Raw genomic sequence first — 57,671 nt, forward strand, 5'->3', positions numbered from 1 at the left:
CGCCGGCGCCGAGCCGCCACAGCAGCACCGCGAGCGCGGCCTGCAGCACCATCGGGACGGTCACGCCCCGCTCCCTGGCCAGCTCCTCGACCCTGGCCAGCACGGCGGGGCCGAGCCGGACGGCGACGGCGTCGCCGCCGTTGCCGGCCACGGCCGGGCGGGGACGGTCGGTGGGGAGCTGGACGGGCTGCGGAACTCCGTCCAGCTCCCCGCGCCAGTAGCGGGTCTGCGCCGAGACCAGGCTGTCCGGGTCGTTCTCGTCGCCCAGCAGGTCGCGCTGCCACAGCGTGTAGTCCGCGTACTGGACGGGCAGGCCGGCCCAGCGCGGGGCCGTGCCCGCCAGCCGGGCCGCGTAGGCGCGGGACAGGTCGCGGGCGAGCGGGGCGGAGGAGCCGCCGTCGCCGGCGATGTGGTGGACCAGCAGGACGAGCACGTGCTCGCGCGGCGACACCCGGAGCACGCTCGCCCGGACCGGGATCTCCGCGGCCAGGTCGAACTCGTGCCCGACGGCGCGGACGACCGCCTCCTCCAGCTCGGCGGGGGCGGTGACGGGCATGTCGAGCACGACCTCGCCGGGCGGGACGACGTGCTGGTACGGCATGCCCTCGGCGTCCTCGCGGAAGACGGTGCGCAGGCTCTCGTGCCTGGTCACCACGTCGAGGAGCGCGGCGCGCAGCGCCGGCACGTCGAGCTCGCCGGTCAGCCGCAGCACGATGGGCAGGTTGTACGTCGGCGACGGCCCCTCGAAGCGGTGGATGAACCACAGCCGGCGCTGCGCGAACGACAGCGGCAGCCGGTCCGGCCGCGGCATGGGGGCGAGCCGGGGGCGCACCCGGTGGCCGCCGCCGAGCCGGTCGGCCAGCCCGGCGGGCGTGGGCGTCTCGAACAGGGCGCGGATCGGCAGCTCGACGCCGAGGACGGTGCGGATGCGGCTCACCAGCCGGGTGGCCAGCAGCGAGTGGCCGCCCAGGTCGAAGAAGCCGTCGTCGGCGCCGACCCGGTCCACGCCGAGCACCTCGGCGAACAGCCCGCACAGCTTCTCCTCGCGCGGGGTGCGCGGGGCGCGGCCGGTGCCGGAGCCGGCCTGGCCGGGGGCGGGCAGCGCGCGGCGGTCGAGCTTGCCGTTGGCCGTCAGCGGCACCCGGCTGATCGCGACCACGGTGGCGGGCACCATGTACTCGGGCAGCCGCTCCCGCGCGTGCGCGCGCAGCAGCGCGCCGAGCGCGCCGATCTCGCGGGCGGCGGCCGGCTCGTTCGCCCAGGCCCGGCCGTCGCGGGCGGCGGCCGGGGCGAAGGTCCCGGCGCAGACCTGGTCGTCGGGCACGCCGTCGGGCAGCACGATCGCGTCGAAGCACTCGGCCCCCGCCGGGGACCAGGTGACCAGGGCGGTGCCGCCCCGCTCGCGGGCCCAGGCGGTCAGCTCGTGCGGGTCCAGCGCGGGCCCGGCGGGCGGCGGGCCCGCCAGCACGGACAGCGCGCGGGCCGTCGCGGCCTCCCCGGCGAGACGGGCGTTGGGGATGCCGGTGACGCGCACCGGCCCGTCGTCGGGGACGTCGTCCAGCCCGGTCCACGGGACCGTCCCGACGTCGTCGAGCCGCAGCGGCCGCACGGGCTGCTTGTGCAGCACGACCTCGTAGCGGTGCCTGGTCAGCTCGTTGTGGCGGCCGCCCGGTTTGAGCCGCACGTCGAGCGCGCCGGCCTCGTGCGACGCGGCCCAGGCGGCGAACCACTCGGGATCCACCACCAGTTCCCGTTCGACCAGCAGCGCCTGCTCCACCAGGGCGCGGACGGCCGGGGCCGGCGCCTCGGGCCGGCGTCCCCGCTGGACGGCCGCCTGGAGCAGCGGCAGGGTGGCGGCCCGCCGGACGTCGCCGACCACGATCCGGCCGCCGGGGGCCAGCAGCCGCCAGGCCTGGCGCAGCACCCGGTCCAGGTAGCCGGTGCCGGGGAAGTACTGCGCGACGGAGTTGAGCACGACGGTGTCGAAGTGCCCTTCGGGCAGGCCGTCCGCGTCGTCGGCCGGCCGGCACAGCAGCCGGACGTTCGGGCCCACCTCGGGCCGGAGCCGCTCGATGACCGAAGGGGAGAAGTCGGTCGCCCAGTACTCCTGCGTGCCCGGCGCGATCCTGGACAGCAGCAGGCCGTTGCCCGCGCCGATCTCCAGCACCCGTTGCGGCGACCACCGGGTGACGCCCGCCACGGCCGCGTCCCGCCATTCCCGCATGTCCTCCATGGGGATCGGCTCGCCGGTGTAGCTGGACGTCCAGACCGAGAAGTCGTCGGCCCATTCCGCCGCGGCGGAGTCCGCGTACGCCTGGTCGTAGACGTGCTGCCACTCCTCGACCTGGGCGGTGGCGCCCTCGTCGGTGCCGCGGACGGCCGGGACCACGTAGGCGACCAGGCGCTCGTCGCGTGCCACGACGACGGCCTGCTCGACGTGGGGGTGCGCGGCGAGGGTGGCTTCGACCTCGCCCGGCTCGATGCGGTAGCCGCGGATCTTGACCTGGTCGTCGAGCCGTCCCAGGTACTCCAGTTCGCCGTTCTGGTTCCAGCGGGCCAGGTCGCCGGTGCGGTACATGCGTCCTGGGTGGAAGGGGTCGGGGACGAATCGGTCGGCGGTCAGGGCGGGCCGGTGGTGGTAGCCGCGGGCCAGGCCGGTGCCGGCGATGTAGAGCTCGCCGGGGGTCTGGGCGGGGACGGGTTGCAGGTAGGGGTCCAGGACGTAGACCCGGGTGTTGGCGATGGGCCGGCCGATGGTCGGCGGGCCGGTCACGGTGGCGGCGGTGGACCAGATGGTGGTCTCGGTGGGGCCGTAGAGGTTGGTCAGCTCGGCCGCGTGCTCGCGCAGCTGGGTCGCCAGGTGCGCGGGCAGCGCCTCGCCTCCGGTCAGCAGGCGCAGACCGGCCAGCCGGGCGGGGTCGTGGGCGGTCATCATCTGCCACAGCGACGGGGTGGCCTGCATGAGCGTGATGTCGTGCCGGGTGATCAGGTCGGCCAGCAGGGGCGGGTCGGGGTGTTCGGCGAGGATCACGTGACCGCCCGTGGTGAGCGGGCCGAACAGCTCCAGCGCGGCGATGTCGAAGGCGACGGTGGTGACCGCCAGCAGCCGGTCCTGATCGGACAGGCGGCAGCGGCGGCGCATGTCGGTGAGGAAGTTGACCAGCGCCTCGTGGCTGATCACGACGCCTTTGGGGGTGCCGGTGGAGCCGGAGGTGTAGATGACGTAGGCGGCGCTGCCCGGCAACGGGCGGCGGGCGGGGTCGGTGTCGGGGAGGCCGGTCAGGTCGGGCTCGCCGGTCAGGTGCAGCAGCGGGGCGGCGTCGTCGAGCACGAACTCCACCCGGGCCGGCGGGTAGGCCGGGTCCAGGGGGACGTAGGCGCCGCCGGTCTTGGCCACCGCCAGCAACGCCACCACCAGTTCCGCCGAGCGCGGCAGCCGGACCGCGATCCGCCGCTCCGGGCCCGCGCCACGGGCCAGCAGCCAGTGCGCCAGCCGGTTGGCGCGCCGGTTCAGCTCCCCGTAGGTGAGCGTCCGGCCGCCGCAGGTCAGCGCCGGAGCGCCGGGAGCGCGCGCGGCCTGCCGCTCCACCAGGTCGGCCAGGGTCGTACGCGGCAGCGGCGCGGCGGTGTCGTTGACCTCCGCCACCAGGTGCCGCCGTTCGTCCGCGGTCACCACGCGCACCGCTCCCACGGAGACGGCCGGGTCGGCCGTGACCTGGCGGACGACGTCCGCGAACCGGTCGGCGAGCCGCTGCGCGGACCCCTCGTCGAACAGGTCCTTCGCGTACTCCAGCGTCCCCGTGCCGTCGGGCGAGACGCTGAAGAACAGGTCGAACTTCGCGGTGCCCGTGCCGACCGGCTCGTAGGTCACCCGCAGGCCGGGGAAGTCGGCGTCGGCCTGGGTGTTGTTCTGCCAGGCGAACATGACCTGGAACAGCGGATGGTAGGCGGTGGAGCGCTCGGGGTTGAGCAGTTCCACCAGCCGTTCGAACGGCACGTCCTGGTTGTCGTAGGCGTTCAGCGCCTTGCGCCGCACCTCGTCCACCACCTGCTCGAACGAGGGGTCGCCGGACAGGTCGACGCGCAGCACCCAGGTGTTGGCGAACAGCCCGATGAGGTCCTTGAGCGCTTCGTCGGTGCGGCCGGCGATGGGCGAGCCGATCGCCACGTCCGTACCCGCGCCCAACCGGTGCAGCAACACCGCCAGCGCGGCCTGCAACACCATCGGCACCGTCGCCCCACCACGCCGCGCCACCCCCTCCACCGCCGCCAGCAACCCCGGCTCCAACCGGAACCCCACCGTCCCGCCCCGATAACTCGCCACCGCCGGCCGCGGCCGATCCACCGGCAACCGCACCGGCTGCGGCACCCCCGCCAACTCCGCACGCCAATACCCCACCTGCGCACCCACCAGCCGCTCATCACCCAGCAACTCGTGCTGCCACAACGTGTAATCGGCGTACTGCACCGGCAACTCCGCCCACCCCGGCACCCGCCCCGCCAGCCGCGCCCGATACGCCACCGACAGATCCCGCGCCAACGGCGCCGCCGACTCCCCATCCGCCGCGATGTGATGCAACAACAACACCAGCACGTGCTCACCCGCCCCCACCCGCAACAAGCACGCCCGCACCGGGATCTCCCGCGACAGATCGAACTCATAGGCCACCGCCCGCGCCACCGCCGCCCCCACCTCCACCGGCTCCGACACCGGCAGCTCCACCACCACCTCACCCACCGGAACCACCCGCTGCCCCGGCACCCCGTCCGCGTCCTCCACCAGCACCGTCCGCAAACTCTCGTGCCGGCCCACCACATCACCGATCGCCGCCCGCAACGCCGGCACATCCAGCTCACCGCACAACCGCAACACCACCGGCAGGTTGTACGTCGACGACGGACCCTCGAACCGATCGACGAACCACAACCGGCGCTGCGCGAAGGACAGGGGGATCATGACGGTCACCTTTCGGTCATCCTGCGGAGCGGCGCTCTGACGGACGCGGACAGCTCCTGCCGGCGTTGCGCCAGCCGGGCTACGGACGGGGACTCGAAGAGCATCCGGATCGGTACCTCGACGCGGAGCGTCGCGCGGATGCGGCTGACGAGCTGGGTGGCGAGCAGCGAGTGCCCGCCCAGGGCGAAGAAGTCGTCGTCCACGCCGACCCGCTCCACCCCCAGCACCTCGGCGAACAGCCCGCACAGGACCTCCTCGTCGCTGGTGGACGGGGGCCGGTAGGCCGACGAGCCGAATTCGGGCGCGGGCAGCGCGGCCCGGTCCACCTTGCCGTTCGGCGTCAGTGGCAGGGCCTGGAGGGCGATCACCAGCGGCACCATGTACTCCGGCAGCCGCTCGCGCGCGAAGCTCCGCAACGCCTCGTCCTGTACCTGGCCCACCACGTAGGCCACCAGCCGGCCGTCGCGTGCCACGACCACGGCCTGCTCGACGTCGGGGTGCGCGGCCAGGACCGCCTCCACCTCGCCCGGCTCGATCCGGAAGCCGCGGATCTTGACCTGGTCGTCCAGTCGTCCCAGGTACTCCAGTTCGCCGGCTGGGTTCCACCGCACGAGATCTCCCGTGCGGTACATGCGTCCTGGGTGGAAGGGGTCGGGGACGAATCGGTCGGCGGTCAGGGCGGGCCGGTGGTGGTAGCCGCGGGCCAGGCCGGTGCCGGCGATGTAGAGCTCGCCGGGGGTCTGGGCGGGGACGGGTTGCAGGTAGGGGTCCAGGACGTAGACCCGGGTGTTGGCGATGGGCCGGCCGATGGTCGGCGGGCCGGTCACGGTGGCGGCGGTGGACCAGATGGTGGTCTCGGTGGGGCCGTAGAGGTTGGTCAGCTCGGCCGCGTGCTCGCGCAGCTGGGTCGCCAGGTGCGCGGGCAGCGCCTCGCCTCCGGTCAGCAGGCGCAGACCGGCCAGCCGGGCGGGGTCGTGGGCGGTCATCATCTGCCACAGCGACGGGGTGGCCTGCATGAGCGTGATGTCGTGCCGGGTGATCAGGTCGGCCAGCAGGGGCGGGTCGGGGTGTTCGGCGAGGATCACGTGACCGCCCGTGGTGAGCGGGCCGAACAGCTCCAGCGCGGCGATGTCGAAGGCGACGGTGGTGACCGCCAGCAGCCGGTCCTGATCGGACAGGCGGCAGCGGCGGCGCATGTCGGTGAGGAAGTTGACCAGCGCCTCGTGGCTGATCACGACGCCTTTGGGGGTGCCGGTGGAGCCGGAGGTGTAGATGACGTAGGCGGCGCTGCCCGGCAACGGGCGGCGGGCGGGGTCGGTGTCGGGGAGGCCGGTCAGGTCGGGCTCGCCGGTCAGGTGCAGCAGCGGGGCGGCGTCGTCGAGCACGAACTCCACCCGGGCCGGCGGGTAGGCCGGATCGAGGGGGACGTAGGCGCCGCCGGTCTTGGCCACCGCCAGCAACGCCACCACCAGCTCCGCCGAGCGCGGCAGCCGGACCGCGATCCGCCGCTCCGGGCCCGCGCCACGGGCCAGCAGCCAGTGCGCCAGCCGGTTGGCGCGCCGGTTCAGCTCCCCGTAGGTGAGCGTCCGGCCGCCGCAGGTCAGCGCCGAAGCGCCGGGAGCGCGCGCGGCCTGCCGCTCGACGAGACCGGCGAGGTCGGCCGGCTCGACCGGCGCCGCCGTGCGGTTGTGCTCGTGCAGGAGCCGCTGCCGCTCCTGGCCGGTCAGCACCCGCACCGCCGCGATCGGGACGGCCGGGTCGGCCGTGACCTGGCGGACGACGTCCGCGAACCGCTCGGCCAGCCGCTCCGCCGACGACCGGTCGAACAGGTCGGTGGCGTACTCCAGCGTCCCCGTGCCGTCGGGCGCGAGGTTGAAGAACAGGTCGAACTTGGCCGACCCCGGGGAGACCTGCTCCATCGTGGCGTCGAGCCCTGGCAGGTCGAGGTGCGGCCACGGGGTGTTCTGCCAGGCGAACATGACCTGGAACAGCGGATGGTAGGCGGTGGAGCGCTCGGGGTTGAGCAGTTCCACCAGCCGTTCGAACGGCACGTCCTGGTTGTCGTAGGCGGCGATCGCCTTACGCCGGACGTGGGCGACGACGTCCTCGAACGACGGCCGCCCGGACAGGTCCACCCGCAGGACCCAGGTGTTGAGGAAGAGTCCGACCAGGTCGGTCAGGGCCTCGTCGGTGCGGCCGGCGATGGGCGAGCCGATCGCCACATCCGTACCCGCACCCAACCGATGCAGCAACACCGCCAGCGCGGCCTGCAACACCATCGGCACCGTCGCCCCACCACGCCGCGCCACCCCCTCCACCGCCGCCAGCAACCCCGGCTCCAACCGGAACCCCACCGTCCCGCCCCGATAACTCGCCACCGCCGGCCGCGGCCGATCCACCGGCAACCGCACCGGCTGCGGCACCCCCGCCAACTCCGCACGCCAATACCCCACCTGCGCACCCACCAGCCGCTCATCACCCAGCAACTCGTGCTGCCACAACGTGTAATCGGCGTACTGCACCGGCAACTCCGCCCACCCCGGCACCCGCCCCGCCAGCCGCGCCCGATACGCCACCGACAGATCCCGCGCCAACGGCGCCGCCGACTCCCCATCCGCCGCGATGTGATGCAACAACAACACCAGCACGTGCTCACCCGCCCCCACCCGCAACAAGCACGCCCGCACCGGGATCTCCCGCGACAGATCGAACTCATACGCCACCGCCCGCGCCACCGCCGCCCCCACCTCCACCGGCTCCGACACCGGCAGCTCCACCACCACCTCACCCACCGGAACCACCCGCTGCCCCGGCACCCCGTCCGCGTCCTCCACCAGCACCGTCCGCAAACTCTCGTGCCGGCCCACCACATCACCGATCGCCGCCCGCAACGCCGGCACATCCAGCTCACCGCACAACCGCAACACCACCGGCAGGTTGTACGTCGACGACGGACCCTCGAACCGATCGACGAACCACAACCGGCGCTGCGCGAAGGACAGCGGCAGGCGGGCGGGCCGCGTGGCGAGCGCCCGCAGCGGGGGCCGGACCGCCAGGCCGGGCGTCAGGTGAGGGGCCAGTTCGGCGACCGTGGGGGCTTGGAAGACGGTCCTGATGGGGACCTCGACGCGGAGCGCCGCGCGGATGCGGCTGACCAGCCGGGTGGCGAGCAGCGAGTGCCCGCCCAGGGCGAAGAAGTCGTCGTCCACGCCGACCCGCTCCACCCCCAGCACCTCGGCGAACAGCCCGCACAGGACCTCCTCGTCGCTGGTGGACGGGGACCGGTAGGCCGACGAGCCGAACTCGGGCGCGGGCAGCGCGGCCCGGTCCACCTTGCCGCTCGGCGTCAGCGGCAGCGCCGCCGCCACCACGACCGCGGAGGGCACCATGTACTCCGGCAGCCGGCCCTGGACGAAGCCGCGCAGGGTCTCGGCCTCGACCCGGCCCACCGCGTAGGCCACCAGCCGGCCGTCGCGTGCCACGACCACGGCCTGCTCGACGTGGGGGTGCGCGGCCAGGGCCGCCTCGACCTCGGCCGGCTCGATCCGGAAGCCCCGGATCTTCACCTGGTCGTCCAGCCGCCCCAGGTACTCCAGCTCGCCGGCCGGGTTCCAGCGGGCCAGGTCGCCGGTGCGGTACATGCGCGAGCCGGCCGGGCCGAACGGGTCGGCGACGAACCGGTCGGCGGTCAGGGCGGGCCGGCCGTGGTAGCCGCGCCCCATGCAGGCGCCGGTGACGTAGAGCTCGCCCGCGACGCCGGGCGGCACCGGCCTGAGCCCGGGACCGAGCACGTGCACGCGCATGTTGCCGAGCGGCCTGCCGATGGGGGCGCCGCCGCTGCCGCTCCGGGTGGCGGCCGTGCCGAGCACGCAGGTGGTGGCGTAGAAGGTCTCCGTCTGCCCGTACGCGTTGACGATCTTCGCGCCGGGCAGCGCCGTGCGGGCCTGCCGGACGAGCGAGGCCGGCAGCGCCTCGCCCGCGAACACGACCGCGTCGGCCGTGACCCGCCCGGCGAGCGCGCCGGCGAGCTCGGCGAAGGCGGACGGGACCGTGCTGATCACGCCGCCGGTCCAGCCGTCGCGTTCGCCGAGCACGAGCACGTCCCTGACGATCTCGGCAGTCCCGCCCCGGCAGAGCGTGCTGAACAGCTCGAACACCGACACGTCGAAGCTGACCGAGGTGCCCGCGAGCATCCGGGCGCGCGGCGGCAGGCCGAGCACGTCGTTGAGGCGCAGCACGCCGTTGACGACGTTACCGTGGGTGATCGCGACGCCCTTCGGCTCGCCGGTGGAGCCGGAGGTGTACATGAGGTAGGCGGTGTTGCCGGGCAGCAGCCCGGTGCGCGGGTCGTGCCCGGGCCCGGAGCCGAGCTCGTCGAGGTGGACGCGCGGGACGCGCGCGTCGCGCACCGCCCGCCCGGCGGCGGCGTCGGTCAGCAGCAGCGCGGGACGGGCGTCGGCGAGCACGTACTCCAGCCGCTCGCTGGGGAACCCCGGGTCGATCGGCAGGTACGCCGCGCCCGACTTCAGGACGCCGAGCAGGGCCACGACCAGCTCCGCGGACCGGGGCAGGGCCAGCGCCACCACGGTCTCGGGGCCCGCGCCGCGGGCGATCAGGTCGTGGGCGAGCCGGTTGGCGCGGGTGTTCAGCTCGCGGTAGGTGAGGGTACGGCCGCCGGAGGTCACGGCCGGGGCGTCGGGCGTCCGCTCCGCCTGCCGTTCGACCAGGCCGGGGACGGTGAGCGGCGGGGTCGCGACGGCGGTGTCGTTGAGCTGCCGCAGCCGTTGGTGTTCGCCGGGTTCGAGCAGGTCGAGCGTGGCGAGGCGGGCCTCCGGGTCGTCGGCCAGGCGCCGCAGGACGCGCACGACGCGCCGCGCCAGCCGGTCGGCGTCGGCGCCGGAGAGCCGGTCCCGCTGGTACTGCACGGTGAGCCGCAGGCGAGGGTCGGCGGCGGCCAGCAGCGCGACCGGGTAGTGCGTCGCGGTGTACGGCCGGACGCCGGTGACCGCGAGGCCGGCCGTGCTGTTGGCCTCGGCGAGGCCGATCCGGTCCACCGGGTAGGACTCGAACACGACGAGCGTGTCGAACAGGGTGCTCAGACCGGTGACCCGCTGGATGTCGCCGAGCCCGGTGTGGTGGTGTTCGAGCAGCGCCGCCTGCCGGTCCTGCAGGCGGGTGAGCACCTGCGCGAACGTGTCGGCGGGCGCGCACGGCACGCGGACCGGCACGGTGTTGATGAGGAGGCCGACCAGGTCCTCGACGCCGGGCAGCGCGGGGGTGCGGCCGGAGACGGTGGTGCCGAACAGCACGTCCCGGCGGCCGGTCAGCTCGGCCAGCAGCACGCCCCAGGCGCCCTGCACCAGCGTGTTGAGGGTGACGCCGAGCTCGGCGGCGCGGCGGGACAGGGCGGCGGCCACGTCGGGCGGCAGCGGGACGTCGGTCTGGCCGATGCCCGGCTCGGCGGTACGGGCGGGCAGGCTCGCCGCCAGCAGCGTCGGCTCCGTCACGCCGTCGAGCTCGCGGGCCCAGGCCCGCAGCGACGCCTCCTGGTCGCGGGAGCCCAGCCAGGCGAGGAAGTCGCGGAACCCGCCGGCCCTGGCCAGGCCGTCCGGCTCGCCGCCGGCCGCGTACAGCCGCAGGAGGTCGCGCATCAGCCGCGGCAGCGACCAGCCGTCGAGGAGGGCGTGGTGGGTGCTGAGGACGAGCTCGGCCCGGCCGGCGCCGAGCGTGACGAGCGTCAGCCGCAGCAGCGGCGGGACGGCGGGGTCGAAGCGGACGCCGCGGTCCGCGGCCAGCAGCCGCTCCAGCTCGCGGGCCCGCTCGGCCTCGCCGAGCCGGGACAGGTCGTGCTCGCGCCACGGCAGCCGGACCCCGTCCACCACGAGCTGGGCGAGGTCGCCGGCCTCGTCGGCGGCGAACGCGACGCGCAGGTTCGGGTGCCGGTCGAGCAGCGCCTGCCCGGCGGCGCGCAGCCGCGCCGGGTCGAGCGGCCCGTCGAGGCGGAGGACGAGCTGCATCTGGTACGCGTCCGCGCCCGTCCCGCCGAGCATCGAGTGGAAGAGCATGCCGGACTGGAGGGGCGTCAGGGGCCACACGTCGGACAGGCCGGGCCAGGACCGCTCCCACCGTTCGAGCTGGTGGCGGCTCACGCCGGCGCGCGTCAGGTCCGCGGGCGTCAGGCCGCCGGCGTCCGGCGCGGCGGCGTGCCCGGCGAGTGCCGTGACGGCGGCGGCCCACAGCTCGGCCAGGTCCCGCACCTCGTCGCGGGACAGCACACCGTCGGGGAAGGTGAACAGGGCCGTCAGCTCCTGCTCGCCGCTGATCAGCGCGTCGACCTGGAGCGTGGCCGGGACGGGCTGGCCGGGGCCGGGCATGGCGACCAGTTCCGGCCATTCCGGCGCGGGCCCCCACTCGCCGCCGGTCAGGTCCTCGGCGAGACGTCCGAGGTAGTTGAAGACGATCTGGCCCTCGGGGTGGCGGCCCAGCTCGGCCGCGGTCCCGTCGTCGAGGTGGCGGAGCAGGCCGTACCCGATGCCGTGCCCGGGCAGGGAGCGCAGTTGTTCCTTGACCGCCTTGATGGCGGCTCCGGCGGCGGGGCCGCCGGCGAACGCCTGCTCGACGTCGATGCCGGCCAGGTCGAGCCGGGCCGGGTGGACGCTGGTGAACCAGCCGACGGTGCGGGACAGGTCCGCGCCCGGCACCACGGCCTCCTCGCGGCCGTGCCCCTCCAGCCGGATCACCGCGGCGGTGCCCGGCACGCCCTCGCGGCGGCGGCGGCGCAGCAGCGCCAGCATGAGCGCGGCCAGCAGGCCCTCGTCCACGCCCGCGCGGAAGGCGGCGGGCCAGCGGGCGAGCAGGGTGCGGGTGATCGCCGGCGTCAGCCGGACGCGCACGGTCGAGGTGGCCGCGGCGACGTCGCGGGCGGGGTCCAGCGGGCGGGCGCCGAGCCGCGGCTCGTCGGTGGTGACGACGTCGAGCCAGACCGGCAGCTCGTGCCCGCGGCGGGCCGCCTCCGACCGCAGCGCGTGCGCCCAGCGGCGCATGGAGGTGCCCACGGGCGGCAGGACGGCCGGGCGGCCGTCGCGCACGGCCGCCCAGGCGGCGGCGAGGTCGGGCAGCAGGATGCGCCAGGAGACGCCGTCCACGACGAGGTGGTGCGCGAGAATCACCAGCCGCCCGCCCGCGACGGCGCCGGCCGAACCGGAGGCGCCGCCGCCGGAAGGACCGTCGCCGCCGCCGGAGGGGGCGAGCCAGATGAAGCGCAGCATCGAGCCGTGTTCCGGGTCCAGCTCGCGCTGGGCGGCCTCCAGGGCGGGCCGGACCTCGTCCGGGTGCCCGACGCGGCGGATCAGGCGGGCGACCGGCACCGAGCCGGCCGGCTCCACGCGCAGGTCGCCGCCGTCGAGCCGGGAGCGCAGCACGTCGTGGTGGTCCACCACGGCGGTGAGCGTCGCGACCAGCCCGGCGTGGTCGATCCCCGGCGGCAGGGTCACCGCCATCCACTGCGCGAACCGCGCGAACGCGGGGCCGCGCGCGGCGGCCTCGCGGGCCACCGGCAGGAGCGGCATCGGGCCGGTGCCGCCGCCGTCCAGCTCCTCCAGCGCGCTCCCGGGGCCGGTCCCGGCCGCGTCGGCGAGGTCGGTGACGGTGCGGCGTTCGAAGACGTCGCGCGGGCTGAGCGCGAGGCCGCGGGCGCGGGCCCGGGAGACGACCTGGATGGCGCGGATGCTGTCGCCGCCCAGGGTGAAGAAGTCGTCCTCGGCGCTGACCCGGTCCAGGCCGAGCACTTCGGCGTAGACCTCCGCCAGGACCTCCTCGGCGGGCGTGCCGGGAGCGACGTAGTCGCCGCCCGCGAACACGGGCTCGGGCAGGGCCCGCCGGTCCAGCTTGCCGTTGGTGGTCAGCGGCAGCCGGTCGAGCAGCACGAACGCGGCCGGGACCATGTACTTGGGCAGCCGTCCCGACACGAACGCGCGCAGCTCTCCCGCGTCGGCGCCCGCGCGGAAGTCGACCGCCTCCCCGCCGCCGATGCCGCCCGCGTCCCGCGGCACGACGTAGGCGACGAGCTGCCTGCCGCCGGTCCCGCGGCCCTCGCGGGCGATCACCGCGGCCTGCGACACGCCCGGGTGCCGCTCCAGGGCGGCCTCGATCTCGGCGGGCTCGATGCGGAAGCCCCGGATCTTCACCTGGTGGTCGGCCCGTCCCATGAACTCGAGGCGGCCGTCGGCGGCCCAGCGCGCGAGGTCGCCGCTGCGGTACATGACGGCGCCGGGCGGGCCGAACGGGCAGGCGACGAAACGCTGGGCGGTGAGTGCGGCCCGGCCGTGGTAGCCGCGGCCGACGCCCGCGCCGGCGACGTACAGCTCGCCGATGACGCCGGGCGGCACCGGGGCGAGGCCGGGCCCGAGCACGTACATCCGCATGTTGCCGATCGGCACCCCGATGGGGCTCGCGCCGCGCTCGGCGAACTCCGCCAGCATCTCCAGGTAGGTGACGTGGACGGTGGTCTCGGTGATGCCGTACATGTTGACCAGCACCGGCGCGCCGGGCGTCGCGCCGGGGTACCAGCCGCGCAGCCGGGCCGGGTCCAGGGCCTCGCCGGCGAAGACCACCATGCGCAGCCGCAGCCCCGAGGTGTCGGCGGGCCGGTTGGCGGACAGCTCGTAGAAGGCGGAGGGCGTCTGGCTCAGGACCGTCACGCCGTGGCGGAGCAGCAGCCGCCACAGGGCGTCGGGGGAACGCACGACGTCCCAGGTGGCCAGGACGATGCGGCCGCCGTGCAGCAGGGCGCCGCACAGCTCCCACATGGAGACGTCGAACGCCTGCGAGTGGCAGCACGACCACACGTCGTCCGGGCCGAAGCGGCACCACCGCTCGGTGCCGGCGAAGAGCGCCACGAGGTTGCGGTGGGTGATGGCGACGCCCTTGGGCGTGCCCGTGGAGCCGGAGGTGTACATGAGGTAGGCGACGTTGCCGGGGCGGGCCCGCGCGGGCGGGTCGTCCTCGCCGCCCTCCTGCCGGGTGACGTCGATGCCGAGGCGCGGTGTCCCGGCCGCGCGCGGCACGGCCCGCTCCCCCGCCTCGTCGGTCACCAGGACGTGCGGCCGGGCGTCGGACAGCACGTAGTCGAGCCGGCCGCTCGGGAACTCGGGATCGATCGGCAGGTAGACGGCGCCGGCCTTGTAGACGCCGAGCAGGGCCACGACGAGGTCGGCCGAGCGGGTCACGGCGACCGCCACCACGGACTCGGGCGTGACGCCGCGCCCGGCCAGGGCGTGCGCCAGCCGGTTGGCGCGGGTGTTCAGCTCCCCGTAGGTCAGCGTCACGTCGCCGGCGACCACGGCCACGGCGTCCGGCCGGGCCGCCGCGTGCCGTTCGAACAGCTCGGCCACCGTCGCGTCGGGCAGCGGCACGGCGGTGTCGTTGAAGTCGTCGAGCAGCCGCCGCCGCTCGTGGCCGGTCAGGAGCTCGATCGAGCCGGCCGGGGCACCGGGGTGCGCGGTCAGGGCGCGGACGGTGGCGATCAGGCGTTCGCTCAGGCCGGCCGGGTCGTGCTCGCCGTAGAACGCCGCCGGGGCGTCGACGCGCACGTGGAGGTCGCTGCCGGGCCGGCCGTCGAAGTAGGTGGAGATCATCAGCTCGTCCACCGAGCCGAACGAGCCGCCGGCGAAGTGCGCCGTGCTGCCGGCGAGGTCCAGCCCTTCGACGAAGGGGATGATGTTGACGATCGCGCCGAACGGGCTGCGGAAGGCTCCGGCGCGGCCCGTCTCGCGCTGGATGTCGGAGACCTGGTGCGTGGCGTGCCGGAAGACCTCGGTCTTGGCGCGCTGGGTCGCGTCGAGGACGGCGGGCAGGTCGGCGGTGACGGGCACGCCGATCCTGATCGGGACGAGGTTCGACAGGACCCCGGGGGTGCGCCGCGTGGCGCCGAAGCGGTTGTTGACGGTGACGGTGAACAGCGGCTCGGGCAGGTCGCACAGGTGGCGGAAGAAGACGGCGGCCGCGGCCATCAGCAGGGTCGGCAGGGTGACGCCGTACGAGCGGGCCAGCCGTTCCCAGGCGTCGGCCTCCTCGCGCGGCACGCGCGCGGTGTGGCTCCACACGCCGCTGGGGTTGGCGCGGGCTGGGGTGGGGGTGCCGGGCAGGCGGGCGGGGGCGGACGGGTCCGACAGGTAGCGCCGCCAGAACTCGGCGTCCCTGGCGAACCGGTCGGAGGCCCGGTAGCGCGCGTCCCGCTCGTGCAGCGCCGCGGGCTCCTCCACCGGCCAGTGGGGAGCGGGGTCGCCCTTGAGCGTCGCGGTGTAGACCTCGGCGATCCGCCGCGAGACGAGCGTGAGCAGGCCGAAGGCGTCGGTCACGACGTGGTTGCAGACCAGCACGAGGAACGACCGCTGCTCCCCCAGCGTGAGCAGACCGGCCCGGAACAGCACGTCCCGCTCCAGGTCGAACGGCTGGGCCGCGAGCTCGGCCACATACGCCCGCGCCGCCGCCTCGGGGTCGGCCGCCCCGCTGAGGTCCGCGGCGAAGGGCCGCCACGCGCCGAGGTCGCGCGGTTCCTGGCGCAGCCGCCCGGCCTCCTCCCTGAACGTGACCAGGACGGTGCGCGCCTCGGTGAGCACGACCCGCAGCGCGGAGTTCAGCAAGGCACTGTCGAGCTCGCCCTGGACCTCCCAGACGGCCGCCACGTTGTTGGGCGGCTCCGGCCGCAGCCGCTGTGCCAGCCAAAGGCTTTCCTGCGCCGCCACCACGCCGATCGAAGTCATCCGGGCCACCCTCCTCAAAGGTCTTTTCCAGCCTTATTCGCCGCGGTCCCGCGAGTCAATTGCCAGCGCCATTGTCCTGCCGACCGGACACCGTCCCCGCAGGTCCGCGGAGTTTTCCGGCGAGTAATGCGGAGCGCGTTCCCCGGTCAATTCCCGTCAGTTCGAAACCGCCCGCCGCGAACAATTCCCGCCATTCGCCGGCCGTCCGCTCGCGCCCGCCGAGCAGCACCAGCATGTGCAGGTCGAGGAGCTTTTCCGGGTGGCGGGCGTCGTCCTCGGGAATCACCTGCTCGACGACGAGCAGCGTGCCGTGCGGCGGCATGGCGGCGGCCACCTCGCGCAGGATCCGGGCCGCAGCGTCGTCGTCCCAGTCGTGCAGGATCTGGGCCAGCACGTAGACGTCGCCGCCCTCGGGCACGCCGGTGAAGAAGTCGCCGCCGATGACGGCGCAGCGCTCCGCCGGGACGTCGGCCTCCCGGACCACGTGCGGCAGGTCGAACAGCACGCCGCGCAGGTGCGGGTGGCCCGCGAGCAGCGTCCTCAGCAGCTCGCCGTTGCCGCCGCCGACGTCCACGACCGTGCGGGCGCCGCTCCAGTCCCGCTCGATCAGCGGTTGCATGCGCAGGGTGACCAGGCCCGCCTGGGCGGCGTCGAAGGCCGCCGACTCGGCGGGGCGGGCGCGCAGCCAGGCGAACATGGGCTGCCCGAACAGCTCGTCGAAGGCCGGTTTCCCGGTGCGCAGCGAGTGCCCGGCGAGGCCCCATGCCCGGTAGGGCGCGCCGGCCATCAGGGTGACCAGGTGCCGCAGCGAGCCGGGCCGGTCGGCGCGCAGGTGCGCGCCGGTCGCGGTGAGGGCGAAGGTGCCGCGCGGCCCCTCGGTGAACAGGCCCTCGGCGACGAGCACGCGCAGGAACCGGGTGAGCGCGCCGGCGTCCGCCCCGGCGCGCGCCGCCAGGCCGGCGGCCTCCGCGGGGCCGTCGGCGAGCAGGTCGGGCACGCCGGCCTCGGTGACCGCGAAGATGGCCTGCGAGACGATGTAGCCCATGATCGCGTGCCGCAGCGCGCGGTAGCCGTCGTCGTGCTCAGGCATGCGGGCCTCCTGGTGAGAGCGCGGGGAACAGCGGGCGTTCGGCCGCCTCCCGCAGGTAGTCGGCGCCGGAGCTGCCGCCGGTGCCCGGCACCCGGCCGATGATCTTGAGGGTGATCCCCCAGTGCGTGCGTTTCATCGCGTGCCACGCCTGGTCCAGGCCCGTCATGGCGGCGGCCAGGTCGTCCAGTCGTGGCCCGCCGCCCGCCGCCAGGTACTCCTCCTGGAGTGAGCGGCCTGGCCGCGGCCGCTCGTCCAGCCGGAGCAGCTCCATGGGGAGCCGTTCGGTGGGCAGGGGCGCGCTCAGGCGCTCCACCTCGCGGTAGGCGCGGGACTGGATGGCGCTGCGGCCGTCGGTGGACGACCGGATGACCGCGAACGACTCCTTCGGCATGGTGGTCAGCACCCGGTAGAGGCTGCCGGTGGCGGCCACGCGGGCCGTCGCGCCGCGCACCTCGGCCGCCGCGGCCGCCGGGTCCCCGCCGGCGAGGGCCGTCACCGCCCGTTCCAGGCAGCGCGCCACCTGCCGGTAGACCAGCTCGAACACCTGGATGCTGCGGATGAACATCACCTCGTCGTGCAGCGGCGTCATGGGCAGCAGGGTGATCTCGGCGGCCAGCCGCACGGCGGGCGGCACGGCCTCCAGGGCGAGCAGGGCGAGCTCCCCCGCCCGGTCGGCGGCGGGCGCCCCGGGGAAGCGGGCGGTCACCCCGGCCGCTCCGGGCGCCAGCTCCCCCGCCCTGGCCAGGGCCCGCAGGCAGGCCCGGACCCGGACCTGCTGCGGGGCGGAGCCGCACACCCGGCCGGCGGCGGCCTCGAAGGCCAGCAGGTCGCCCAGCAGCGCCACCTGCTGCAGGTCGAGGCCCGTGTCGGGGCCTCCGGCCGCGGTCCCGGCCACCTGGTGCAGCAGGGGCATCGCGCCGTAGGAGTCGTAGTCGCCGTCCTCCTGGTCGAAGGTGCAGGGCAGCCAGGACGACAGGATCGTCCCGTGGGCCGGCCTCCCGCCGCCGCCGTGCCGCCGGCAGCCCTGCTCGGCCAGCACGCGCAGGGCCTTGACCAGCTCGGCGTCCGCCCGGCCGCGGCCCACCGCCTGGTAGTGCCGCACGATGGGGCGGAACGGGAACGCGGCCGGGCCGGCCGTCTCCTGCCACTCCGCGAGGCTGTTCAGGGCCGAGGACGGGCACCTCGCCGTCTCGTCCAGCGCCCGCGGGCTGAGGCCGCCGACCCCGACGTTCGTCGTGGCTCGCATCCGATGTCCTTCCCGCTGGCTCACTGGGGGTCAGGCACGTGCCACAGCTCGGGGAAGGACGGCGTGAAGACCGTCGCGCGCAGGAACTCCGCGCCGGTCGAGCCGCCGGTCCCGGCCTTGTCGCCGATCACCCGCCGGGCCAGGACGGCGTGCTGGAAGCGCCACTCCTGGAAGGCCTGGTCCAGGTCGCGCAGCCCCTCGCACACCTGCGCCGCCACCGCGTCGTCCCGCTCCACCGTGCGGAGGGCCAGCGGCACGTCGTGCGGCGGGTACCCGCAGGCCGCCAGGTACTCCAGGAAGGAGGCGAACAGCCGGGGCCGGCCCGCCCTGTCCTCGATGCGCGCCCTGGCCGGGCTGCCCGCGGGGAACTGCCGCGCCACGTCGCCGTCGCACCGGCCCAGCACCAGCTCGATCTCGCGGAACTGGGCGGAGTAGAAACCGCTGCCGCCCAGCCGCTCGCGGAAGGCGTCGAACTGCCCGGCGGTGAGCGTCTCCAGCGCCCGGAGCTGCGCCGTCAGCACCGCGAACCCGGCGCCGAGCCGCCGCAGCGTCCGCAGGGCGTGGCCGCTGTCGGCCGCGGCGAGGGCCGCCTGGAGGCCGCCCAGCTCGTGCAGCAGCTCCTTGAACCACAACTCGTGCGACTGGTGGACGACGACGAACAACAATTCGTCGGGCTGCCCGGTATTGGGCTTCTGCAGGTCCAGCAACGTGTCCAGAGACAGATATTCGCGGTACGCGCGATATGCGGAAAGAGCGCTGGTCATACCTCTTCCCTAACACGGCCGCCGGCCCCTCGGGCAAAACCTTTCACCAGTCATTCACAGCCCGCCTCGCGAGGCACGAAAAAGCGCCCCGGAATATCTCCGAGGCGCTTTTCGAACGGTCAGGAGCCGGCTTGCACCAGCCCTTCGATATCGGCCAGGGTGGCCGCCTCGAAAATGCTTCTGATCGGCACCGAGACACCGAACTCCCGGCGAATTCTGCGGGCCAGCAGGGTGGCCAGCACCGAATGGCCGCCGAGGTCGAAGAAGTTGTCCTCAGGGCGGGCCTCCGGCACGCCCAGGATCTCGGCCGCCAGGCCGCACACGTCGTCGCCCGCCGCCGCCGGCGCGGGGGCCCGGCGCAGGGCGGCGCGGTCGATCTTCCCGTTGGGCAGGGTGGGGAAGCTCTCCAGCACGACGACGGCGGCGGGCACCATGTGCGCGGGCAGCGCGGCGGCGAGATGGGCGCGCAGGTCGGCTCCGGTGACCGGGTCGCCGGGGCGGGTCCGGGCGTAGGCGACCACGCGGGCCTCGGCGAGCCCGCCCTCCACGACCGCGCAGGCCAGCTCGACCGCCGGGTGCGCGCTCAGCCGGGCCTCGATCTCGCCCAGCTCGACCCGGAAGCCCCGGATCTTCACCTGGTCGTCGGCTCGCCCGGCGAAGAACAGCTCGCCGTCGGCCCGGCGCCGGCCGCGGTCCCCGGAGCGGTACATGCGGGAGCCGGCGGGGCCGTACGGGTCGGCGACGAACCGGGCGGCGGTCTCCGCGGGACGGCCGAGGTACCCCCGGGCGAGGCCGGGCCCGGCCAGGTACAGCTCCCCCTCCGCGTCGGGGGCCGCCTCGCCGAGGCGTTCGTCCAGCACGTGGACGGCGCTGCCGAGCAGGGGGCGGCCGATGCTGATCTCCTCGCGGCCGGTGATGGGCCCCATGGCGATGCCCACGGTGACCTCGGTGGGGCCGTAGCCGTTGAACATGCGCCGGCCGGCGGACCAGGTCGTGGCGAGCGGCCGGGTGACGGCGTCGCCGGTGGACATGACGACCCCGCCCGGCAGCAGCCCGGCGGCGTCGGTGACGCTCAGCGCGACCGGCGGCAGGGTCGCGTGGGTGACCGCGTTCCTGCGCATGGTGTCGTGCAGCGGCGGCCCGGGCAGCAGGTCGCCGGCGGGCGCGAGCACGAGCGCCGCGCCGGACAGCAGGGCGAGGCAGATGTCCCAGAAGGCCGCGTCGAAGCTGATGGAGGCCCACTGGAGCACCCGGTCGCCCGGCCCGGCGCCGAGCTCCGCGGCCTGACTGGCCGCGAGGGCGGCCACGCCGGAGTGCGTCACCGCGACGCCCTTGGGCCGGCCCGTCGAGCCGGAGGTGTAGATCACGTACATCAGGTGGCCGGGACGGAGGGGGGCGCGGCGGTCCCGGTCCGTCAGGTCGTGGTGCGGCTGCGCCGCGCACGCGGCGGCGACGGCGGGATCGTCGATCAGCAGCTCGGGAATGTCCGCGCCGGGCACGTGCGCCTCCGACGAGCGCACGAGCAGCACCGGCCGCGCGTCCCGCAGCATGAACGACAGCCGCTCCGCCGGGTAGGCGGGGTCGAGGGGCAGGTAGGCGCCGCCCGCCTTGAGCACCGCGAGCAGCACGGTCATCAGCCCGGCGGTGCGCGGGACCGCGACGGCGACCAGCGTGTCGGGCCCGACGCCGGCCGCGACGAGCCGTCTGGCCAGGCGGTTGGCGTCGGCGTTGAGCCGGGCGTAGCCGACCGTCCCGCCGGGCGTGATCAGGGCCGGCCGGTCGCCCATGCGGGCCACGGTCGATTCGAACAGGTCATTGACGGTGCGCATGTCCGCTCGCGTTTCCTGGTCGGCGCTTGCTACGGCTTGCTACGACGCTCTCCGGCCCGGTCCTTCCTGGACCGTCGCCGGGTCGCGCGGCGGGGGGACGGGCTCACCGGCGAGGCGGCCCATGAGCTCGGCGACCTGGCGGGCGCCGCAGGAGGGCCGCGCCGCGAAGGAGGCCCGCACGCGTTCCCTGATCTCCGGCCGCTGCTCCTGGCTGAGCTTGAACATGCCTTCGGCGCGGGTCACGGCGATCCGGAACGCGCCCACTCCCGGCAGGATGCGCCGGAAGTAGCCGAGCGAATCCGTCATGTCCCAGCCCGTCCCGAACGCCGCCTCGAAGGCGCGCACGGTGGCGCACACCACCTCCAGCGTCTCGGCCTCGCCGCGGATGGGGCTGAGGGTGCCGTGGACGTGGACGGAGGTGAAGTTCCACGTCGGCGCGGCCGGGCTGACCCGGTAAACGGCCGGCGAGACGTAGGCGTGCGGGCCGGTGAAGGTCACCAGCGCCGGCCCGCCCGGCTCCAGGGCCTTCCAGTGCGGGTTCGCCCGGTTCATGTGCCCCAGCAACACGGCGCCCGACAGGTCGGCCGCCCACGGCTCGGGACCGGCCGGGTCGGGGATGACCGGCACGTGGGTGGCGTAGGGGCCGGCGTCGGCGGGCCCGTTGGTGGCCAGCAGCGCCAGCGGGTTGCCGCGGACCAGCTCTGCCGTCCAGCCGCCGGCCGGCTGGCGGTAGGGACCGGGGACGAACATGCGATGCGGTCCTTTCCTCAGGCGGTCTTCCTGTCAGGAGCGTTCCGGTCGCCGGACGCGTCGTCGATGATCCGCACGATCCAGTCCATGAACGGCATGTGGGCCGCCTCCGACGCCTGCATCCACCGGTCCCGGCGCTCGGAGTCCAGGCTCAGCGTCACCTGCACGCGGGTCGCCGGGTCGGCCTCGTCGAGCTTGCGCGCCCGCTTGCGCAGCTCCTGCCGGAGCCGGCGGGCCGACCAGCTCTCCCGCTCGGCGCGGGCGAGCCAGAGATCCTGCTCGGCCTCCGGCAGCGAGGCGGCCTCGGCGTGGTGCTGGAGGCTCAGGCTGTCCCGTCGCCGGGACGGCGGGAACTTCCTGGCCACCCAGGCATAGTTGCGCAACGTCTGGTAGCTGAGCGAGGTCTCCTCGCAGACGACCTGGTAGCGGCCGGGGAACTGCTCCTCGCCGTAGACCAGCCAGTCGGCCAGCCACCAGCACGAGGAGTCGCTGATCCGCCGGATCTGCTGCCCGATCCGGCACCAGGACTCGAAGCCGAGCCCGACGGGGATGCGCAGCTCGACGCGGCCCGCGTAGACCCCCGCGTCGATCCCCAGCCTGCCCCGGACGGCGCCCTGCTCGCCCGGGGCTCCGGCGCGCACCCCTGAGGCGAGCCCCGGACGGGTCTGTCGGTTGACGGCGGCACTCATCAGAACGATCGCATCCTTCCTCCTCGAAGGACGAAGCAACTGGTGACGCGATCGCCAGCTAAAACCGTCCGGTTGGTTTTGTCAATTCTGTCATCACCTGGGATGTTTATTGAGTAAATCCAGGTCAGCGAGGTTATCAAAAACAGCACAGAAGGTTTGTTCGGTGTGAAGGTGAGGGACTTGGCGATGATCCAGGAACGCGCGGAACTCACCCGAAACAAGATCATTCACGGTGCCGCGGAAGCTTTCGCCGAACGCGGTTTCGCCGGCACCTCGCTCATGGAGATCGTGCAGCTCAGCGGCACCACCAAGGGCGCGCTGTACTTCCACTTCGGCTCCAAGGACCGGCTCGCCGAGGAGATCCGGGAGCACGCCGACGAGATCTGGACCGGCATGGAGCGGCTGGCGTCCTGCCGTTGCGACGGCCGGGCCGCCGTCCAGGCGATGATCGACTTCACCCACCTGCTCACCCGCAACCTGGCCAGGGACGTCGTCTTCCGCGCCGGCCTCCGGCTGGACGGCGAGGGCGGCACCCCGCGCGAGCGCTGGATCCCGCTGCTCCGGCTCCTGCTGGCGGAGGCCGCCCCGGCCCCGGAGAGCGCGGAGGGCGTGGAGGCCATCCTCGTGGCGTTCGTGCCGGGCCTGGAGGCGCTCTCCCGCCGCCGCCCCGACCGGCTCGACGCGCGGACGATCACCGCCGTCTGGCGGACGCTCCTGCCGGCGCTGACCACGGCCCCGTCGGCCTACCTGCCCGCCGGCCGGCCGCACCCGCACCCCGGCGACCCGCTCGGCTGCGGGCGGCCCGCGGCGCGCGCCGCGGGGGCGGCGGAGGCGGCTATCCGGCCTGGGACATCAGGATGACGCTGCGCCCCTCGGGCAGCAGCCCGTTGAGCAGCACCTGCCACATCGTGTCGAGCCGCTGCATGAGGTCTTCACGGCGGCTGTAGATGAACGACAGGATCTGCGTGCCGTAGAAGGCGCTGTTGATGAACCTGGCGCACGCCTCCGCGTCGAGGTCGCCGCGGAGCTCGCCGCGGTCCTTGGCCTCCTCGAGCAGCTTGACGAGCACGAGGTCCCAGTCGGTGAACGCCTCCAGCGTGGGGCTGCCGAAGGTGCCCTCCGCCACCAGCCGCACGCCGGCCAGGTGGATCGGGTTGTCCTTGATGAGCCGCGCGTAGGCGTAGGACAGGTTGATCAGGGTGCGCAGCGGCGTGGCGCCCTGGGCGGCGACGGTCTCGGCCAGCCGGGCGCCCTCCTCGCGATGGGCGGCGACGACGGCCTGCGCCAGCTCCTCCTTGGAGGAGAAGTGGAAGTACACCGCGCCCTTGGTCACCGCGGTGCGGGCGATGATGTCCGCCATGCGCGCGCCACGGAAGCCGTCCGCGGCGAAGACCTCGGCCGCGGCCCGGAGCACGACGGCGCGGGTGCGTTCGGCGCGCTGCTGGAGCCGTCGTGCCATTCGACCGCCAAGTACAGGAAAGTCTTTTGGCCGGTATCTTAGCTGGCCGGTCCGGTAGCTACAATGCGGGATTTTCCTGTTCAGAGCGGCTGATATGACCGTAAAGCTACAGAAATCTGGCTGACGGTGGTGAGAAACAAGGATACCGGTAGGTTTGTTTTCACCATCCTCTCGGGAGGTGACATCCGCATGGGGCTCACCGGGCCGGATCTGCGCCACGAAGAGAGCCTGTTCGAACAGACCATCCCCCGCCGGCTCGTCCACCGGACCGCGGTCACCGAGGTGCTGATCACCGGCTTCCGGGCGGACGGCCCGGACCGTTATCTGCTGGGCGCCCAGTGGCCGCTCTGCCACCGCTTCTACCGGACCGTCCACGGGCGGCACGACCCCTTCCTGCTCGTCGAGAGCGTGCGCCAGGCCGGGCTGCTCATCGGGCACGCCGGCTACGGCGTCCCGGCCGGGCACGCCTTCGTCATGGACCACCTGGCCTTCGAGATCCCGGCCGACGCGCTCGCCTGCGAGCCGACCCACAGCGACGTGGTGCTGTCGGTGACCTGCCGCCCGACCGGCCGCGGCGGGCGCGCACCCAAGGGCCTCGGCTACACCATGGAGCTGCACCGCGGCGCCCGGCACGCGGGCACGGCGCGGGCGCGGGCCCGCTGCATCAGCCCGGCCGTGCTCGCCCGCCTGCGCGCGGGCCAGGTCAGGCGTTGCGGTCAGCCGTTCGCCGCCGGCCCGCCGGTGCCCGCCGAGCGGGTGGGCAAGGCGCACCCCGAGGACGTCGTCCTGTCCGCCACCGGCGAGGCCGAGGTCTGGACGCTGCGCTGCCGCCCGCACCCGGTCCTGTTCGACCACCCCATGGACCACGTGCCGGGCAACCTCATGATCGAGGCGATGCTCCAGGCGACCCGGTGCCGGCACTGGCCGCGCCAGGTCGGCGTGCGCGCCCTCAGCGCCAACTTCCACCGCTACGCCGACCTCGACCGGCCCGTCACCGTACGGGCCGCCGACCCGATCGGCGACGACGAGCCCACCCTGGTCTCCCTGACACAGGACGGCGAGCACCTGGCCGACGGGCTGATCACACCGGCCGCCCTGACCTGACCACACGGGAGACGACCATGACCGACAGCGCGTTCCTGACCGGCAAGGTCATCCTGATCACCGGGGCCAGCCGGGGCATCGGCGCGGCCGCCGCCCGGCTGTTCGCCCGCGAGGGCGCGGCCGTCGTCCTGACCGCGCGCGGCGGGCGCGAGCTCGGCGACCTCGTGGACGAGCTGACCGGGCAGGGGCACGAGGCGGTGCACGTCGCGGGCGACGTGACCGTGCCCGGCGACGCCGCCCGCGTGGTCTCCGCCGCCCTCGGCCGGTACGGCAGGCTGGACGCGGCCTTCAACAACGCCGGCCGCGGCGGCGGCCCCGACGCCATGCACCTGGCCGACGACGCGGCCCTCGACCGGGTGATGGCGGTGAACGCGGGCGGCACCTGGCACTGCATGCGCGAGGAGATCCGGGCCATGCTGCCGCGCGGCGGCGGCTCGATCGTCAACAACGCGAGCGTCGCCGGGCTGCTGGCCGGGCCCGTGTCGGCCGCCTACGTGGCCGCCAAGCACGCCGTCATCGGCCTGACCAAGGCGGGCGCGGCCGAGTACGGCGCGCGCGGCATCCGCGTCAACGCCGTCGCCACCGGCGTGGCCCGCACGCCCATGAGCGAGGCGTGGATGGCGGCCAGCCCCGCCGTGGAGCCCTCGCTGGCCGAGACCGCCCCGCTGGCCAGGGTGGCGGGCGCCGGGGAGATCGCCGAGGCCGCGGCGTGGCTGTGCAGCGACCGGGCCTCCTACGTCACCGGCGCCACGCTCACCGTGGACGGCGGGCTCAGCTCATGTGTCCTGCAACAGGCGCGCCGGTGAGGGCGGGCCGCCGTCGTGGGCGTCCATGCTCAGGTAGCCGTGCAGCACGGCGGCGCCCTCCAGCATCGCGGCGGCGGTGCGGGTGAGCGCGTGCCGCCGCTCCTCGACCGCGACGCGCAGGGCCTGCGTGCTGCCGGTCCTGCGCAGCTCGTCGAGCAGGGCCCTGATCTGCGGCAGCGGGTGCCGGCCTTGCCGCAGGATGTGGATCATCCGGGCGTCGCGGACGTCGTCGGGGCCGTACCGGCGGTAGCCGGTGACCCGCTCGCGTTCCGGTGCGAGCAGCCCGGCGGCCTCCCACACCCGCAGCGCCGAGGTGCGCAGCCCGAGGTGCCGGGCGACCTCCCCGATCCGCGTCAGGTTCCTCGCCGGGACCGGGGCGGGATCGTCCGCCACGGCCTGCAGGGCCTCGCTGGTCGAGCGGAGCGCGAGCCGCCGGGCGTGCAGGCCGGCGTGGGACTCGTCGATGAGGGCGAGCGCGCCCGGCACGTCGCCCGCGTGGATCGTCAGCATGATCGAACGGGCGGTGTCCCAGCCGAAGCCCTTCGCCAGCGACCGGTAGGCGAGCAGGGCGGCCCGGTGCCGGGCGTCGAACCGGCGGTAGCCCGAGGGCGTGCGCTCGGTGGGCGGCAGGATGCCGGCGTCGGCGTAGTTGCGGATCTGCTGGGTGGAGACGCCCACCTCGCGCGCCAGGTCAACCGGGCGCAACGCGGGAGTTGAGGGTTTCGCGACCACGGAGCCATCCTATGGGCGCTCAACAGCATGACAACGTTCAACGTAAAACTTCAATGAGAGACTTTAAGTATGGACATCACGCACCGGAAAGCCGCAGAACCATCGGAGAAAGGCCGGGCCCCTTCCGCGACCCCCGTGATCCAGACCCGCGACCTGCGCATGCGGTACGGGACGACGGACGTGCTGCACGGCGTCGACCTGCGTGTCCACCAGGGAGAGGTGGTCGCCCTGCTCGGCCCGAACGGCGCGGGCAAGACGACCACCATCGAGATCCTCGAGGGCTTCCGCCGCCGCTCCGCTGGCGAGGTCGAGGTCCTCGGCGCCGACCCCGGCCAGGCCGGCGACGCGTGGCTGGCCCGCATCGGCATCGTCCTGCAGTCGTGGCGGGACCACGGCAGGTGGCGCGCCGGGGAGCTGCTCGACCACCTCAGCCGCTTCTACGTGCCTTTCCGCGAGCCGTACCGGGCCGACGAGCTGCTGCGCCTGGTCGGGCTCGCCGACCGGGCCGGCGCGGTGATCGGCACCCTGTCGGGCGGCCAGCGCCGCAGGCTCGACGTGGCCATCGGCCTGGTCGGCCGCCCCGACCTGCTCTTCCTGGACGAGCCGACGGTCGGCTTCGACCCCCAGGCCCGGCGCGACTTCCACGACCTCGTCCAGAGCCTGTCGCACGGCCAGGACACCGCGATCCTGCTCACCACGCACGACCTCGACGAGGCCGAGCGGCTCGCGGACCGCATCGTGATCCTCGCGGGCGGGCGCATCGTGGCCGACGGCACCGCCGAGGAGCTGGCCGCCCAGGTGTCGAGCGAGTCGGAGGTCCGCTACACCCTCGACGGCGTCCCGCACACCGAGTCGGTCGCGGACGCCACCAGGTACGTCCGCGAGCTGTTCGCCACGCACGGCGACGCCGTCGGCAACCTCCAGGTGCGCGCGGTCAGCCTGGAGGACGTCTACGTGAGCCTGGTCCAGGAGTACGAGTCCGGGCGGCGCACCCAGCCGCCGGCGAAACTGAGGGAGGTGGCCCGATGACCACGGCGACGGACGCCCGCACGGCGGCCGCGCGCGCCGGTCTGCAGCGCGGCTGGATCGAGTTCCGCCAGACCATGACCAGCGGCCAGGACCTCTGGTCGGTGATGTTCTTCCCGGTCGTGACCCTGGTGGTCATGTTCCTGCTGCGGCACAACACCGTGCCGGGCACCGGCTTCTCCCTCGGCTCGCAGGCCCTTCCGGGCATCCTCGGCATGAACGTCGTGCTCAACGGCATGATGATGCTGGCCCTGTCGCTGACGATGGACCGCGAGGACGGCACGCTGCTGCGCGCGAAGGCCACCCCGAAGGGGATGACCGGCTACCTCGTCGGCAAGGTGACCAGCCGGGCGGGCACGGCCGTCATCGGGCTGCTGGTGCCGCTCGTCCCGGCGGCGTTCCTGTTCGGCGGGCTGGACCTCGGGCGGGTCTCGGCCTGGGTCACCCTCGGGTGGGTGGTGGCGCTCGGGCTCGTCGCGGTGCTGCCGTTCGGGGCGATCCTCGGCTCGTTGTTCGGCTCGGCGCAGGGCGTCGGCTTCGTCACCTTCCCGATGATGGTCCTGATGGGGATCTCCGGCGTCTTCTACCCGATCTCCGGCTTCCCTGAGTGGCTGCAGTGGGTCGGGCAGGTGTTCCCGCTGTACTGGCTGGCGCTCGGCCTGCGCTCGGCGATGCTGCCGGACGCGATGGCCGTCGCCGAGATCGGCGAGTCGTGGCGGCACCTGGAGACGGCGGTCGTGCTGGGGGTGTGGGCGGCCGCCGGGTTCCTGCTCGCTCCCGTGGTGCTGCGGCGCATGGCGCGGCGGCAGTCCGGCTCGGCCGTCGAGGAGCAGCGGCGCAAGGCCATGCAGCAGCGCACGACGTGACCGCCTGTTCGACCAGGTCGTCCTGGCCCAGGTGGGCTTGCTCGCCGTCTCCTCGGGCTTCATCGACTGGCTGCGCGCGCCGGAGAGGATCACGTCGGCCTGGTACCTGTCGGCGTGCTCCCAGCTCACGACCTCCCGGTGCCGGGCGACGACGCGCCGCGGGCGCCGCGACAGCGAGGGGAGCTGTCGGGTACCACTCCCGCCGCAGCAGTCCGGGCCTCCTCCTACCGCCGGCGGCGTAGCGGGAATGACGACGACGGCCGGATTCGCCGGCCGCGTTCCGACGAGATCCTGGCTCTCATCCGGTCTTAAGAGGTGCGGTAAGGCGACGGGAACGAGACCGTAAGCGCCCTTCCGCACAGTTGACGCAGGACCTGAGAGAAGGGCATCGAGATGAGCCGGCCGTACTACATCCAGGACGACATCACGCTGAGCGGTTTCACCGGCCCGGTGCACCGCCCCGGCGAGGAGCGTTACGACGAGCTGCGCCGCGGCCTGAACCCCGCCGTGGACGCCCGCCCGGCCGTCGTGGCCGAGGCGTACGGGGTGGCGGACCTGCGGGCCGCGCTGCTGGCGGCGCGGGCGCACGGGGTGCCGTTCGCGGTGCAGGCGACCGGGCACGGCACGCACGCCGCGGCCGACGACGGGGTGCTGGTGCGGACGTCGCCGATGGCGTCGGTGCTGGTCGACCCGGTCCGCCGGGTCGCCAAGGTGGGCCCGGGCGCGCGCTGGGGCGAGGTCGTGGCCGCGGCCGCCCCGTTCGGGCTCGCACCGCTGTCGGGCTCGGCGCCCGGCGTCGGCGTCACCGGCTACACGCTGGGCGGCGGGCTCGGCTGGCTGGCGCGCCTGCACGGCTTCGCCGCCGACAGCGTGCTGCGGGCCGAGGTGCTGCTGGCCGACGGCAGGCACGTCACGGCGAGCCCGGACAGCCACCCCGAGCTGTTCTGGGCGCTGCGCGGGGGCGGCGGCGGGTTCGGCGTGGTGACCTCGCTGGAGTTCCGGCTGCACCCGGTCGCGCGGGTCCACAGCGGGTTCGCCTACTTCCCGATCGAGGCGGCGGGCGAGCTCCTGGAGGCGTACCGGACGTGGATCGACGACGCGCCCGACGCGCTCAGCACGGCCGTGGTGCTGCGGCGGATGCCCGCCGACGGGCCGCTGCCCGGACGGCACGTGGCGCAGCTCAAGGTGGTCCACGCGGGCGACGAGGCGGAGGGCCGGCGGCTGCTGGCCCCGCTGTGGCGGGCGGCGGGCCCGGCGCTGCTGGACGAGACCCGCACGACGACGTACGCGGACACCGCGATGGGCGGCACCCCCAACCGGCACATGTCGATGCTGGAGGAGGTCCCCGGCGAGGTCGTGGACGTGCTGGTGGCCGCGGCCGGGCAGGCGCAGACCGTCGAGATCCGGCACTGGGGCGGCGCGATGGGCCGTCCGGGGCCGGACGCCGGGCCGGTCAGCCACCGGGGCACGCGGCTGTCGGTGATCGTGGACACGCCGGTGCCCGGGCTGGCCGAGGCGCTGCGGCCGTACGACAACGGGGGGACGTTCCTCAACTTCCTGGCCGACACCCGGCGTACGGCGGCGGCCTGGTCCGCCGCGGACCACGGGCGGCTGCGGCAGGTCAAGCGGGCCTACGACCCGGACGGGGTCTTCCGGGTCGGCCACGTCGTCGAGCCGTGAGGGCCGGCCTTCCGCGCCCCGGCGGCGCCGGCCCGGACGCGCGACTCGGCGGCGGCGGCCAGCGCCTTGCGGGTGCCGGCCGGCGGCAGCGGGGCGAGCAGCGTGACCTCGGCGGCGAGGTGCCGGGTGGCGGCCACCCGCAGCAGGGACGCCAGCAGCGAGTCGTCGCCGACGTACCCGGGGCGGGTCGAGAGCCCGGCTCCCGGGTCCTCCCGGTAGCGGATCGTGGCGGGCAGCACAGGGGCGCCCGCGTCGAGCGCGGCCTGGAAGAGCGCCGGGCGGAAGCGGCCCATCCCCCGGCCGCACCAGGTCGTCCCCTCGGGGAAGGCCACCACCGTGTCGCCCGAGCGCAGGGCGGCGGCGACGGCGGCGACCGTCGCGGGCAGCGCGGACAGGCGTTCCCTGTCGATGAACAGGGCTCCCGAGCCGGCCACCAGGCCGCCCGCGAACGGCCAGGAGGCGATCTCCCGCTTGGCGAGCGGGCGGGAGGACGGGAGGGTCGCGGCGATGATCAGCGGGTCGAGCCACGAGACGTGGTTCGCCACCACGAGCGCGCCGGTGCCGGCGGGCAGCCCGGGGCCGGTGCGGGTGAGCTCGACCCGGATGCCGAGGGACCGCAGCAGTAGCCGCGCCCAGGCCCGGGTGACGGCCGCCCGCTCCCTGCCCCGGCCGCCTCCGGCGGGGGCGCGGCCGCCTTCGGCGGGGATGCGGCCGAGAGCGAGGGCGAGGGGCAGGCCGGCGAGGACCACCAGCAGCGCCGCCGCCAGCCGGGCCGCCAGCCGCACCGGACCGGCCGCCGCGACCGGCGGCTCCAGGCAGGCGGCCGGGGTGCACGGCCCGAGCGGCCGCCACGGGCTGACCTCCGCGCGGGACGGGGCGAGCGAAGGGGCGAGCGGAGGGGTGAGGGGCGGGGTGACGGGCGGGGTGACGGGCGGGGTGACGGGCGGGCCGAGCGGAGGAGTGACGGGCGGGCCGAGCGGAGGGGTGGGGGGCGGGCCGAGCGGTGGGGCGGTCACCGGTGGTCTCCCAGGAAGAATCGCAGGTAGCGGGCGTTGACGCGGTCCATGGACAACAACACGAAGAAGTCGGCGGTGCCGAAGTCGCGGTCGTGCGCGGGCGCCCCGCACACCCATGAGCCCAGCCGCAGGTACCCGCGCAGCAGCGGGGGCGCCACGAACCGGTCCCCAGGAGCGGCGGGCCCGCCGCGCCAGGGCAGGCGCGGCGTCACCCGGTACTCCTCCGGGCCGAGCGGCACGCGCGCGGCCACCGCCGCCGCCGTCGCGCCCCCGTCGTCCAGGGGCACTGAGCAGCATCCGGCGAGCCACCGGTGCCCGCCGTCCACCATGTAGCGGGCGATGCCGGACCACATGAGCGCCATGACCGCGCCGTCCCTGTGGCCGGGGTGCACGCAGGTGCGGCCGACCTCCACCAGGCCCGCGCGCAGCGGCGCGAGCCGGCCCAGGTCGAACTCGCCGTCGGAGTAGAGCCGGTCGGAGCGGCCCGGGGCCAGCAGCCGGTACGTCCCGACGACCTCCGTCCCTTGGCGGACCAGCAGGTGGTCGCAGTAGGCGTCGAAGCGGTCGGCGTCGAGGCCGGACAGCGGGCTGTCCAGGCGCGCCCCCATCTCCTCGGCGAACACCTCGTGCCGCAGGCGTTGCGCGGCCCTGACGTCGGCCGCGCTGGTGGCCATCCCGACCGTGTAGCGGCCGGTGTCGAGCGAGATCGTCATGGCGCGCGTCCTTCCCTGAAGGGGTCTCGCGCCTATGTCGACATGCGGACATGACGGCGGCCTCTCGCGGCGGCGGCAGGCAGGCGTCGGCGTGGTGAACCTCGCCGGTGGGCGGGTCGCGGCCGGTAAAACGCGTTGGCCGGCGGAGGGCGTTTCACTACACTCGCCTCGAACCCGCCGCCATCGAGGACGAGTGCAGAAAGGACGAGCCATGCGCCGCGCGACCGCCACCGCTGCCGCCGCTGCCGCCGCTGTCGTCCTGCCCGTCTCGCGGTACGAGGTGATCCTGGTGTCTTCGTCGCCCCGGCGCCGGCTGCGCGGCCGTCGCCGGATGTCCTGACGAACGACCCGCGCCCTTCCCGGGCTGCCGGCGGTCCGTTCGCCGGGTGAATCGCGCTGTCCTCGTTTCCTGATTTTTCCTGAAAGGGCCGTAGGCCATGCGCACCCGTACCGTCACCGACCCGCTCGCCGTCGTCCGCAACCTCGGCATCCTCGCCCACGTGGACGCCGGCAAGACGACCGTCACCGAGCGGATCCTGTACCTCGCCGGCGCCACGTACAAGCGGGGCGAGGTGCACGACGGCACCACCGTCACCGACTTCGACCCGCAGGAGCGCGACCGCGGCATCACGATCTTCGCCGCCGCGGTGAGCTGCGACTGGGCCGGGCACCGGATCAACCTCATCGACACGCCCGGCCACGTCGACTTCTCCGACGAGGTCGAGCGGTCGTTGCGGGTGCTGGACGGCGCGGTGGCGGTGTTCGACGCTGTGGCCGGGGTCGAGCCGCAGAGCGAGTCCGTGTGGCGGCGCGCCGACAGGTACGGGGTGCCGCGCCTGGCGTTCGTCAACAAGATGGACCGGGCCGGGGCCGACCTGGACGCCGCCGTCGCCTCGATCCGGGCGCGGCTGCACCCGGCGCCGCTGGCCGTCCAGCTCCCGATCGGGCGCGAGGACGGGTTCCGCGGCGTCGTGGACCTGGTCGGCATGCGCGCCCTGACGTGGGACGGCGACGGCGGCCCGGTGCGGGAGAGCCCTGTGCCCGGCGAGCTGCTGGAGGAGGCGTGGCGGCGGCGCCGGCTGCTGGAGGAGGCCGTCGCCGAGCTGCATCCGGGCGCCCTGGAGGAGTTCTGCGCGGCCCCCGCGCCGGCGGACGCTCCGGCGGACGCGGACGCGGACGCGGGTGCGGGTGCGGGTGCGGGTGCGGGCGTGGCGGCGATCTCCGCGGGCACGCTGACCGGCGCGTTGCGGGACCTGACGCTCTCCGGCGCGGCCGTGGTCGTGCTGTGCGGGGCCGCCTACCGCGACCGGGGCGTGGAGCCGCTGCTGGACGCCGTCGTGGCGTACCTGCCGTCGCCGCTCGACGCGCCGGCCGCCGGGCATCCCGCCGACCCGGCGGCGCCGCTGGTGGCGCTGGCGTTCAAGGTCAGCGCGACGGCGACCGGGCGGCTCACGTACGTGCGCCTCTACTCGGGAACGCTGCGGAAGGGCGACACGGTGCTGGACGCGGGCGCGGGCCGCGCCGAGCGGGCCGGGCGGATCCTGCGGGTGCAGGCCGACCGGCACGCCGAGGTGGACCGGGCGGTGGCCGGCGACATCGTGGCGCTGGTCGGCCCCAAGGCGGCCCGGCCCGGCGCGACGCTGTGCGCGCCGGACCACCCGGTCGTCCTGGAGCCGCCGAGCCCGGCCGAGCCGGTGGTGTCCGTGGCCGTCGAGCCGCGCAGGAGCACCGACGCGGGCCGGCTGGCGGCGGCGCTGGCCCGGCTGGCGGAGGAGGACCCGTCGCTGTCCGTGCGGTCCGATCCGGAGACCGGGCAGACGCTGCTGTCCGGCATGGGCGAGCTGCACCTGGAGGTGGCCGCGGAGAAGCTGCGCCGCGACCACGGCCTGGCCGTCGCCGTGGGGCGTCCGCAGGTCGCCCACCGGGAGACGGTCGTGCGGGGCGTGTCCGGGGTGCTGTACCGGCACGTCAAGCAGGACGGCGGCGCCGGGCAGTTCGCGCACGTCGTGCTGGACGTCGAGCCGATGGACGGCGAGGGGTTCGCGTTCCGCTCCACGGTGAGCGGCGGGCGGGTGCCGCGCGAGTACGTGCGGGCGGTCGAGGCCGGCTGCCGGGACGCGCTCGCCGCCGGCCCGCTCGGCGGCCATCCGGTGACCGGGCTGCGGGTGACGCTGACCGACGGGGCCACGCACCCGAAGGACTCCTCCGAGCTCGCCTTCCGCGCCGCCGGGCGGCTGGGGCTGCGCGAGGCGCTGCGGTCGTGCGCGATGGTGCTGCTGGAGCCGGTGGCCGAGGTCACCGTGACGGCCCCGGACGACGCCGCCGGCGCGGTGCTCGGCGACCTCGCCGCCCGGCGCGGCCGGGTGATCGGCTCGGTGACCCGAACCGGCGGCGGCGATGGCGGTGGCGGCGGTGACGGTGACGGTGACGGTGGCGGCGTGCACGGCAGCGGCGCCGGTGGCGTGGGCACGGTCGTCGTGACGGCGGTCGTGCCGCTGGCCGAGGTGTTCGGGTACGCGACCCGCCTCCGCGGCCGCACTCAGGGCCGCGGCACGTTCACCACACGCCCCGCCGGCTACGCGCCCGCCCCTCAGCCGGCCTGACGGCCTGACGGCCGGCGCCGGCGGCAGCGGGACCGGGTGGAGTGATCCGCCCGGCCCCGCTGCCCGTCACGGGATGATGTTCTCGCCCCGCACGCCACCCTCGACCACCGTCAGGAACGCCCGCGCCACGTCGTCGACCGGCGTCCCGTCGGCGGGGTCGCGCCCCATCGACTCCAGGGTCTCGCTGATCCAGCCGGGGCTGATGAGGTTGATGCGCAGCCCGCGCGGCAGCTCGGCGGCGGCGTTGCGGACGAAGCCCGCCAGCCCCGAGTTGACCAGCGCCCCCAGCGACCCGCCGGGCAGCGGCTCGGTGAAGGTGCCGCCGGTCAGGGTGATGGATCCGCCGTCGCGCAGGTGCCGCACGGCCCGCCGGGCGAGGGCGACCTGGCCCAGCAGCTTGGCCCGCAGCCCGGCGGCGAACTCCTCGTCGGTCACCTTCTCCAGATCCACGAGCGGCCCGCCGGCCGCGCAGCACACCACCGCGTCGGCGTCGGGGACCCGCTCGAACAGCTCGTCCAGCGTCGCCGGGTCCTCCAGGTCCACTCGTACGGGGCCGCGCCGCGAGGCCGCGACGACCTCGTGGCGCGGCTCCAGAGCGGCCACGACGGCCCGGCCGAGGGTCCCGGAGGCTCCGATCACGATCGTCTTCATGAGGTCGATCATGCCGAACGCGGGCGTCCGCCGCCGCGCGACCCACCGGCCGGACCGGTCACGGCGTGGCGGCGGTGGCGCCGGTCACCGCGGCCGACCAGTACAACGCCCTGGCGACCTGCGGGAACAGCCCCTTCGGATGGTTGCGGAACATCGGCTCGGTGCCGAACATGACGACGGCCGCGCCGCGTTCGTCCCGTCCGCTGATCACCGCCGCCTGCCCCCTGGCCTGCTCGGGGCCGCCCGCGCCGGTGCCGGGGTCGGGCCGCCAGTGACCGGCGACGAGGGGCCCGTCGGCCGCGTACGCCTGCTCGACCGTGACCTCGGGCCCGAGCCCGGTGAACCAGCGCGGCGAGTACACGAACGAGTGCTCCGGCGACCCCGCCCCGACCGCCCCGGACGGGGCCGACACGACGCGGACCACGCCGTTGGCGTCGGAGCGGCCGGCGACCGCGGTCGCGGTGAGCAGCCCGGCCGCCGCGTTGAACGCCGCGCCCGTGCCGCCGCGGGTGACCACGCCGCCGGTGGCGAGGAAGGCGTCCAGCGCCGCCCGCGCGGCCGGGTTGAGCGCGGTGTGGCTGAGCCCGCTGGAGACGAACAGCACGTCCGTCGCGCTCCAGTCGAAGCCGGCGTTGAGCACGGCGGTGGAGACCGGGGTGACCTGGAAGCCCATCTCGCGCAGCGTGAACAGCTCGTCCGCGGAGACGGCGGCGGCGACCCGCACCGGCGTCAGCGGCGTCCCGGTGGCGTCGCCGGCCGGGGTGAAGGTCACGCCGTAGCGGTCGGCGACGGTCCTCGCCTGGCGGCGGGCGTCGGCGGGGACGATCGCGCGGCCGCCGGCCGTCCAGGTCAGCGCGACACCCTGGGCGAGCAGGTCGTTGACCGCCTGGACCTCCTTGGCGTCGCCGACCTGGAGCGCGAGCGGCCCGGCGGCGCGCGGCACCGACCCGGTCGGCGCGGCGGCGCGCACCGGCTCGGCCGCGACGCGCGGCGCCGCGCCGGTCACCGGCGTGACGGTGGCGCCCCAGAGCAGGGCGTGGCTCCAGCCGGAGATGTCGTACATGGCGTCCACCCGGGGCGAGATGTCCGCGCCGGGCTCCAGCATGACGTTGGCCAGGCCGCGCTTGGGCTGGCGCAGGTCCACGACGTACGAGCCGGCCGGGTACGTCCTGCCGTCCGCGCGGAAGGCGTGCCTGGCCCGCTCCACCCGCACGTCGTTGGCCACGAGGTGGTCGACCAGGCGGGCGGCGGCGGTGGCCGAGCGCTGCCCGGTGATGACGTACGCGCGGGGGTAGGTGGTGGTGTAGACGTCCTCGGGGCCGAAGCCGGGCACGATGCCGAGCGGCACCGTCCTCGCCGGCTCGCCGGCCGCGCCGCGCCGGAACACCTCGATCTGGTCGGCGATCAGCTCGTCGTGCCGGTCCCGCACGAACGTGTACGCGGCGCGGACGGCGGCGGCGGCCACGTCGGTGTTGATCGCCGAGCGGCGGCGCAGCTCCTCGACCGGCAGGTTGACGTAGTCGGCGTTGTTGACCCGCAGCGGGATCTCGACGGTGTGCGAGGCGACCGTGCCGTGGAAGGGGGCGTACTGCGGGGTGAAGATCGGCGGCCAGTCGTCCCAGCCCTCGGCGCTGTCGCGGAACGGGATCTGCGCCGGGCGCACGCCGTCCTTGTCGAAGGTGTAGCCGAGGCCGTTCACGGCGGCCTCCATGCCGAGGCCGTTGGCGTAGGCGTTCCTGATGAACAGGTCGTACTCGTAGTTGGCGCCGTGCGGCGGGGTCGTGGGCTCGATGAGCGTGCCGTTGACGTAGCCGTGCAGGTCGATCATGGTGACCGGCTGGGCGTCGATCATGAGCCGGCGCATCGCCCGGACCTCGGGCTGGGAGGCGGTGACGAAGTCGCGGTTGAGGTCGAAGCCGTTCCCGTTGGGGCGGACGCCGTTGACGCGGCCGTCGGGGTTGGCGGTGACGTTGAAGTAGAGGCGGGTGCGGGCGAGCAGCGCCGCGACCGCCGGGTCGGTGCTGGTGGCCAGTTCCTCCACGGTGCGGAGGACGGCGTCGGTGCCCTCCCACTCGTTGCCGTGGATGTTGGCGTTGACGTACAGCGGGGCCTTGTAACGGGCGGCCAACCGGCGGTCGCGGGCGGCGGCGGCCGGGTCGTTCTCGATGAGCTCGCGCAGCCGGGTCTGCTCGCGGGCCTCGGCGCGGCTCTCGGGCGCGGTGACGGTGACGAGGTAGAGGTCGCGGCCCTCGGCGCTGTGGCCGATGATCTCGGCGCTTACCCGGTCGCTGCGCCGCTGCAGGTCGTTGAGCCTGGGGGCGATGCCGTGGTACGGGACGAGGCCGAGCTTGACGGAGGCGTCGGCGGGATTCGCGGCGGGCTCGGGGAGGCGGGTGCGGCGGGGGTAGCCGAGGTCGCGGGACGGGCCGGCGGACGTCTCCCCCGTGGTGGCGCCGGGGGCGGTGCGGAGCGTCCGGGCCTGCTGCCCGCCGGCGACGCCCGCCGCCTCCTCGTTGCGTTCCGGGCCGTTGCCGAAGTCGCGGACGGCGGGCGCGGGCGGCTCGGCCGGTCCGGCGGTCGCCGCCCCTGCCGGGACGAGGAGCACGGCCGCGAGGGCGGCGCTCATGAGGGGGCTCATGAGGGGGCTCATGAGGGGGATGGATAAGCGCACGGCGGCCTCCATGTACGCGAATGAGAGGTACGGGTTCGTTCGTACGATTCCGCGACGAGGCCGCACAAGACGCCGTGATCAAGGCGACGCCCAATCCATGTCAAACCGTGGTCGTCACCCCTCGGCCGGCGGGCGGGCGAGCTGGGCGACGCCCGAGCGCGGCGAGGACAGCACCGGCACGCCGGCCGCCGCCCGGGTCACGATCCGCGCCATGGACGCCTGCGCCAGCACCACGACGTCCGCCTTGCCCGCCAGCTCGCCGAACCCCGCCAGCACCAGCGCGTCGTGCCGGGCCGCGTCGCCCGCGCGCAGCGCCTCGAACGCGCCCTCGCACAGGTGCGGGACGATCTCGCGCCGCAGCCCGCGCCGCGCCGCCGCCCGCCGGACCGCCCTGGTGGTGGGCCCGAGCGTGGTGGCCAGCGTGGCGAGGACGCCGACGCGCTCGCCCGTCGCCACCGCCTCCTCGGCCATGGGCTGGTCGATGCGCAGGATCGGCAGCTCCGCGAACGGGCGGGCGCGCTCGGCGGCCTCGCCGATGGAGGAGCAGGTGACCAGCAGCGTCTCCGCGCCCGACTCCTTGGCGAACGCGGCGTAGGCCACCAGGCGGCGCAGCACGTGCGGGGGCGGGCCGCCGTGGGCGATGGTGTCCTGGAGGAGGCTCTCGTCGGCGAAGTGCACGATCTGCGCGCCGGGGCGCACCTCGGCGGCGAGCTCGCCGAGCGGGGCGGCGAGGGCGGGGACGGTGTGCAGCATCGCGATCTTGCCGGTGGGGGTGCTCATCGGGCGCTCCAGGGGTGGGCGTACTCGTCCACGACGGCGGCCAGCCGCCGCAGCCTCGGCACGGCACGCTCCCGCAACGCGGCCCCCAGCTCATCCCCGCCGCCGGGTCCGCCACCTGCCCCTGCACCGCCACCCGTCCCAGGGCCGCCACCGATCCCGGGGCCGCCGCGACCGTCACCGATCCCCGCACCGCCGCCGATCCCGAGGCCGTCACCGATCCCCGCACCGCCGCCCATCCCCGCGCCGCCGGCCATTCCCGGGCCGCCGGCCCCCGTTCCGACCAGGTCGCTCCAGACGGCCCGGCCGGCGAGCATGCCGGAGGCGCCCGCCCGGCAGGCGGCCCGCACCGCCGCCGGGAAGTCGTCGCGCTCGACCCCCTGCGACAGCACCACCCACGGCACGGGGATCACCGCGTCCAGCCGCGCGCACTCCTCCACCAGCCGCTCCTCGGGCGCCGCGCCGCCCAGGGGCACCTGCGCCTTGTACAGGCTCGGCCGCAGCCCCGCCAGCTCCGCCGCCGCCTCCCGGATCGCGGCCGGCCCGTCGAACGCGTCGTCCTGCCCGGCCGCCGGCCTGGCCACGCCCTCCAGCACCGACAGCAGCCCGGCCGCCGCGCACCTGCGGACGAACTCGGCCGCGATCTCCAGGCGGCGGTCCCGCTCCTCGTCGTCCCGCCAGATGAGCAGCAGCTTGGCGGCGACCGCGCCGGCCGCGCGGGCGGCGTCCAGGTCCACCCGGTCGTCGAGCGCGGTGTCCTCGACGGGGCCGTCCGGCTCCTGCCGCAGGGCGTCGGCCGCGACGATCAGCCCGCCGCCGGTGACCAGGCCCTCGGCGGCCACCCGGTGGAAGCCGTGGTCCTGGTCGATGAGGAAGCCGGAGGCGTGCGGGCCGAGCTCGCGGGCCACGGCCAGCTTGAACGCGGTGAGGACGGCGTCGTCCACGCGGCGGCCGGTGGCGGCGGCGTACATCTGCCGCAGGCTCTCGCGCTGGTCCATCGCCACCATGGCGAACCCGCCGGAGGGGCGGGCCAGCAGGTCGAGCGTGGGGGTCGCGGTGCCGGTGGGGGAGGTCATGCGGGCTCCGATCGGTGGGTGTTCGTCCCGTTCCCGGGCCCGGCCCCGGGACGGCGGGCGGTGGCGAGGAAGCGGGCGTACTGGGAGGTGTAGTCGAGGGCCGGGTCGGGCGGATGGCGTACGGCGGGCAGGACGGGGACGTCGTCCAGCGAGCCGCCCGCCTGCCCGGCGACGAGGGCGGCCCCGGCGCAGACGGCGTCGCCGGTGCGGAGCACGTCCAGCGGGACGGGCGTGACGGCGGCCTTGACCCGCATCCAGAGCGGGATCCTGGCCTGCCCGCCGAACGCGACCACCCGCCCGGGCACCACCCCGGCCAGCGCGGCCACCTCGTCGGTGATCCAGCGCACGTGCAGGCACGCGCCCTCGACGGCCGCCGCCAGCAGGTCCCCCGGCCCGTGCTCCGGGCCGAGGCCGGAGATCGTCACCCGTCTCGCCCGGTCGGGCGCGGGCGCCACCCGGCCGCGCAGGTACGGCTCCACGACGACCCCGGTCGGCACCCGCACCCCGTCCAGCCACCGCGCCACCCTGCCGTACCGCCCGCCCGCCCCACCCCCGCCTTCCGGATCGCCCGAGGCGGCCCCCGGCTGCCCCGCCCCTGGCAGGGGCGTCGTGGCGGCCGTCCCGGACGACGCCGCACAGGCCAGGTGACGCGTCTCGCCGGACGGGAAGGCCGTCCCGGGCCTCGTGAGGGTGGTCTCGGGAGGCGGGAAAGCCGCGGCAGAGACCGGGCACGGCGTCTCACCGTGCGGAAGGGCCGCCTCGGGCGTCGGGAGGGACGCCTCGGAGAGCGGGAGAGGCGTCTCGGAGGGTGGGAGGGGCGGTTCGGGTGACGGGAGGAGGGTGAGGAGCCAGTCCAGGAGGGCGCCGCTGGTGGGGAGGGCGCCGACGAGGACGGTGCCGGACCCGTCCGGCGCGGGGTCGGCCGTGACGCCCAGCGCGAGCCCCGCCGCCCCCACCGGCCGCCCGCCGCACGGGACCATGACCGCCTCCGCCGTCCCCATCGAGTCGGCGACCTGCCCCGGCCGCCGCACCCCGGCCGCCCAGGCCCCCACCGCGTGATCGTGTCCGGCGATCACCACGGGCACGCCGGGCGGGATCCCCGGCACGCGGGCCGTCAGCCCGCCGACCGCCTCCGTGGGCCCCGCCAGGGGCGGCAGCCGGTCGGGGCGGAGGCCGGCGAGCGCCAGCAGGTCCTCGTGGTAGGCGCGCTCGGTGACGTCGTAGGCGAGGGTGCGGGCGGCGAGCGTGGCATGGGTGCGGAGGACGCCGGTCAGCGCGTACGCCACCGCGTCCGGCACGCTCGCCCACCACCGCATCGCCGCCAGCACCTCGGGCCGGTGCGCGCGCAGCCACAGCCACTTGGCGAGCGGGGCCTTGGCGTCGGCCCAGCGGCCGGTGGCGGCGTACAGGGCGGCGTCGTCGCGGCCGAGCGCGGCGGCCTCGGCGGCGGCGCGCGGGTCGTGCCACCACAGCAGCGGGGTGAGCGGCCGGCCGGCGCGGTCGAGCGGCACGCCGGTCTCCGCCATCCCGGCGATCCCGATCGCGCGCGGCCCGCGTCCGGCCTGCCGCGCGCAGGCGGCCAGGCCGGCCAGGACGGCGGCCACGAGGGCGGGCAGGTCGCCGGGGGCCGGCGTGCGGACGACGCAGGCGTGGGTGCCGTCCTCGGTGAAGAAGCCCACCTTGAGGTGGGTGGTCCCGGCGTCGATCCCGGCCAGCAGCGCCATGTTGTCACTATACGACCATAAGTTGGCGTAAATCCGCCATCCTCGGCGCGGCGCGTCCGCCATGATGGTGACCATGGACGACCCCGGCCTGCGCTACTCCTCGGCCCCCACCCGCAGGGAGGCGATCCTGCGCCGGGTCGAGCTGGACGGCTACGTCGCCGCCGCCGACCTGGTGAGCGAGCTCGGCGTCTCCCCCAACACGGTCCGCCGCGACCTGCGCAGGCTGGCCGGGGACGGCCTGGTGCGGGCGGTGCGCGGCGGGGCGGCGGCGGTGGACGCGGGCGCGGTGCCGTTCGCGGACCGCAGCGCCCAGGCGGCCGAGGCCAAGCGGGCGATCGCGGCGGCGGCGGTGCGGCACGTCGAGCCGGGCACGGCGGTGGCGCTCGACTCCGGCACCACCACGCTGGAGATCGCCCGGCTGCTGCCCGCCGGCGCGGGGCTGACCGTGATCACCCATTCGCTGCCGGCGATCGCGGTGCTCGCACCGCGCGCGGACGTCACGCTCATCGGCGTCGGCGGCCAGTACGGCCGGGAGACGCGCTCGTTCGGCGGCCCGGAGACGCTGGCGGCGCTGGAGCACCTGCGCGTGCGGACGTTGTTCCTGGCCGCGACCGCGCTCGACGCGGCCGGCGTGTACGGGGCGACGCCGTACGAGGCCGAGACCAAGCGCCGGCTGGTCGCCGCCGCCCGCCGCACGGTCGTGGTGGCGGACGCGCGCAAGTTCGCGCTGGACGCGCCGATCCGGGTGTGCGGCTGGGAGGCGGTGGAACGCCTGGTCACCGACGCTCCCCCGCCGCCCGGACTCCCGGCGGTCCCGGTGGACGTCGCCCGCCCGTGAGCCCGCCCGTGAGCCCGCCCGTGAGCCTTCCGCGATAGGCCCTCCGATTCACTGCAAATAAGTGCAGTGATTTCGCGAAAAAACGGTGCGGAACAGCAGCCGAAACAGCAGAGAAACGTATCCTTGACAAATTCAACGGGCGCGTTGATTATATCGATTCAATCCCGCGCCCTCATGCGGGCCGCATCCCAGGAGCCCGTTCGATGAGTCCCCCCATGGGCCGCCGCGGCGCCGTCGCGCTCGCGCTGGCCGCCCTCCTCGCCGTCCCCCCGACCGCGTCGCCCGCCGCCGCGACGGCGGGAGCGGGCCCCCGGGTCCAGCTCGAACACCTCGACCGCGGCCTGGTGGCCGCCGCGACCAGCGGCGGCGTCTTCCTGAGCTGGCGGCTGCTCGGCGACGAGGTGACCGGTCACGGCGCCTCCGGCATGACCGGCGCCGACTTCCGCCTCTACCGCGACGGCCGCCCGCTGGCCACGGTGACCGACAGCACGAACTATCTGGACGCCGCCGGCACGCCCGCCTCCCGCTACCAGGTGGCGCCGATCACGAGGGGCCGCGAGGGCGCCCGCAGTGCCGTTGTGACGCCGTGGGTTAAATCGTTTTATGATCTGAAGCTCACGAAACCGGCCGACGGCGTGACGCCGGCCGGCGAGGCGTACACGTACGCGGCGAACGACGTGAGCGTCGGCGACGTGGACGGCGACGGCCAATACGAATATGTCGTGAAATGGGACCCGTCCAACTCCAAGGACGTCTCCCAGCGCGGCTACACCGGCAACACCTACCTCGACACCTACGAGCTCGACGGCACCCTGCGCTGGCGGCTCGACCTGGGCGTCAACATCCGCTCCGGCGCCCACTACACGCAGTTCCTCGTCTACGACCTCGACGGCGACGGCCGCTCGGAGCTGATGCTCAAGACCGCCCCCGGCACGAGGGCCATCCGCTACGGCAGGCACGGCGAGGTCGTCTCCGAGCGGCACGTGACGATGCCCGCGGCCGACGTCCGGGCCGGCTACCGGCACTCCGACGACTACCGGCTGAGCGCCGCCGGCTACTTCGACCACCTGGTGGCCATGTTCGAGAAGTGGCACGAGCATCCCGAGGTGGTCGCCGGGCACTGGCCGAGGACGCTGGAGGAGGCCTTCGGCATCGCGCCCGCCCACGCCTACCCGCTCTCCCACGGGGCCGCCGTCGAGCTGGCGACCTACTTCGTCGACGAGTACGCCCCCGCCCGCAGCGGCAACAACAAGCTGCGGGAGTTCGCCGGTTTCGTCCTGGACGGCCCCGAGTACCTGTCGGTGTTCGACGGCGCGTCCGGCAGGGAGCTGCAGACTGTGCCCTACAAGCCGGGCCGCGGCGACGACGGGCTGATGTGGGGCGACTACGCGATGGCCCGCGTCGAGCCGGGCAACCGGGTGGACCGCTTCCTGTCCGCGGTCGCCTACCTGGACGGGCGGCACCCGTCGGCGGTCTTCGCCCGCGGCTACTACACGCGCACCACGCTGGTCGCCTACGACTGGGACGGCAGGCGGCTGAAGGAGCGCTGGTACGCCGACAGCGGCCACGTGCCGATGACGAACCCGTTCAAGGACTCGCCGCACGGCCGGCCGGGCACCGACCCCGAGTACGCCGACCTCACCACGCAGGGCTTCCATTCGATGAGCGCCGCCGACGTGGACGGCGACGGCCGCCAGGAGATCGTCTACGGCTCGGCCACCCTGGACGACGACGGCGGCGTGCTGTACTCGTCCTTCGACGTGGCGCCGCCGCAGAGCAACGTGCCGGGCCAGAACGTCCGGCTCGGGCACGGCGACGCGATGCACGTCGGCGACCTCGACCCCGACCGTCCCGGACTGGAGATCTGGACGGTGCACGAGGGCGCCGCGAGCGCCCCGTACGGCTGGGCGATGCGCGACGCCGCCACCGGCGAGGTGCTGTTCGGCGGCTACAGCGGCGTGGACACCGGCCGCGGCATGGTCGGCGACATCGACCCGGCGATCCGCGGCATGGAGGCGTGGTCGTCGATGCCGCCGGACCAGAGCGTCCAGGCGGGCCTGTGGTCGGCGCGCGGCGACCACCTGGGCCGCACCGCGCCCGGCACGAACATGAGCATCCGGTGGGCGGCCGACATGACGACCCAGCTCGTCAACGGCACCGCCACCACCGTGCCGCAGACGCCGACGGTGGACGACTGGCGGCGCGGCACCCTGCTCACCGCCGAGGGCACGCTGGCCAACAACTGGACGAAGGGCAACCCGGCCCTGGTGGCCGACGTGTTCGGCGACTGGCGCGAGGAGCTGCTGCTGCGCACGGCCGACAGCTCGGCCCTGCGGATCCACCTCAGCACCGAGGTGACCGGCCGCAAGCTGTACACGCTGATGCACGACCCGCAGTACCGGGCGGAGGTGGCCCGCCAGCAGACGGCCTACAACCAGCCCGCCTACCCGAGCTTCTACCTCGCCTCCGACCTCGACTGGTCGAAGGTGCCGGTGCCGCGGCTCCGCTGACGGAAACGCGAGGAGGGCGCCCCCCCTCGGGGGACGCCCTCCTCGTGGCCCGGCTGACGGATCAGCGCGGCGGGGTCAGCGGTTCTTGACCGAGACCGCGTGGGTGCCGGTGTCCTTCTCGGCCCACGCGCCGGTGGAGAAGGCGACCGGGTGGCTCTTGCGGCCGACGCCGTCGCCCCACTTGGTGATGACGTACTTGATCTTGATGTGGCCCTCGCCGGAGACGCCGTCCACGCCGAGCGTGTCGGGGTTGAACTTGCCGCCGGTCAGCTCGGCGAAGGTCTTGGCGTCGAGGTCCAGCATGACGCCGCGGTCGGACGGCTCGCCGGGACCGCGGTCGCCGACGAAGAAGGGCAGCTTCTTGCCCTGGTACATCACGTAGCCCTCGGTCATGAGGGGCCAGCTCGGGCTGGCGGCCAGGCCCTTCTGCATGGGCTTGCCTGCGGCCGGGAGTCCGGTGTCGCCGGCTCGGCCGGAGGAGTCGTCCCAGAAGTACGACGCCGTGGTCGAACCCGTGAGCAGGGTCGCCTGGCTGGTGGCGGCGGTGCTCTCGTGAGCGGCCTTCGCGTCGGCGTGAACGGTGGTCGCGCCGATGCCCAGGCCGCCGAGCATGGCGGCGGTGAGCAGGCTGAAGGCTCGCGTGCGGGCGGACATGGTCAAGGAAAGTCCTTTGTTAGGGGACACGGGCGTTGCGCTCGCTTGACTGATGTAGCCGGGCGTGAGCCATGCGGTCGCTACGTGGAGCGCTGTGGGAGCCGGAGATTCCGGTGATCCGGTGCCGCCGAGGGCGGGAACCACCCGACGGCCACACATACCAACGTACCGTCTAAACCGGACATAGGCAAACAAAACGCCATATATCCGGCAAAGATCTACGTCGGCGGGTAAAGCGTCGGATACGTAACGCCACCGGCGGCGTCACCATTCCCCCACGGGCGCGGGCGCGCCGGACCGCCGCGCCTCGGTAATCTTGAGAGCGATGCGCACCATACGGCACCTTCGCGTGACAGGGAGTAGCTGGAAAGCGACACGCCGGGCAGCAGCCGCGCCGGCAGGGCTGACCGCGCTGACCGCGCTGACCCCGCTGACCCCGCTGACCGCGCTGACTTTGCTGACTGTGCTGGCCGTGCTGGCCGGCGCGGCCGCGTGCTCGTCCGCCCCTCCCCCGGGCCCGGCCCGGCCGGACGTCCCCAAGGCGGCCGACCTGACCGCCTCCGTGCGCGCGGCGCCGCTGCTGCACTGGACGGGCTCGTGGCGGGCGAGCGTCACGACCCGCGAGCTCGCCCCCGGGATCAAGCCCACTGAGGACGTCACCGCCGACCTGACCGCGCTGGACGACGGCATCCTGTACGGCACCCTCACGGTGGCCGGCGCGCCCGCGAGCGTGCTGGTCCTGGGCGAGCAGGCCGTGTTCGTCAAGGCGAAGGCGGCGTACTGGCGCAAGATGGAGCACGTGGACGTCCCCGCCGGCGACCTGACCGGCACGTGGGTGCTCCACCGCCGGCCGGTCCAGTACGGCCTGGACCTGATGCGGCTGACCCCGCGCCGGGTCGCCGCGGACCTGGCCGCCGTCACCGCGCCGGTCGCGACCGGCACCGGCGCGCCCCCGGCGCCGTCCGTGCCCAGCTGGCAGGACCCGCCGACGGCCGTGCCGCTGGCGTACCCGCCGCCGGACGGCGCGCCCGCGACGGCGGCCCGCATGGACCTGGTGCGGATGGACGGCTCAGGCACGGGCTCGGTGCGCAACGGCGCGTACTGGTTCTCCGCCGCGGCCCCGTACCGGCTGCTGGGCTACTCGGGGGCGGAGCTGCTGACCGCGCCCTCCTCCCAGCGCGACACCGCCCGGCTGACCGCCCGGCCGGGCACCGCGGAGGAGGCCGCCGCCGCCTACGACGAGCTGCGCGAGCTGCTGCGCGAGGTGCCGCGCACCGTGACCGCCAACGCCTTCGCCCACCTGGACACGGAGCTGTCGAAGCTGACGCCGTGCGCGCCCGGGGTGTGCGGCCCGGTCGCGGTGGGCGTGCGCCTGCGCAACGACTCCGAGTCCTTCACGGTGAGCGAGGACCTCACCGTCACCCTCTACGGCGGCGGCTTCTGGCAGCCGGAGCGCATCACCGGCAAGGTGGGCGAGTGCCGGGTGTCGGTGCGGCGGCTGGCGCCCGGCAAGTCGGTGCGCAAGGTGTGCACGGTGCAGGACCCGCGGATCCAGCGCATGCAGCGCAAGGAGAAGTACGTGTGGTTCCGGGGCTCGGTGTCCGGCGACCTGACCGAGGTCACGGCTCCGAGCGAGGCGGAGAGGCTGGCGCGGGAGCTGCCCCGGAGCTGACCCCGGCCGCGGCGCCGGCCGGCCGGGCGCGCATGCCGAACAGGAAGCGGGTCACCGCCGTGCGCCGCACCAGCAGGTCGTAGGCGGCGGCGAGGAGGGCGAGCGAGCAGGCGACGATCGCCGCGTACTTGACGGCGATGGGCGCGTCCCAGGGCACCACGACGTAGGCGACCGCGACGACGATCGGCTGGTGCAGGACGTAGAGCGGCAGCACCGCCTCCGCCAGGTACGCCCGCCGCCCTCCCCCGGGCTCCCCCGGGCGGGCGGCGGACGCCGGAGGGACCGGCGGGGCGGGCGGGGCGGGGCGGGGGCGGTCGAGGAGGCCGAGGATGCTCATGAGCCAGCACCACCCCGCCGCCCCGTACAGCAGCCGTCCCGCCATGGCCGGCGGGGTCAGCGCGGTGAAGGCGTCGTCGCCGGCGGCCAGCATCACCGGGGCGCCCACGGCGAAGAACACGAGCCCGCCCGCGACGACCAGCCGCAGGTCGCGGCGCAGGGCGGCGCGGAAGCGCGGGTCGGCGGTGAAGACGAAGCCGAGCAGGAAGAAGATCAGGTACGCCCACCGGTTCCAGCCCGCGTACTCCTGCTCCAGCCCCGCCACCGCGCAGAACAGCGCCAGCGGCACGGCGGGCAGCAGGGCCGCGCCCCGCCGGCGCGCCGCGTACGCCGCCGCCCGCTCCCACAGCCGCGACGCCCGCGCGCCGGCCGTCCACCGGCGCGTCAGGGCCAGCGCCGCGGAAAGGAGCAGGGCGAACGTCAGCAGCAGCACCAGGAACCACAGGTGCCCGGTCTCGAAGAAGTCGCCCTGGAGCACGAAGGGCACGTTGCCCGGCTCCAGGTGGATCCGGAAGAAGCGCGGCAGGAACTCCAGGTAGGAGACCTGCTGGTGGGTCTCGCCGCGCAGCCGCAGCCACTGCGGCACGGGCACCAGCGCGACCGTCCCGAAGACCAGCGGCACGCCCAGCCGCCGCAGCCGCTCGGCGGCGAACCCGGCGGTGCCGCGACGCCGCAGCGAGTGCCAGGCACCGAGCCCGGCCACGAAGAACAGCAGCGGCATCGCCCACAACACGCCGACGGCGGCCACGACGAGCGTGAGCTCGGTGGTCTCCGCGTTGCGCACGTAGAAGTCGTCGTGGGCGTCGAACACCAGCGCGGCGTGGAAGAACACCAGCCCGGCGACCATGAGGACGCGCAGGGAGTCGAGGTCCGCGCGCCGCCGGGCGGCCGCGGGGTCCGCCGGGGGCGGGGTCTGCGGCATGATCAGGGCCTCTCGGCGGCGGTCGCGTCCCGGTGGCGGAGGACGGTGCCCACCGTCACCATGGCGAGCACGAAGCCGGGCGGCAGCAGCCCGGTCGGCCAGAACTCCACGGGGCAGGGGTCGTTCGCGCTCATCACGGCCCACACCGCGACGTTGCCCGCGAAGACCGTGCCCCAGCCGGCCCAGAGCGCCTTGACCCAGCGGGGGACGCGCCGCGTCCGGCCCGCGCCGGCCGCCGGAGGCGCCGGGCGGCCGGGGGCGGGCTGGTCGGCGGGCCGGTCGGCGGGCAGGTCGGCGACCAGCGCGGCCAGCTCGCCCCGGGTGACCGAGCCGTAGGCGAGGCCCATGCGCTCGTTGAACTCGCCGAAGTCGAGGCAGCCCTCCTCGACGGCCACGCGCAGCCGCTCGGCGGCGGCCTCCCGGTCGGCGTCGGAGGCCCGTACGTCGCGGTACTGGCGGCCGGCGTCGAAGGCCCGTACGTCGCGGTACTGGTCCATGTGTAACTCCCGCCTGTCATCGGGGAAAAGGGGCCGGAAAGGGGTTAGGGGCTCGAAAGGGGTCAGGGGCCGACGGATCAGGGAACGGCGGATTCTCGCGCGAGAAATGCGGATATTTCAGCTTTCTCCTCCGCCGAGATGTGCTGGTCGGCGCGGCGCCGCTCAGCGATCGCGGGCAGGTGACGGCGGGCCGCCGAGGTGTCCACGCCCGCCAGGAAGCCCGCGAGCAGCCCGTCCCGCCACGCGTCGAGCGCGGGCTCGACGGGGGCGGCGGCGAGCACCAGCCAGGTGCAGGCGACGTCCACGCCGGGCGCGCCGCGGGCCGCGTTCGCCCAGTCGATGACCCGGGGGCCGTCCGGCGTCAGCAGCACGTTGGCGGGGTGGAGGTCCAGGTGGAGCAGGCGGTTGCCGGGGCCGCCGGGGGCGGCCTGCAGCCAGCCGGGCGCGCGGACGGCGGCCAGCCGGCGCAGCAGCGAGGCGAGCAGCCGGCCGTGCTCGTCCGCCCGGCCGGGGGCGCGCGTCGCCTCCTCCATGAGGCTCGGGCCGTCCACGCGCTCCATGAGCACGTCGGGGCCGTCGGCGTCGAAGACCTCGGGGGCGGGGAAGCCGTGCCGGCGGGCGTGCCGCATGACGGCGGCCTCGCGCTCGAGGCTGCGGCCGTCGCGGGCGCGGCGGACGACCCGGCCGGGCCCGGCCTCGAAGATCTCGCAGTCGCATCCGGACGCGATCAACGACCCAACATGCATATGGGTCAGATTAGGAAGTCAAGACCGATCACGAAATGTCAGCCCACTGGCCGACTTTTCCGGCAACTACCTGCCACCCGCCGGGCGCTTATTTCCCCGGATGATCCGGCCACCATGGCTCTAACCGTATTCGCCCGCTCAATTCCATGGAACACGGGGAGGTGACACGTTGCTGGTGGCAACCGATCTCGTCAAGCGGTACGGCACGATCCAGGCCCTCGACGGATTCTCGCTGAACGTGGCGCCCGGTGAGATCGTCGGGCTCCTCGGGCACAACGGCGCAGGCAAGACCACTTTCGTGGAGATCGTGTCCCACCTGGTCCGCCCGGACGGCGGACAGGTGACCATCGACGGCAGGAGCCCCGCCGCCGCCCGCGGCGAGGTCGGCGTGGCGCCCCAGCACATCGCGCTGTACCCCTCCGCCACGGTGCGCGAGCACCTGGAGCTCTACGGCAGGCTCGCCGGCCTGCGCCGCGCGGCGCTCCGCGCGGCCATCGAGGACCTGTCGGCCGTGCTGCGGCTGACCGGGCTGATGGACCGGCGGGCCGGCAAGCTGTCCGGCGGGCAGCAGCGCCGCACCCAGGCCGCCAGCGCCCTCGTGCACCGGCCCGGCCTGCTGCTGCTGGACGAGCCCACGGCCGGCGCCGACCTGGAGACCCGGCAGGCCATGCTGGACGTGGTCAAGCAGCGCGCGGGTGAGGGCGCGGCCGTCGTCTACACCACCCACTACCTGCCGGAGCTGACCGAGCTCCAGGCCACGATCGCGGTCGCCCGCGAGGGCCGGATCATCGCGCGGGGCGCCTGCGACGAGCTGCTGCGCGACCTGCCGGGCGAGGTGCGGGTCACCCTGGACGGCCAGGAGGAGATCGCCGTCTCCACCCGGGAGCCGGCCGCGACCCTCATCGACCTGCTCGGCCGCGCGGACCGCCCGGTCACCGGCGTGGACGTGCGCAACCCGTCCCTGGACGACCTCTACCGATCCCTGGCGGTCCACGATGCTCCTTGACACCCCGCCGAGCAGCGCCGGGACGGCCGGCGCCGCGCCGCGCCGGTCGGGCCTGCTCGACTCCGCGCACCGGATCGGCGCCCTCGCCCGGCACAACCTCACGCTGCGGCTGCGCGACCCCGGCCAGATGATCAGCTACGTCGTCATGCCGATGGTGCTGATGCTGGTGCTGAAGCCGCTCTACGTCCGGGCGATGCCGGGCGGGACCACGCAGATCGCGACCGGGCTGATGGTGATGTTCTCGGTGTTCGCGATCTCCATGGCCGGCAACTCGATCCTGTCGGAGCGCACCTGGCGCACCTGGGACCGGCTGCGGGTCAGCCGCGCGCCGGCGTTCGAGCTGCTGATCGGCAAGACGCTGCCGCTGTTCGGGGTGATGATCGCCCAGCAGGCGATCCTGCTGGTGTACGGGGTGCTGGCCATCGGGCTGCCGGTGCCGCCCGCGCCCGGCCTGGTGCTGGCGGCCATCCTGGTCTGGGCGTTCGCGCTGCTGGCGATCGGCGCGGCGCTGGCCACGCTGGTGCGCAGCCACGGCGAGCTCAGCGTGATCTCCGACGTGGGCGCGCTCACCCTCAGCTCGCTGGGCGGCGCCCTGGTGCCGCTCAGCATCATGCCGGACTGGGCGCAGGCCGCCGCGCACGTCTCCCCCGGCTACTGGGCGCTGGCCATGATGCAGGCCGCGGTCCGCGCGGACCTGCCGGGCGTCCTGGAGCCGGCCGCCGTCCTGCTGGCGATCGGCCTGCTGGCCGGGATGTTCGCCGCCCGCCGCCTGGCCCGCGGCTGGGGACGGGGCGGGCTGCTGTGAGTGCAACCTCCGTGAAGAAGGGCATGTCGATGAACCAGCACCAACCCACCGGCTCACCCGGCGACGACGGCATCGCGGTCATCGGCATGGCCGGCCGGTTCCCCGGCGCCTCGGACATCCCGTCGTTCTGGCGCAACATCAGCACCGGCGTCGAGTCCTTCACCCGGTTCTCCGACGACGAGCTGCTGGCGGCGGGCGTCTCGCCCGCGACCTTCCAGCAGCCGAACTACGTGCGGGTGCGGCCGGTCCTCGACGACGTGCGCGGCTTCGACGCCGGGTTCTTCGGCTACAACCCGCGCGAGGCGGCGCTGGCCGACCCGCAGCAGCGCATCTTCCTCGAGGTCGTGTGGGAGGTGCTGGAGTCCGCCGGGTACGCCGCCCCCGAGGGCCGGGGCCACGTGGGCGTCTTCGCCGGCATGAACATCAGCGGCTACCTGCTGACCCGGCTGATGGCGTTCGAGATGGGCATCGACACCAGCGCGCTGATGATCGGCAACGACAAGGACTCGCTGGCCACGAACGTCTCCTTCCGCCTCGACCTGGACGGCCCGAGCCTGTCGGTGCAGACGTTCTGCTCGACGTCGCTGGTCGCGGTGCACCTGGCGAGCGAGAGCCTGCGGCGCGGCGAGTGCGACATGGCGCTGGCCGGCGGCGTGTCGGTGCGCATCCCCGACCGCGTCGGCTACCTGTGGGAGGAGGGCGGCCAGGAGTCGCCCGACGGGCACGTGCGCACGTTCGACGCCGAGGGCCGGGGCAGCATGTTCGGCGACGGCGCGGCGGTCGTCGCGCTCAAGCGGCTGAAGGACGCGGTGGCCGACCGCGACACGATCCACGCCGTGATCCGCGCCTCGGCGATCAACAACGACGGCGCGGTCAAGTTCAGCTACCTCGCGCCCAGCATCGACGGGCAGCGCCGCTGCGTCTCGGCGGCCCTGGCCCGGGCCGGCGTGGACCCGGCCGACATCTCCTACGTCGAGGCGCACGGCACCGCGACCGAGGTCGGCGACCCGATGGAGGTGGCCGCGCTGACCCGGGCCTTCGGGCCGACCGAGCGCAAGCAGTACTGCGTGCTCGGCTCGATCAAGCCGAACGTGGGCCACCTCGACCGCGCCTCCGGCGCCACCGGCCTGATCAAGGTCGTGCAGTCGCTGCGCAACGAGCTGATCCCCGGCACCCTGCACTACCGCTCGCCGAACCCCGAGATCGACTTCGCCGCGAGCCCCTTCCGCGTCACCGCCGAGCCCACCCCGTGGCCGCGCGACCCCGGCAGGCCGCGCATCGCGGGCATCAGCTCGCTCGGCATGGGCGGCACCAACGCGCACGCGATCGTGACCGAGGCGCCGCTGCCGGAGCGGCGGGGCGCGCGCCCGCGCCGCTGGCAGATCCTGCCGGTCTCGGCCCGCACGCAGGCCGCCGCCGAGCAGTCCTGCGCGCGGCTGGCCGCGCACCTGGAGGACACCCGCGACGAGCTCGGGGACGTGGCCTGGACGCTGCAGGCCGGGCGCAAGGTGTTCGGGCACCGCAAGGTCGTCGTGGCCGACACCGCGCGGGGCGCGGCGGCCAGGCTCGCCGACCCGGCCGGCCCGCTCGGCCGGGCCGACTCCACCGTCGGCCGCAAGGTGGGCTTCCTCATCGCGGGCGTGGGCGAGCAGTACCCCGGCATGGTGGCCGAGCTGTACGCCGAGGAGCCGGGTTTCCGCGCCGACGTCGACGAGTGCCTGGCGGTGCTGGGGCTGACCGAGCCCGGGCAGCTCTCGGACGTGTTCGTCCCGGCCGGGACGGGCGAGACGGGCGGGGCCGGGGCGGGCGACCTGGCCCGGCTGCTCGGCCGGGCGGGGCCGGCGGCGCCGCGTCCCGCCGGGGAGGCGCACCTGATCCAGCCGGCCGTGTTCGTCGCCGAGTACGCCCTGGCCAGGAGGCTCATCAGGTGGGGCATCCAGCCGGACGTCATGATCGGCTACAGCCTGGGCGAGTACGTCGCCGCGTGCCTGGCGGGCGTGCTGTCCCTCGCCGACGCGCTGCGCCTGGTCGCCTACCGGGCCAAGCTCATCACCTCCCGCCCCGAGGGCGCGATGCTCGCGGTCTCCGCCGACGAGCAGCGCCTCCGCACGCTGCTCGGCGAGCTGTTCGAGCGCGAGCTGGACGTGGCCGTGCGCACCGGCTCGCAGGTGGTGCTGGCCGGGCCGCACGAGGCCGTCGACCAGGCCGCCGAGCTGCTGCTGAACGCCAGGATCGGGCACCGGCGGCTGGAGACCACGCACGCCTTCCACTCGCGGATGCTGAAGCCGGTCGCCGGCGAGCTGACGGCGTGGATCGCCGACAACGTCACCCTCAACCCGCCGCGCGTGCCGTACCTGAGCAACGTGACCGGCGAGCCCGCCACCGCCGAGGTCGTGACCGACCCGGCCTACTGGGCGCGGCACATGTGCGAGACGGTCGAGTTCGGCAAGGGGCTCGGGCACCTGCTCGGGCAGGCGGACCTGGCGCTGGCCGAGATCGGGCCGGGCCAGTCGCTCGGCGCGCTCACCCGCGGCCACGCGGCCTGCGACCGCTCCCAGTGGCCGCTCATCGTGACCACGCTGCCCGCCGCGAACGACCCGCAGGACGCGGGCGCGGCCCTCGCGACCGCCGTCGCCCGCCTGTGGCTGACCGGCGTGCCGGTGGACTGGGCCGCCCTGCACGAGGACGAGTCCCCCGGCGGATCGGGTGCCGAGCGCTGGCGGCCGGGCCGGGTGCCGCTGCCGACGTACCCGTTCGAGCACCAGGACTACTGGCTCGACATCGACCAGAGCGCGGCCCGCGGCGCGGCCCCCGCCTTCGACGAGAGCGACCCGACGAGCATCGCCAAGGCCTACCCGCGGCTGCCCGACACCCGCTGGATCCACACCCCGGTGTGGAAGCAGACCACGCTGCGCCCGCCGCGCGAGGAGGAGGCCGGCCGCTGGCTGGTCTACACCGACGACGCGCTGGCCGCTCCCCTGCTGGCCCACCTCGCGCGCACCGGCGGGGACGTGGTGCTGGTGCGGCCCGGCGAGCGGTTCTCCAGCGGCCCTGACGGCCTGACCGTGCGGCCCGGCTCCCCTGAGGACGCCCTCGCCGCGCTCCGCGACCTGGCCGGGCGCGGCTGGGAGCCCGAGCGGGTCGTCCATCTGTGGTCGGCCGGCGACGAGCCGGACGGCACGCCGATCGAGGAGAGCCTGCAACGCGGCCTGCACACCCTGGTCGCCCTCGCCCGCGCGGCCGGCGACCTGGGCCTCGGCGGCTGGACCCTCGACATCGTCACCTCCGGCGGCCAGCGGGTGCTGCCCGGCGACCGGGTGCGTCCGGCGCTCGGCACGCTGCTCGGCCCGACCCGGCTCATCCCCGTCGAGTACCCCAAGGTCAGGACGCGGCTGATCGACGTGGACCGGGGCGGCGGGGACCCCGGCAGCGGGGACGCGCTGCTCGCCGAGCTGCGCGCCGACCCCGCCGACCAGGTGGTCGGGCTGCGCGGCGGGCAACGCTGGATCCCCGACTACGAGGTCCTGGACGCGGCCGTCATCGAGGCCCGCCCGCCCGCCGCCGAGGTGCGCCGTGGCGGCGTCTACCTGGTGACCGGCGGCCTGGGCGGCATCGGGCTCGCGATGGCCGAGCGGCTGGCCGGGCAGTACCAGGCGCGGCTGGTGCTGCTCGGCCGGACACCCGTGCCGCCCCGCGAGCAGTGGGGCGCGATCCTCGCCTCCGACAGCGCCGTGCCCGAGGTGCGGCGGCGGCTGGAGGGGCTGCGGCGGCTGGAGGCGGCGGGCGCCGAGGTCGTCACCGTCGCCGGCGACGTCTCCCGCCCCGAGGACGCCCGCCGCGCGGTGGACGCCGCGATCGAGCGCTTCGGCGAGCTGAACGGCGTGCTGCACTGCGCCGGCGTGCCGGCCGTCGGGCTCATGCAGTTCAAGACCGTCGCCGACATGGACCGGGTGCTCGCGCCGAAGGTCATGGGCACGCTCGCGCTGGCCGAGGCGCTGCGCGGGCGGCCGGTGGACTTCCTGGCGCTGTACTCCTCCACCACCTCGGCCACCGGCGGCGGCGCCGGCCAGGTCGACTACTGCGCGGCCAACGCCTTCCTCGACGCCTTCGCCCTCGCCGGCGCCCTGCCCGGCACGGCGGTCGTCTCGGTCGACTGGTGCGAGTGGACGTGGAACGGCTGGACCGAGGGCCTGGAGAACTACGACGAGGGCTCCAAGCAGTACTTCGCCTGGTACCGGGAGAACTTCGGCCTCACCTTCGACCAGGGCTGGCAGACGCTGCTGCGGGCGCTGGCCAGCGGCGAGCGGCACGTGGTGGCCTCCACGCAGGACTTCGCGCCGCTGGTCGCGATGAGCCGCAAGTCGTCCATCGAGAGCCACCAGGCGACGGTGAAGAAGATCCGCGACGCGTTCGGCCGGCATCCGCGCCCGGACCTGTCCACCGCCTACGTCGAGCCGCAGTCGGAGACGGAGGAGACCATCGCCGGCGTGTGGTCGGAGGCGCTGGGCCTGGAGCAGGTGGGCGTGCACGACAACTTCTTCGAGCTGGGCGGCAACTCGCTGCTCGGCATGGAGATCATCGCCGACGTCAGGCGGGCGCTGGGGCTGTCCTACCTGCCGCCGCACATCCTCTACCAGGCGCCCACGATCGCCTCGCTCGCCGAGGCCGCGCGCGCCGGCCAGGAGGCGGGCGAGCAGCCGAGCCAGGACCGGGACCAGCAGCGGTCCCGCATCGCCCAGCGGCGGAACATGCTCAGAAGCGGGAGGACGTCTTGACCGGAACCGACGTGACAGGGATGGAGGCGACCGGGACCGACTACGACTCAGCGGTCGCGCTGGTCGGGATGTCGGGGCGCTTCCCCGGCGCCCGCAGCGTCGCCGAGTTGTGGGAGAACCTGGTCGCCGGCACCAAGGGCCTGCGGATGATCACCGAGGAGGAGCTGCGCGAGGCCGGGGTAGACCCCGGCCGGCTGGCCGACCCCCGCTACGTGCGCGTCGGCGGCCCGCTGGACGACCTCGACCGCTTCGACGCGACCGTCTTCGGCATCAACCCGCGCGAGGCCGAGACCATGGACCCGCAGCACCGGCTGTTCCTGGAGTGCTCGTGGGAGGCGCTGGAGGCGGCCGGCTACTGCCCGACCGACGTGCCGGGGCAAGTCGCGGTGTTCGGCGGGTGCGGGTTCCCCGACTACATCGTGCAGAACCTGCAGCACCTGCAGACCCAGCCGGGCGGGGCGCTGCTCATGGCCGTGGGCAACGAGCGGGACTCCCTCGCCTCGCTGGTGTCGTACAAGCTGGGGCTGCGCGGGCCGGCCGTGTCGGTGCAGACGTTCTGCTCGACGTCGCTGGTCGCGGTGCACCTGGCCTGCCAGAGCCTGCTGACGTACGAGTGCGACGTGGCGCTGGCGGGCGGCGCGTTCACCCCGCTCCCCCAGCCCGCCGGCTACCTGTACGAGCAGGGCGGCATCATGTCGCCCGACGGCCGGGTGCGCAGCTTCGACGCCGAGGCCGCCGGCACGGTGATGGGCAGCGGCGCGGGCGTCGTGGCGCTCAAGCGCATGGCGGACGCGCTGCAGGACGGCGACGTCATCCACGCGGTGATCCTCGGCTCGGCCGCCAACAACGACGGCCGGCTGCGCGCCGGCTACACCGCGCCCGGCGTGGACGGCCAGGCCGACGTCATCGAGTCGGCGCTCGGCGTGGCCGGGGTCAAGCCGGACACCGTCGGCTACGTCGAGTGCCACGCGACCGGCACCATGCTGGGCGACTCGATCGAGCTGGCCGCCATGAACCGGGTGTTCGCCACGCCGCGCGACACGCCGTGCGTGCTGGGCTCGCTCAAGCCGAGCCTCGGCCACCTCGACCGGGCCTCCGGCGTGACCGGGCTGATGCGGGCGGCGATGGCGCTCAAGCACGAGGTGCTGCCGGCCGTGCCGGACTACGGGACGCCGAACCCGGCGCTCGCCTCCGCGCAGGACCGCTTCACCGTGCTGACCGAGGACCGGCACTGGCCGGAGGCGCGGGCCCGCGCCGGGCCGGCGTGAGCTCGTTCGGGCTCGGCGGCACGAACGCGCACGTCGTGCTGGAGCAGGCGCCGCCGCGCCCGGCCCGCCCGGCGCGGCCCGGGCCGCACCTGCTGACCTTCTCCGCCGCCGACGAGCAGGCGCTCGGCGAGGTGACCGAGCGGCTGCGCGCCCACCTGGCCGAGGACGGGCGCGACGACCTGGCGGACGTGGCGTTCACGCTCCAGGTGTCGCGCGGCGGGTTCGCGGTGCGCCGGGCGGTCGTCGTCCGGGACCGCGAGGACGCCGTGGCGGCGCTCGGCGACCCGGAGCGGTGGATCGGCGGCCGGACCCAGCGGCGCAACCCCAAGGTCCGGCTCGTGGCGCCCGCGGCGGAGCCGCCGTCCGGCTGGTGGTGGGAGCTGCACGCGGCGGTCGAGGCGGTGCTGCGGCACGGGCCCGCGCCCGCCGGCTCTTCCCGCGAGGCGGCGCTCGGCGCGCTGGCCGACGCGCTCGGCGGGCTCGGCGTCCCCGTCGTCCGGGACGAGGGGACACCGGCCGAGGAGGTCGTGGTGGCCCCCGAGGACGGCACGACGGCCGCCGCCTGGCTGCTCGCGACCGTGGCGCGGCTGTGGCTGGCGGGCGCCTCGCCCGACTGGGCCGCGCTGCACGGCGGCCTGGGCCGCCGGGTC

36 protein-coding genes (2 of these 36 only partly in view) are annotated in these 57,671 nt (G+C 75.0%); 15 read left to right on the top strand and 21 right to left on the bottom strand.

Annotated features, from left to right (window positions below):
* The 8 genes from MF672_RS20560 to MF672_RS20595 form a co-directional block, all read right to left on the bottom strand.
* On the bottom strand, positions 1-4,957 hold the 5' portion of the coding sequence (locus tag MF672_RS20560; protein ID WP_247815338.1) for a non-ribosomal peptide synthetase. 4,097 nt of this gene lie to the left of the window's left edge; only the first 4,957 of its 9,054 coding nucleotides appear in the window; it begins with the start codon at positions 4,955-4,957; the stop codon falls past the left edge of the window.
* A gap of 5 nt (positions 4,958-4,962) precedes the next feature.
* The gene (locus MF672_RS20565) at positions 4,963-15,720 is read right to left on the bottom strand and encodes a non-ribosomal peptide synthetase (RefSeq protein ID WP_247815339.1); all 10,758 of its coding nucleotides are present in this window, start codon (positions 15,718-15,720) and stop codon (positions 4,963-4,965) included.
* Positions 15,721-15,775: 55 nt separating this feature from the next.
* Positions 15,776-16,810 (bottom strand): methyltransferase, encoded by a 1,035-nt coding sequence (locus MF672_RS20570; RefSeq protein ID WP_242375643.1) that lies wholly within the window; start codon positions 16,808-16,810, stop codon positions 15,776-15,778.
* Positions 16,803-18,056, bottom strand: coding sequence for a tryptophan 2,3-dioxygenase (locus MF672_RS20575; RefSeq protein ID WP_242375644.1), 1,254 nt, complete (start codon positions 18,054-18,056; stop codon positions 16,803-16,805). The genes MF672_RS20570 and MF672_RS20575 overlap by 8 nt, the downstream gene beginning before the upstream one ends.
* 20 nt (positions 18,057-18,076) lie before the next feature.
* Entirely contained in the window at positions 18,077-18,820 is a 744-nt protein-coding gene (locus MF672_RS20580) for a tryptophan 2,3-dioxygenase family protein (RefSeq protein WP_242375645.1), read from the bottom strand.
* Between the two features lie 119 nt (positions 18,821-18,939).
* Entirely contained in the window at positions 18,940-20,649 is a 1,710-nt protein-coding gene (locus tag MF672_RS20585; RefSeq protein WP_242375646.1) for a non-ribosomal peptide synthetase, read from the bottom strand.
* A gap of 39 nt (positions 20,650-20,688) precedes the next feature.
* Complete coding sequence (locus MF672_RS20590) at positions 20,689-21,399, bottom strand: FMN-binding negative transcriptional regulator (RefSeq protein WP_242375647.1); 711 nt, start codon at positions 21,397-21,399, stop codon at positions 20,689-20,691.
* A 17-nt stretch (positions 21,400-21,416) separates the two neighbouring features.
* Positions 21,417-22,088, bottom strand: a complete 672-nt coding sequence (locus MF672_RS20595; RefSeq protein WP_242375648.1) for an LmbU family transcriptional regulator — start codon at positions 22,086-22,088, stop codon at positions 21,417-21,419.
* Positions 22,089-22,274: 186 nt separating this feature from the next.
* On the opposite strand from MF672_RS20595, the gene MF672_RS20600 reads away from it, so the two are divergent.
* Positions 22,275-22,949 (top strand): TetR family transcriptional regulator, encoded by a 675-nt coding sequence (locus tag MF672_RS20600; RefSeq protein WP_242375649.1) that lies wholly within the window; start codon positions 22,275-22,277, stop codon positions 22,947-22,949.
* Here MF672_RS20600 and MF672_RS20605 read toward each other — a convergent pair.
* Positions 22,924-23,547, bottom strand: a complete 624-nt coding sequence (locus MF672_RS20605) for a ScbR family autoregulator-binding transcription factor (protein ID WP_242375650.1) — start codon at positions 23,545-23,547, stop codon at positions 22,924-22,926. The genes MF672_RS20600 and MF672_RS20605 overlap by 26 nt on opposite strands.
* A 189-nt stretch (positions 23,548-23,736) precedes the next feature.
* Between MF672_RS20605 and MF672_RS20610 the strand changes: the two genes are divergently transcribed.
* Together MF672_RS20610 and MF672_RS20615 are read left to right on the top strand one after the other, a co-directional pair.
* Complete coding sequence (locus MF672_RS20610; protein ID WP_242375651.1) at positions 23,737-24,651, top strand: ScbA/BarX family gamma-butyrolactone biosynthesis protein; 915 nt, start codon at positions 23,737-23,739, stop codon at positions 24,649-24,651.
* Between the two features lie 17 nt (positions 24,652-24,668).
* Positions 24,669-25,457, top strand: coding sequence for an SDR family NAD(P)-dependent oxidoreductase (locus tag MF672_RS20615; RefSeq protein WP_242375652.1), 789 nt, complete (start codon positions 24,669-24,671; stop codon positions 25,455-25,457).
* Here the strand turns inward: MF672_RS20615 and MF672_RS20620 are convergent.
* Entirely contained in the window at positions 25,428-26,162 is a 735-nt protein-coding gene (locus MF672_RS20620; protein WP_242375653.1) for a MerR family transcriptional regulator, read from the bottom strand. The genes MF672_RS20615 and MF672_RS20620 overlap by 30 nt on opposite strands.
* 96 nt (positions 26,163-26,258) lie before the next feature.
* On the opposite strand from MF672_RS20620, the gene MF672_RS20625 reads away from it, so the two are divergent.
* From MF672_RS20625 to MF672_RS20635, 3 genes are all read left to right on the top strand, one after another.
* Positions 26,259-27,218: an ABC transporter ATP-binding protein gene (locus MF672_RS20625; protein WP_407654734.1), complete on the top strand. Its 960-nt coding sequence runs from the start codon at positions 26,259-26,261 to the stop codon at positions 27,216-27,218.
* On the top strand, positions 27,215-28,081 hold the full coding sequence (locus tag MF672_RS20630) for an ABC transporter permease (protein ID WP_242375654.1): 867 nt from the start codon (positions 27,215-27,217) through the stop codon (positions 28,079-28,081). The genes MF672_RS20625 and MF672_RS20630 overlap by 4 nt, the downstream gene beginning before the upstream one ends.
* 393 nt (positions 28,082-28,474) lie before the next feature.
* Positions 28,475-29,761 carry an FAD-binding oxidoreductase gene (locus MF672_RS20635; RefSeq protein WP_242375655.1) on the top strand — a complete coding sequence of 429 codons (1,287 nt, stop codon included), beginning with the start codon at positions 28,475-28,477 and terminating at the stop codon, positions 29,759-29,761.
* Here MF672_RS20635 and MF672_RS20640 read toward each other — a convergent pair.
* Complete coding sequence (locus MF672_RS20640; RefSeq protein ID WP_242375656.1) at positions 29,713-30,777, bottom strand: lysophospholipid acyltransferase family protein; 1,065 nt, start codon at positions 30,775-30,777, stop codon at positions 29,713-29,715. The two genes, MF672_RS20635 and MF672_RS20640, sit on opposite strands and share 49 nt — an antisense overlap.
* Positions 30,774-31,490 carry a GNAT family N-acetyltransferase gene (locus MF672_RS20645; protein ID WP_242375657.1) on the bottom strand — a complete coding sequence of 239 codons (717 nt, stop codon included), beginning with the start codon at positions 31,488-31,490 and terminating at the stop codon, positions 30,774-30,776. The genes MF672_RS20640 and MF672_RS20645 overlap by 4 nt, the downstream gene beginning before the upstream one ends.
* 437 nt (positions 31,491-31,927) lie before the next feature.
* Between MF672_RS20645 and MF672_RS20650 the strand changes: the two genes are divergently transcribed.
* A complete protein-coding gene (locus MF672_RS20650; RefSeq protein ID WP_242375658.1) occupies positions 31,928-34,093 on the top strand; it encodes an elongation factor G in 2,166 nt (721 codons plus the stop codon).
* Between the two features lie 66 nt (positions 34,094-34,159).
* On the opposite strand, the gene MF672_RS20655 is transcribed toward MF672_RS20650, so the two are convergent.
* From MF672_RS20655 to MF672_RS20675, 5 genes are all read right to left on the bottom strand, one after another.
* Positions 34,160-34,744, bottom strand: coding sequence for a short chain dehydrogenase (locus MF672_RS20655; RefSeq protein ID WP_242375659.1), 585 nt, complete (start codon positions 34,742-34,744; stop codon positions 34,160-34,162).
* 58 nt (positions 34,745-34,802) lie between these two features.
* Positions 34,803-37,382 carry a M14 family zinc carboxypeptidase gene (locus tag MF672_RS20660; RefSeq protein WP_242375660.1) on the bottom strand — a complete coding sequence of 860 codons (2,580 nt, stop codon included), beginning with the start codon at positions 37,380-37,382 and terminating at the stop codon, positions 34,803-34,805.
* 147 nt (positions 37,383-37,529) lie between these two features.
* Entirely contained in the window at positions 37,530-38,195 is a 666-nt protein-coding gene (locus MF672_RS20665; protein WP_242375661.1) for an aspartate/glutamate racemase family protein, read from the bottom strand.
* On the bottom strand, positions 38,192-39,268 hold the full coding sequence (locus MF672_RS20670; protein ID WP_242375662.1) for a hypothetical protein: 1,077 nt from the start codon (positions 39,266-39,268) through the stop codon (positions 38,192-38,194). The genes MF672_RS20665 and MF672_RS20670 overlap by 4 nt, the downstream gene beginning before the upstream one ends.
* On the bottom strand, positions 39,265-40,992 hold the full coding sequence (locus MF672_RS20675; RefSeq protein ID WP_242375663.1) for an FGGY-family carbohydrate kinase: 1,728 nt from the start codon (positions 40,990-40,992) through the stop codon (positions 39,265-39,267). Before MF672_RS20675 ends, MF672_RS20670 begins: the two co-directional genes overlap by 4 nt.
* 73 nt (positions 40,993-41,065) lie before the next feature.
* Here MF672_RS20675 and MF672_RS20680 point away from each other — a divergent pair, with 73 nt between their 5' ends.
* Both MF672_RS20680 and MF672_RS20685 read left to right on the top strand, forming a co-directional pair.
* Entirely contained in the window at positions 41,066-41,830 is a 765-nt protein-coding gene (locus MF672_RS20680) for a DeoR/GlpR family DNA-binding transcription regulator (RefSeq protein ID WP_242375664.1), read from the top strand.
* Between the two features lie 203 nt (positions 41,831-42,033).
* A complete protein-coding gene (locus MF672_RS20685) occupies positions 42,034-44,340 on the top strand; it encodes a rhamnogalacturonan lyase (protein ID WP_242375665.1) in 2,307 nt (768 codons plus the stop codon).
* A 75-nt stretch (positions 44,341-44,415) separates the two neighbouring features.
* On the opposite strand, the gene MF672_RS20690 is transcribed toward MF672_RS20685, so the two are convergent.
* A complete protein-coding gene (locus MF672_RS20690; RefSeq protein ID WP_242375666.1) occupies positions 44,416-44,994 on the bottom strand; it encodes a hypothetical protein in 579 nt (192 codons plus the stop codon).
* A 349-nt stretch (positions 44,995-45,343) separates the two neighbouring features.
* Here MF672_RS20690 and MF672_RS20695 point away from each other — a divergent pair, with 349 nt between their 5' ends.
* On the top strand, positions 45,344-46,666 hold the full coding sequence (locus tag MF672_RS20695; protein ID WP_242375667.1) for a hypothetical protein: 1,323 nt from the start codon (positions 45,344-45,346) through the stop codon (positions 46,664-46,666).
* Here the strand turns inward: MF672_RS20695 and MF672_RS20700 are convergent.
* From MF672_RS20700 to MF672_RS20710, 3 genes are all read right to left on the bottom strand, one after another.
* Entirely contained in the window at positions 46,614-47,924 is a 1,311-nt protein-coding gene (locus tag MF672_RS20700) for an acyltransferase family protein (protein WP_242375668.1), read from the bottom strand. The two genes, MF672_RS20695 and MF672_RS20700, sit on opposite strands and share 53 nt — an antisense overlap.
* A 2-nt stretch (positions 47,925-47,926) precedes the next feature.
* Positions 47,927-48,421 carry a DUF1707 SHOCT-like domain-containing protein gene (locus tag MF672_RS20705; protein ID WP_242375669.1) on the bottom strand — a complete coding sequence of 165 codons (495 nt, stop codon included), beginning with the start codon at positions 48,419-48,421 and terminating at the stop codon, positions 47,927-47,929.
* Between the two features lie 77 nt (positions 48,422-48,498).
* On the bottom strand, positions 48,499-49,152 hold the full coding sequence (locus MF672_RS20710) for a phosphotransferase (RefSeq protein WP_242375670.1): 654 nt from the start codon (positions 49,150-49,152) through the stop codon (positions 48,499-48,501).
* 190 nt (positions 49,153-49,342) lie between these two features.
* On the opposite strand from MF672_RS20710, the gene MF672_RS20715 reads away from it, so the two are divergent.
* The 5 genes in view from MF672_RS20715 to MF672_RS20735 are tightly spaced (at most 29 nt apart) and all read left to right on the top strand, a layout consistent with a single transcriptional unit that may run on beyond the window.
* Positions 49,343-50,173 (top strand): ABC transporter ATP-binding protein, encoded by an 831-nt coding sequence (locus MF672_RS20715; protein ID WP_242375671.1) that lies wholly within the window; start codon positions 49,343-49,345, stop codon positions 50,171-50,173.
* Complete coding sequence (locus tag MF672_RS20720; protein ID WP_242375672.1) at positions 50,163-50,978, top strand: ABC transporter permease; 816 nt, start codon at positions 50,163-50,165, stop codon at positions 50,976-50,978. The genes MF672_RS20715 and MF672_RS20720 overlap by 11 nt, the downstream gene beginning before the upstream one ends.
* A gap of 29 nt (positions 50,979-51,007) precedes the next feature.
* A complete protein-coding gene (locus MF672_RS20725) occupies positions 51,008-55,753 on the top strand; it encodes a type I polyketide synthase (protein WP_242375673.1) in 4,746 nt (1,581 codons plus the stop codon).
* Complete coding sequence (locus tag MF672_RS20730; RefSeq protein WP_247815340.1) at positions 55,750-57,021, top strand: beta-ketoacyl [acyl carrier protein] synthase domain-containing protein; 1,272 nt, start codon at positions 55,750-55,752, stop codon at positions 57,019-57,021. The genes MF672_RS20725 and MF672_RS20730 overlap by 4 nt, the downstream gene beginning before the upstream one ends.
* A protein-coding gene (locus MF672_RS20735) for an SDR family NAD(P)-dependent oxidoreductase (RefSeq protein WP_247815341.1) crosses the window boundary here: on the top strand, positions 57,018-57,671 show its 5' end (the start). The gene runs 1,935 nt beyond the window's last position; only the first 654 of its 2,589 coding nucleotides appear in the window; it begins with the start codon at positions 57,018-57,020; its stop codon lies beyond the right edge, outside the window. Before MF672_RS20730 ends, MF672_RS20735 begins: the two co-directional genes overlap by 4 nt.

The organism is Actinomadura luzonensis (assembly GCF_022664455.2).
GTDB lineage: Bacteria > Actinomycetota > Actinomycetes > Streptosporangiales > Streptosporangiaceae > Nonomuraea > Nonomuraea luzonensis.

Excerpts from the sequence above, each read along its gene's own strand:
- MF672_RS20565 (WP_247815339.1), bottom strand. The coding sequence starts at position 15,720 with ATGACTTCGATCGGCGTGGTGGCGGCGCAGGAAAGCCTTTGGCTGGCA.
- MF672_RS20570 (WP_242375643.1), bottom strand. The coding sequence starts at position 16,810 with ATGCCTGAGCACGACGACGGCTACCGCGCGCTGCGGCACGCGATCATG.
- MF672_RS20575 (WP_242375644.1), bottom strand. The coding sequence starts at position 18,056 with ATGCGAGCCACGACGAACGTCGGGGTCGGCGGCCTCAGCCCGCGGGCG.
- MF672_RS20580 (WP_242375645.1), bottom strand. The coding sequence starts at position 18,820 with ATGACCAGCGCTCTTTCCGCATATCGCGCGTACCGCGAATATCTGTCT.
- MF672_RS20585 (WP_242375646.1), bottom strand. The coding sequence starts at position 20,649 with ATGCGCACCGTCAATGACCTGTTCGAATCGACCGTGGCCCGCATGGGC.
- MF672_RS20590 (WP_242375647.1), bottom strand. The coding sequence starts at position 21,399 with ATGTTCGTCCCCGGTCCCTACCGCCAGCCGGCCGGCGGCTGGACGGCA.
- MF672_RS20595 (WP_242375648.1), bottom strand. The coding sequence starts at position 22,088 with ATGAGTGCCGCCGTCAACCGACAGACCCGTCCGGGGCTCGCCTCAGGG.
- MF672_RS20600 (WP_242375649.1), top strand. The coding sequence starts at position 22,275 with ATGATCCAGGAACGCGCGGAACTCACCCGAAACAAGATCATTCACGGT.
- MF672_RS20605 (WP_242375650.1), bottom strand. The coding sequence starts at position 23,547 with ATGGCACGACGGCTCCAGCAGCGCGCCGAACGCACCCGCGCCGTCGTG.
- MF672_RS20610 (WP_242375651.1), top strand. The coding sequence starts at position 23,737 with ATGGGGCTCACCGGGCCGGATCTGCGCCACGAAGAGAGCCTGTTCGAA.
- MF672_RS20615 (WP_242375652.1), top strand. The coding sequence starts at position 24,669 with ATGACCGACAGCGCGTTCCTGACCGGCAAGGTCATCCTGATCACCGGG.
- MF672_RS20625 (WP_407654734.1), top strand. The coding sequence starts at position 26,259 with ATGGACATCACGCACCGGAAAGCCGCAGAACCATCGGAGAAAGGCCGG.
- MF672_RS20630 (WP_242375654.1), top strand. The coding sequence starts at position 27,215 with ATGACCACGGCGACGGACGCCCGCACGGCGGCCGCGCGCGCCGGTCTG.
- MF672_RS20635 (WP_242375655.1), top strand. The coding sequence starts at position 28,475 with ATGAGCCGGCCGTACTACATCCAGGACGACATCACGCTGAGCGGTTTC.
- MF672_RS20645 (WP_242375657.1), bottom strand. The coding sequence starts at position 31,490 with ATGACGATCTCGCTCGACACCGGCCGCTACACGGTCGGGATGGCCACC.
- MF672_RS20650 (WP_242375658.1), top strand. The coding sequence starts at position 31,928 with ATGCGCACCCGTACCGTCACCGACCCGCTCGCCGTCGTCCGCAACCTC.
- MF672_RS20655 (WP_242375659.1), bottom strand. The coding sequence starts at position 34,744 with ATGAAGACGATCGTGATCGGAGCCTCCGGGACCCTCGGCCGGGCCGTC.
- MF672_RS20660 (WP_242375660.1), bottom strand. The coding sequence starts at position 37,382 with ATGAGCCCCCTCATGAGCGCCGCCCTCGCGGCCGTGCTCCTCGTCCCG.
- MF672_RS20665 (WP_242375661.1), bottom strand. The coding sequence starts at position 38,195 with ATGAGCACCCCCACCGGCAAGATCGCGATGCTGCACACCGTCCCCGCC.
- MF672_RS20670 (WP_242375662.1), bottom strand. The coding sequence starts at position 39,268 with ATGACCTCCCCCACCGGCACCGCGACCCCCACGCTCGACCTGCTGGCC.
- MF672_RS20675 (WP_242375663.1), bottom strand. The coding sequence starts at position 40,992 with ATGGCGCTGCTGGCCGGGATCGACGCCGGGACCACCCACCTCAAGGTG.
- MF672_RS20680 (WP_242375664.1), top strand. The coding sequence starts at position 41,066 with ATGGACGACCCCGGCCTGCGCTACTCCTCGGCCCCCACCCGCAGGGAG.
- MF672_RS20685 (WP_242375665.1), top strand. The coding sequence starts at position 42,034 with ATGAGTCCCCCCATGGGCCGCCGCGGCGCCGTCGCGCTCGCGCTGGCC.
- MF672_RS20690 (WP_242375666.1), bottom strand. The coding sequence starts at position 44,994 with ATGTCCGCCCGCACGCGAGCCTTCAGCCTGCTCACCGCCGCCATGCTC.
- MF672_RS20700 (WP_242375668.1), bottom strand. The coding sequence starts at position 47,924 with ATGCCGCAGACCCCGCCCCCGGCGGACCCCGCGGCCGCCCGGCGGCGC.
- MF672_RS20705 (WP_242375669.1), bottom strand. The coding sequence starts at position 48,421 with ATGGACCAGTACCGCGACGTACGGGCCTTCGACGCCGGCCGCCAGTAC.
- MF672_RS20720 (WP_242375672.1), top strand. The coding sequence starts at position 50,163 with ATGCTCCTTGACACCCCGCCGAGCAGCGCCGGGACGGCCGGCGCCGCG.
- MF672_RS20725 (WP_242375673.1), top strand. The coding sequence starts at position 51,008 with ATGAACCAGCACCAACCCACCGGCTCACCCGGCGACGACGGCATCGCG.